The sequence below is a fragment of the Nostoc sp. UHCC 0251 genome (genome assembly GCF_034932245.1).
GTDB lineage: Bacteria > Cyanobacteriota > Cyanobacteriia > Cyanobacteriales > Nostocaceae > Nostoc.
Map to the genome: position 1 here is coordinate 1 of NZ_JAYGHD010000293.1, position 57671 is coordinate 57671.

Consider the following 57671-nt stretch of genomic DNA (forward strand, 5'->3'; position numbering starts at 1 on the left):
TTAACCTTTACCCTTTTCCCCCTCTTGCAAAAAGCACTTTTGCAAGAGGTCTATTAACTAGTGTTGGCAGTAGCTATGGCGCAGAATTGGTTGCAGATTACGCATCAAAACGACAAAATCCAACTTTCTTGGCAACGCGGATATGAAATTCGTCGCCTTGCGTCAGAAGTCGCCTTCCAGCAACCCTTTGATGAAGAAAACGCGGCTGAGTTGCGCTGGTATTTAGAAGATTATTTACAGTTCCCTTACGGTATTTTTCCAGATAACGCTGTAAAAATTGAACAAAAATTACAGCATTGGGGACAACATTTATTTGAGCTAGTATTTCGCAGCACAGAGAAAGGAAGAGAGTTTTTTCAAGAAGCGACACGGGAGGGGCTAGATAAATGTGAACTGGGCATCATTTCTGATAACGCCGAAGTGCTGAACTTGCCTTGGGAGTTGCTATATTCCCCCGATTATCAATTTCTTGCACCTTCACTGGCGGGGATGTATCGCAGTCTCAACAGTCAGGGCGTAAAAGCACCATTGCCAGCAATGCCCGATGACCAACTGAATATTTTACTAGTTATTGCCCGTCCTGAAGGTGAGCAAGACGTAGGTTTTAAAACCATTGCCCGTCCACTGCTAGCGGCGCTGCAACCGATACGACAGCGAGTCAATCTTAAGGTATTGCGTCCTCCTAGCTTGAAAGCATTTGAAGCGGAACTGCAAGCGCATAAGGGTTTTTATCATATCGTCCATTTTGATGGACATGGGAATTTTGACAGCGAGACTCAGGGCGTTTTAGTCTTTGAGGATGAACAGGGAAATGAGCAAGCTGTCAGCGCTAGGGAAATTGCCCAATATTTAACAGATTGCCGTGTGCCTATTTTTGTGCTGAATGCTTGCAAGTCTGGACAAGTAGGCGAAGAAGCTTTTTCTTCAGTGGCGGGACAGTTGGTGAAATTGGGGGCTAAGGGTGTGGTAGCGATGGCGTATTCAGTTTACGCCAAAGGTGCAGAACACTTTATTGGGCGGTTGTATGGGGAATTAGTCAGGGGAGAGTGTATCGCCACAGCCGTTGCAGCCGGGCGTAAGTCCATGTCTATTGACAAAATGCGCCCCAGTCCTAAAGGAAATTTACCTTTACAAGATTGGCTTGTGCCAGTGTTGTATCAGCAGGAACCCTATACGCCTTTTGTTCCTAAAAAGACAGCACCCAGTTTTGCCGATTTGATGGCGCAAACAGACAACACTCCAGAAAGCAGCAAAGCTGTAGGTTTACCTGATGAAAGTGCTTATGGTTTTATTGGGCGAGATTATGAGATTTTGCGTTTAGAGAGAGCATTTCGGCAAAATCATCTGGTTTTGGTGCAGGGAATGGGCGGCGTTGGTAAAACTGAGTTAGCCGCAGGTTTCGCCCGATGGTTAAATGACACTCAAGGATGTACAGGCGGTATGTTCTTCACCTCCTTTGAACAGGGGGCGGGGTTGAGTCAGGTAATTAACCAAATTGGTAGGGCGTTAGGAGGTGAGAGATTTTCTCAGATGATGCCAGATAAGCAAGAGGATGTGGTGCGGGAATATTTGCAAACTCATCCTTGTTTGTTGATTTGGGATAACTTTGAACCTGTCAACGGTTTCCCTACGGGGAATGAACCATTATTGAGTGGGGAAGAAAGAAACAAGCTGAAGCACTTTCTTAAGGAATTGCGGGGTGGTAAATCTTGGGTATTAATTACCAGTCGCCGTGAAGAACCTTGGTTGGATTGTGGGTATAGTTTAATTAATTTGCGGGGGTTGTCTCAAGCGGATGCCCAAGAGTTAGCCGCGAAGATTTTGCAAACGGTAGGTGTGGAGAGAAAGAACCTGCCAGCAGAGTATTTGGAATTGTTGAAATTGTTGGGGGGACATCCGTTGTCTTTGCGGGTGGTGTTGCCGCATTTAAAGACGCAGACACCTGTGCAGTTAATTGAGGCGTTGCGGCGGGGGTTGGATACTTTTAGGGGACAAGAGGAAGAAGGGAGAGAAAAATCTCTTACTGTGTCGTTGGATTATTCCTTTCCTAAGTTATCGGAACGAACACGTCAGCATTTACCATTTTTGGGGCTGTTTTGTGAGCGAGTTAATGCAGAATGTCTTCCTAATTTCTCTTCAAACAATTTAAATCAGTCTTTTGGACAAGCATATCAAACTGTATTTGGGGAAAACTTACAAAAAGCTGACTGGCTAAGGATTTTTAAAGAAGCAGCAGAAGTAGGAATCTTAGAACATTTTCGTGAAACTGTTTATACAATTCACCCTGCGTTACCTTGGTATCTACGCCAATGTCTATCTCAATTTCACACTGAAGTTACTATAAGTGAACTAGAAAAAAAATTATTACTTTTTTATGCATTTAATGCTTTAGCGTTTGATCCACAAACATGTCAAAATGATGAGCGAGCAACTATATTTCTGCTAATTGAAGAGCCAAATTTGTTGCAAAATCTAAGAATTGCAGAACACTCGCAATGTTGGGAAGAAGCGCGGGTAATTTTAAGAGCTTTGGGACAGGTTTACGATCAGCTAGGTCGTTTCACTGAATTTCTGGCATTGCGTCAAAGAGCATTCAGTCATATTGGCATGAATTTAGTTCAAGCTAAAGCAAAAGGGCAAAGCGCCCTTGAATATTGGATATATTTACGAGGTGTTGATGCTACTGAAGCAGTTCGACTGGGAGACCCTAAAAAATCTAGGATAATTCATCAAGAAATTTTGGATGAATTAACTGCGTTAAATGACCCATCTAAAAATAAAGAGATTGCTATTGCTAATTATAATTTAGGTCTAGCAGCAAGGGAAGATGGAGATTTTTATAGAGCTTTACACTACTACCTAAACGCTCTAAAAATTTTTGAAGATGCTGGTGATTTTTACCAGGCTGCTGGTGTATATTATGAGCTTGGCGTTGCAGCGAGAGTACAATATAATTTTGAGTTAGCATCTCAATATTACCAAAAGGCTTTTCAAATTTACCAAGATTCTCAAGACTTATATAGACTTGCAGGCATTTATCAAGAACTGGGTGTAATAGCACGATATAAAGAAGATTATACACAAGCAATTTTAAATTATCAGAAAGCTTTGCATATTTGTGAAAAATTGGGACATGATTATTTTACTGCTGCTATTTTTCATGAATCAGGTGAGGTAGCAAAGCTTCAAGGAAATCTAGATTTTGCAAAACAACTTTACTATCAAGCTCTTCAAATTTATGAAGATAAAGAGGATTGGTATAATGCTTCAGATGAGTACCAAGGGTTGGGTGAAGTTGCAAAGCTAAAAAGTAATTTTGACGAGGCAATAGCCTACTTCCAAAAAGCTCTCGACATTAGAATAGAACTTAAAATATCGAATAAAGTATCGGCAACACTCATAGAATATGGTAAAACTTTAGAGCAGCAGAATAATTACGCTGATGCCTTACAATTTTATATTCAAGTTTTAGGTAATGATATTAAGCATCGGCATAATGAAGAATGGATTTATGAAGATATCCAATGTTTAGCGCGTATGCTCCATCAATTAAAAGAAAGCCAGTTTCAAACCATTTGGCACGATGCGACGGGTGAAGAATGCACTGGAGAGATGCGCGAGGCAATTTGGACAGCGCGAGATAGGCTAGAAACAGAGTCGTAGGGTGCAGTACAAGATTTATTGCCAAGTCAAATCATTCATAAGTTTTATTTAAGCATTGGTTACGATCGCACACAGCCCACTACCCTAAAGAGCGATCGCATAAGCTTTTGTCAAAAAGTTGTAATGTTAAGGCTTAATGTCGTAACCTTAAGCCTTAATCTTATAATGCTGGTGATTAATGTTGTAACGTTAAGCCTTAAGGTTATAGCGTTAAGCCTTAAGGTTATAAGGTTAAGCCTTAAGGTTATAGCATTAAGCCTTAATGTTATAGCGTTAAACCTTAATATTGTAATGTTGGTGACGACAAGACATTCATTTATAACTGCGATCGTTGATTCAGGTACTATTTTGCAGCCAGTTCCATCCTTTGAGTCACAGCCAGAAAAGCCGAAGAGACAAACAAAAATTAAAGCTTTGCAAAGCTGGTTTGAAAAAACACAACCTACGCCTTCTGATTTTGACCCAGACGAAGCCAGATGGGAAGCTTTAAAGGAGAAACATAATCTGTGAAATTGCCTGAAATATTATTTAATTATATATAGATGAGGAAAAGCAATATGCAAGCCTATAAGCTGAACGCCACAATTGACGAATCAGGTCATTTAATTATTGACGAACCTCTAAATATTGCTCCTGGGACGGTAGAAGTGATTATTTTGCAGCCAGTTTCATCCTTGGAAACTTCTACTGAGTCACAGCCAGAAAAGCCGAAAAGAAAGTCTAAAGTCAAAGCATTTGAAGGTTTATTTGAAAATGCCCCACCAACACCACCAGACTTTGACCCAGACCAAGCCAGATGGGAAGCTTTAAAAGAAAAACATAATCTGTGAAAATCTTGTTAGACACCAACATTATTGTAGATGATGCCCTTGAGCGTGAACCTTTTCTAGAGGCAAGCGAACAAGTGTTGGTGCTAATTGAGCAAGGACAGGTAGAAGGTTATATTTCCGCTTCAACTTTTAGTGATTTGTATTACATCATCCGTAGGGCAAGAGGTCGAGAGTGGACACTTACTTATTTAAGGCAGTTGGTCAACTTCTGCCGTGTCGCTACTGTAGACAGTACTGCAATCAACATGGCACTAAACCTTAATTTTAGAGATTTTGAAGACGCTATTCAATACAGCGCTGCGGTACTCAATCACTTAGATGCTATTATTACTCGCAATCCTAGAGATTTTCCAGTTGCTACTCCCAGAATTATCACACCTGAAGAGTTGATTCAGGAACTAACAAATACTCCATAAATAATTAAGTTAAATATATATGAATGCCCAATTAACTCCTGTCGAAATCCAAGAACTTCAGCAACTTCTGCCAAACGACACCCCAGCGCAACAAGCGCTTACTACTCTGCAACAACACAATGGCAATCTAGAAGCAAGTTTTGATGCACTTTGGCAAGAGAAAGTCGGCAAAACAGATTATAGTAAGGGCAAAAAATCTCTTTTACAGCTGACCCTCAATGAAATCCGCGCGGAAATCTGTGGTGATGATGGTTTACAGGGCAAAATCAAAGAATACACCAAGAACCCTGGTAGTGCTTCTCTGCTCAATAGCATTATTGGCTCACTGGTGGCAGTTGCAGCAGTAAATGGAATACCGATGGATGGAGCGATCGCCACAATTGTCGTGTTATATATTCTAAAAATTGGTATTAATGTTCTCTGCAAATATACTGATCCAGCAAGTTAGGGGGAGCAAAAAGAAAACCGAACAAAGATAATAATTCCTAATGAAGTTGAGATTTAGTAAAAGCTACTAAATCATCAGCTTCTTTCTCGTAATCCCAAAATAATTAAAGCAGATTCCTATAGCCACAATTTGAGATTGAAGATTGCGAGAATTTTTGCAACTATTCCAAATTGAGTTGGGGCATCAGTTTAAGAGTGCCCAGACCTAAATCTTTAGGTGAAAGCGATCGCGCTTCAAATAAAGCCATCATATCTCGTAACTGAGGATTGCCACGGGAAGCTCCGGTTAACCCCTTGGCAATGATTAAACCACAGTATCCCTTAGTATTTTTACAGCGCTGATTCCATTTTTTTCGGGCTTCTACATGAACGGGATCTTCATCTAAAAATTCACCGAATAGGAACAATTCGCCATTTTGAGTTTGCAATAAACCCAGGTCGTAGCGATCGCCATCGAAGGGATCGGCACCTGGATTAAAGCAAATAGCTTTCAGTCCGCCTATTGCCTCAATTCTTTCAATTAAAGTCTTAGCCTTGGGCCGGGAAGTTTGAATTAAAATCACCGGCAAACCGTCACCCACTTGTTTAATTTCACCAGATGGATGGTAGCTAACACCCTTACGGAGGTACTCCAACATTTCCCAAGACACTACACCTAAGCTGAGGAAAGAGTCTTCCGGGATCAAGTCATCTTGCAATGATTGAAAATTCGGTAAGCCAAGGTTTTCCATGTCGTCTTCATCGACATCAAAGCCTGCCATGTCCTCTAATTCTGCTGCTAACTGTGGCATGGTAGAGACTGTCACAGCCACAGATTTAGTTGATTCTTCCGAATGCGGCAGAGCAATGCGATAGCGACGGCTGAGGGTAGGGAAGATGTCCTCATGAAGGTGGCGACGATGATCGCGAATAAAGCGGATCAGACTTTCGATCGCAACCAAGATTACCAGTGCTTCTTCGTCATACAAAACAGACCGTAGTCCTTCTAAGGGGTGGATATTACCAAAAGTGGGATCAATTTCTGATAATGGCAGATCCGCCAAATCCTCTTCTTCATCCTCATCTTCATCGGTTTCATCAGCACTCTCAAAGGTGAGGAACAGACAATCTTGCTTGAGGAATGCTTCTTCTAAATGCTCGGTTGATTCTTCATCCGTTAAAACTGCGGCGCGAAACTGTTTTAAAGATTCTTCTGAGCGATAAAACAAAATCCCATACTCCATTCCCAGCATTCCCATGACTGAGGCGTAGAGTGTGCCAACATCCCACTTATTAATCTCGATTGACAAAATTTGTTGTTCTTCCAAAAATTCCCAAGGTGCTGCTTGCCAAATTGCAAATGCTTTCTCTCGCAAGATTTGTGCATACTGTGGGGGTAAGTCGGGGGTTTGACTATCGAGGATGTCAGCGAACCCACGAAACAGTTCGTCAATTAAAGGCAGTTCTGGTGCGTAGTCAATGGCAATATCTAAATCTTGTAGCACCCCCCGCAGATAAAATTGAATTTCGCGGTCTTTAACTACAATTCTTTGGGGTCTGGCAGGTCTTGCCGGACTGTGGGGATGCTCCATTGCTCGCATTAAAGTCCGAACTATTGCTTCTGGGCCGATATCTGAAGCTACCACGTCCATTCCCCGAACCACACCTTGGGAGTAATCTACCCAAAGGATGCATTCTCCCTTTTCCTCTGAGTCTGAGTGCTGGCTTGGTGATGACAACGGACGACGATCGCCCTCCCATACAGAAGGAATTTGAGTTAGTTTCTTCAACCGACGACTGGTAGAGCGATTAAAACTTGTCATAGAGTAAGTTAATCAAAAGAAGCAATTTGGAAGTAAACTTTGGGGGATAGTTAGCCTCAGATTAGGTTTTGATGGCTGCACCGGAAAGATAGTTGCTTCTGGTGACTGCCGCCAGGCTTGAACTCCAAAAATACCAAATCTATAAACACACTGAGTCTCTAATTCTAGAATAAAAATGTTTGGCTGCTTTTGACGGAGTGTTTACAATTTGGCATCTAACGGCATCTAAGCCGCTAGAATGAATACAAAAACACCAACGGCAACCCAAAGGCATTAACAAGCTGATATAGGGTAAAGCTTATACTAATTAAGGAGTTTAAAAAGCAGATGACACAAGCAATTCAGCCTCAACAACGCGGAATTCTGTTGAGCGAAGCCGCATTGCACCAGGTAAAATCCCTCCGGGACAGGCAAGGCACAGACTTGTGCTTACGGGTAGGAGTCCGTCAAGGTGGCTGTTCAGGGATGTCTTACATGATGGACTTTGAAGACTCTAGCAAGATCACCCCGCAGGATGAAGTTTTTGATTATGATGGCTTCAAAATTGTCAGCGATCGCAAGAGTTTATTATATCTCTACGGTTTAATGCTCGATTACAGCGATGCCATGATTGGCGGTGGTTTTCAATTCACTAACCCCAATGCCAACCAAACTTGTGGTTGCGGTAAGTCATTTGGGGTGTAATATTGTCATTTGTCATTTGTCCCTTGTCATTTGTCGTTTATCATTTGCAGTTGCCTAATGACTAATGACCAATGACCAATGACTAATGACCAATGACCAATGACTAATGACTAATGACTAATGACCAATGACTAATACAGTTGAATCCCTGTTTGATACAGGTTTGGAACGCTATAAAGCAGGAGAAGGAGCAGATTCTTTAATCCCTGTGTTTAAAGAAGTGTGCGATCGCGCTCCTAAAACTAGTGCTGCTTGGGTTTGTTTGGCGTGGTTATATCTACTCGATAATAAACCCAACTTGGCTTACAAAGCTGCACAGAAAGCAGTCAAGTTAAATCCACAAGACCCACAGGCTAGAGTTAATCTCGCCTTAGCAATGCTGGAAACAGGTCAAAAAGGTTTACGAGAACATATTGACATTGCACAGCAGCTAATTTTTGTCAACCCAGAATGGCGCGATGAAATAAAAACCAGTATTGAAGACGGTTTAAGTAGAAAACCAGATTGGCAGAGTTTGACAAAAGTCAAAAATTGGCTATTGGAGGAGTGAGAAGTTAAGAGTTAGGAGTGAGGAGTTAGGAGTTAAATTCTAGTAGGCAGTCCTCACTTTTAACTTACTTAATTAGCAGTCCTAAAATTTTGGGCAATTTAGATGAAACGATAGATGAAAGATAAACTGTTAAATTGGTTAAACACGATTTTAGTCGCAGATGTTTTTTTGGTTTTGTTTGGCTTTGTCTGGTTAGCGATCGCTGCGATCGGTGATTCTGTAGGAGTAAACCTGGGTTTAGATTTGTGGCATAAACTGTGGCTACCCGTTTTTAATCCAGCGATTGGCATCCTCATGGGCGGTGCCATTCTCAGCGGTATTATCAGTTGGGTTTCAAAAAAGTTTTCATCAAAAAAAGGGGTTTAAAACCCCGTCCTTTAAGGACGGCTTTATATCACAAGTATCATGGTAGAATTAAAAGTGGTCGCTGACCCACCCAGACATCGGAGACAGAAAGCCTAACACCAAAGTTCAATAGAAAACTATTGACGGCGAAGAAAAGACGGCAGACTGGGATAAGAACGAGAGGCAATGATTTCATCCTTAAGTTACAAACATCTGAACATTTTGTAAGATTCAAGTTGCTGCGGGACACGCAGTCGTAAAGTCTGTGGAGCGAACATAAGACCAAATCCTCTTAGGGGGTGGAGGCGGTTGCTATGAAACAGAAACCTAAGTCGTGAGTCTTAGGAATCCCTGACCGTTCACGGTGGGGAGGATGTCAACTAGTCAATAGTTAAGGGATTGGGTACTGGGCATTGGGCATCGGTTATTCTCTTTGTCCCCTTGTCCCCCTCATCTCCCTTATCTTCCCCTGCTTCCTCTGCCTCCCCCACTCCCCACTCCCCTTGACTCTATGTCAGAATTTGTGTTAATGCTGATTGCAAATTAGTATATTTATACTCAAAGCCTGTTTCCACTGTGCGCTTGGGAAGGACTTGCTGACCTTCTAAAACTACTATAGCCCCGTCTCCTAAAAGAGCTTCGATCGCAAAAGCAGGAACAGGCAACCAAGAAGGGCGATTCATGACTCGTCCCAAAGTTTGGCTTAAATCTGCCATCCTAACTGGGTTAGGGGCAGTAGCATTATATACACCTTCTATTTCTGGTTTAGTTAAAGCTTGCAGAATCAGGTTAACTAAATCGTCTACATGAATCCATGAGAACCACTGCCGACCACTGCCAATGGGGCCGCCAGCGAAGAGTTTGAAAGGCGGAATCATTTTACCTAAAGCACCACCGTTACCTAGAACAATCCCAAAACGCAGAATTACCAGCCGCACACCAGCATCTTTTACCTTTTTGGCCTCTGCTTCCCAGGCTTGGCAAACTTGCGCGAGAAAATCGTTACCAGCTAGACTTGTTTCATCAAAAATTGCCGTTTCACTAGTGCCGTAGTAGCCAATAGCCGAAGCATTAATTAACACAGTTGGCTTGGGATTAGCGTTGGTTATTGCTTCAACTATTTTTTGTGTTCCTAGCTTCCGGCTATTGAGGATTTCTTGTTTGCGTTCCGGTGTCCAGCGTCCTTCACCAATGGGTTCTCCTGCCAGATTAACTACACCATCACAACTAGCAATGACACTTTGCCAAGAACCAGACGCATTTGGTGTATAGGCAACAATTTCTAGATTGGGAAAAGCCTCAGATGGAAAAACCTTTTTAGCAAAGGCGGTGTTCCGAGTTAATACTACTATTTGATGACCTTCCCCGTGGAGTCGTTGTACCAAACGACTACCGACAAATCCTGTTGCTCCGGTAATTGCGACTTTCATTTTTTACCTCAGCCAAACCTTTATTGTAAAGTTTTTGATCAAACTTCCAGCTTACGCCACTTTCCTTATGCATAAAACAGATGTGGCTGTCATATCTTGTAATGCTTTTGCTTTTTTAATCACTTTTGGTTTAGATGCTTCGGTATTATAGGATGGACAGAGTGTTGCAAGGCTTGGGGCTATTATGGCTCGCTATACCGGTTCATTTACTGTTTCTGTTCCTAGTGACCATTTGTTGCCGTTACTTGTAGAACTTCTACAAGACTGTCAGTTGGATATTCAATACTACACTGGCGATTATATTATCGCTCGTGAGGTTCCGGGCAATGTTCCTTTTCCCAAGTTGATCACAGTAGAAGTATTGATTGATAAATCAAAATCTACTGAAACAGAAACCCGGATGAGCATTGTGATTAAAAATGAAGAACTACCACTTCAACTAGATAATTACTGTCGACAAATGTTTGAATTTATCAAGCAGGCTATTGAAAGTAGCCGCCATTGGCATTTGATTGAAAGTCTTGCCGGATAGGGGATTGAATTGCCACTCCCACGCCTTCAAGTCGTGGGATTCTCAGACTGCTATTAGTAGTTATAATTCACTCTCCCACATCCTCTAAATCCTCGGCCATACCGGGGTTTATTAGTGTAATATCGTACTCACTCGAATCTGTTTGTCCCAAACGCTGAGTATTTCTTAAAAGGTAATAAATAGCACGTACTTGAGGGCCAAAAACTATCTCGTCTTCATTTCTGAGATCGTGAGCTGGTATCTTACGTCCATTAATCATCAAACCGTTGGAACTAGGCTTACCTTTGGCATCGCCATCTACAATCCGGTAATAATAGCTGTGACTATTATGCTCTCGTGGCAATCTCACTAATGTGGCATGGCGGCGGGAGACAAACTGCGACATCAAACGGATATTACATTCGCGGTCTCTACCGATAGAGTAGACGGGGTGCTCCAGAGAAAATTCTTTGCGGCCTTGATCGTCTTCAATAATCAGTAGATGGTTTTCATTGGTTTCTGCTGCCATTGACAAATCGTTGGAACTGTGATTAATAAAAATTTGCTTAGTATCGTATCCTGTCATTTTCGGGCACCATAAATCTGTGGTGCTGATCTAAATAAGCTTTAAAATTGCATAATACCTTGAAAGAGTAGAACATGGCCGTTCTACTCCAGTAGCTATGATAGCTTTGGTAAGTGTCTCAAGAGGCTTGGTGGGCTGCGTAAAATCTGAATAGCCACCCAGTTTAACTTGAGATGGAAATTTTCTGTGCAAAAGAGGATTTTACGAGTGATGAGCTAATCGCCGTAATAATATTGAGTTTGTGACGACACTAACAGAGCTAAAAGCCATTAATGCGGCAGCACCAGATGGGTTAAGGACAAAACCCAGGCTAGGGAACAAAACACCCGCTGCTAAAGGAATACCAACTGTATTATATGCAAAAGCCCAGAATAAATTTTGGCGGATTTTATCGAAAGTGGCACGACTAAGCTGAATAGATTCGACGACATCGCTTAAGCGATCGCGCATTAGGACAATTTCAGCAGTTTCCATCGCCACATCCGTCCCGGAGTGTAAAGCAATTCCTACATCTGCTTGGGATAAAGCTGGAGCATCGTTGATTCCATCTCCTACCATTGCGACTACTGAGTGCTGAGTGCTGAGTGCTGAGTGCTGAGTACTGAGTACTGAGTGGGGAGTGGGGAGTGGGGAGTGCGAAGTTTTCTTTGTCCCTTCTAACTGGAGAGACTGTATTGCAGCTGCTTTTTTCGCTGGAGGAACACCCGCTATTACATCAGCACTATCTAATCCTAGTTGTTTGGCTATGGCGCTAGCTGCTTCTAGGCGATCGCCACTAAGCAGCATTACCCGTAAGCCCATCTGACGCAGCTTGTCTACGGTGGATTGGGCATCTGGTCTGAGAGTATCAGAAACAGCAATTAACCCAGCTAAAGCTCCCCCAACTGCTACGCAAACGACTGTTTTACCATCTGTTGCCAAATCTTGTGCTACTTGTTGTGCCGTTTCGTCAATGGCAACGCCGTGCCAACTTAACCAGTCCCAGTTACCCAACAGTACAACTTTACCCTCTACCACAGCAGATACCCCTAGTCCTGGTTCAGTGTGAAAGTCCACAGCCTCTGGAATCGATAACTGTTGCTGCTGTGCTTCTTGCTGAATCGCTTTTGCTAGGGGGTGGTGAGTACCGCTTTCTACGGCTGCTGCTAGTTGAATGAGGGAGTAGGGAGTGGGGAGTGGGGAGTGGGGTTCCTTACTCCCCATTTCCTCAATTAATAGACAATCTGTGACGATAGGATTACCCGTGGTCAAAGTGCCAGTTTTATCAAAGACTACGGTGTTTAACTGGTGTACTTTTTCCAAAACATCGCCGCCTTTGATTAATAGACCCCGTTCTGCGCCCATAGCAGTCCCGACAAGAATGGCTGTTGGGGTAGCAAGCCCTAAAGCACAAGGACAGGCGACTACCATAACTGCGATCGCTAGTTTTAAACTAATTAATAAAGGGGAATGGGGAGCTTCATGTGTAGCGTGGCTCATCATTTCCATGCCACCAGCACCAGACATGCTGACATCAGCCCAAATGTGAGTACCGAAAAAGTACCAAAAGCCAAATGTCAATATAGATGCTGTCAGCACCCCGTAAGTAAAGTAACCAGCTACTGTATCTGCTAATTTTTGTACTGGCGCTTTCCGAGTTTGGGCGGCTTCTACTAGGGTGACAATTCGAGCTAGAGTTGTATCACTTCCAGTTCGGGTTGTCTGAATAGCGATCGCTCCTGATTGGTTTAATGTACCTCCTGTTACCGGGTCGCCTGGTTGCTTAATTACTGGCACAGCTTCCCCAGTCAGCATGGATTCATCCACTGTTGTTTTACCAACCACCACTTCACCATCGACAGGGATTTTATCACCTGGCAGTACTTGTACCCATTCACCAACACGCACCTGTTCAGCAGGAATCTCTACGCTAGAAAATCCCATTCCTCCTTTGTCTGGGTTGGCAATCAATCGCGCTACCTGTGGCTGGAGGGCTAGCAATTTCCTAAATGCAGCAGCGGCGCGACCTCTAGCTTGCTTCTCTAATGTCCTTCCTAAGAGAATAAAGCCCAGCATCATCACTGGTTCGTCAAAGAAGCACTCCCAACCCATTTGCGGAAATAGTAGGGCTACTAAACTAGCAACGTAGGCTGTCAGCGTTCCTAATCCCACCAGGGTGTTCATGTTAGGCGCATTTCGCCGCCAGCCCAGCCAGCCATCTACTAAAATCGGGCGACCGGGAATTAATAGCGCTACTGTCGCCAGTCCACAGTGAAACCAGATGTTATTCAGGACTGGCAGCACTGAACTGCCAAGATTACCAAAATGTCCACTACCCGACAATAATAGTAAAATTGCAGCGATCGCCAACTGCCTAACAGAAGATCGCATTTCTTGGCGTTGTCGTTCTGCTGGGTCTGGTAAGGTAGATATCTCGCCTGCTACTGTGCCGCTAACTTTTCGGGGTTGAGTCGGGAATCCAACGGCTGTTAATCGCTGTGCCAGTGCATCTGCATCTACTGCACCAGTTTCTGACTCTACAACTGCTACCTCTGTGGCCAGGTTCACACAGGCACTCTTGACTCCTGGATGTTGGGTTAGCTGTCGCTCTACTGCATTCACACACCCCGCACACTTCATACCTCCAACATCAAGAATAATTTTCTCTAGGATTGGCTCAAGTTCTGGGGCTAGCTGAGTTTTTGGGACAAGTTGCATGGCAAGTGTTTAGATTCGCTACAGAAATTCAACGCCTGACTAAAAGCGTCTCTAATTTGAGCGTAGGCTAAATATGGAACTACGACTGTATGTCAACCCTATTAAATTTATTAATTTATCGTATCTCGCTGAGGGTCAATGACGGCTCCAGCGTAGATAAGTCACATAAATGATCGCTCCAACCTGCATTGGCATGATTACAATCAGGCTTTTTAAGAAATAGTTGATTTCTACATGAGACATAACGCTGAAATAGCCTATGCCCAACAAGAAGAATATTGCCCAGTTCAGCTGTTTAGGTTTGAGAATGAGCATATCAAACTGCTTCGCAAAGTCATTAGTCATTGGTTATTAGTCCAAGAGAAACCACGCCTAGCCAACGGCAAAGTTGAGGGCATCGTCAGCAAGGGATGTGGTTTGAGTTAGTCGGATATCCTTAGAGAAGGGGCGAGGTATGTACCAAAAACTCTTTATCAATAAAAAGAAATGTAATCTGCCTCCAGCATGAACCACTTTCTTGCACTAGAACCAGCCCTGCTTATTTACAAAGTAGGTATTTACAAATTCTTCAGGGGACTTATTCAAATAGATCATACCTTCAATTAAACCTACAAGTTGCATAATTAATAAGGCAATGCCGTAGGTGAAAGAACCCCCGACTACAGAAATCACCAACATGATAAAGCCTTCTGGAGCGTATCCTAGAATAAATTTATGAACCCCAAATCCTCCAAGGATAATGCCACAGTAACCAGCTAGAAGTTGTTTGGTAGGGTGACTAGGGTTGAAATTTGACATATTTAAGTGCTGCTCCTTGATAAGTGAAGTATAAAAATAAAGTCTTTATTGTAATCAAAGCAAATACATTTACTTGCTTAATAAATAGATTTTTAATTTTTACAGTAAAAGTAAGCCCCAAGATAAATCCAGAGGTAACGCTAAAATTTTTTGCGGCATAGCCGGAAAATCTGGCGCTCCTTAATAACTTTTGGTGGATTTGATGATTGCAAGCCCTGATGCGGCAGTTTTGCAGATTTTTAAGTAAGACATTGATCTTGAGAACTAATGAACCTCAATAATCAGCAAAAACTGCTACACTACTTTTTACAAGTCCGTCAGTATTATTTCCGGATTTTTTTGCGTAGGCGTAGGCATCACGTCCAGCGGGCGTGAAACCGACATCGCACCAATTACAAGACCCGTTGCTGGCTAAAATCGCCCGGATGAGAATAAATACTTAACTAGATAGTTTGTTGTCTATGTTAATAGCATTCTTTGATTTGCTTTTGCCGTTATCTTAATTGGGTTTTTAGCTAGTATTTATGCTTAAAAACCAATTATAAATAGTAAATATTTCCCTACTTATGGAGATAAAAGCAAATATTTTTGTTTATGGCAACAGTATAGAATTAGCATCAATTGCTACCTAAAACAAACAGACTTAATAATGTACCACTATTCCAGAGGCTGTGGAGGAGCATAGGAGCAAGGAGATTGCGCGATCGCGTGTAAACTACTCCTAAAACGATCCCCAATGCGGTCAGTGGCAGGATTTCCGACAAGCTGAGGTGAGCGATCGCAAACAATAAACTACTGATTAGAATCGATCCCCACACGGGTAAGTAACGAGTTAGAGAAGGTAACAAAAAGCCGCGAAATAGAATTTCTTCAAAAAATGGAGCTGCGATCGCTGCTGTGGAGAAGAATATGCCAAGTGCTACACCATCTTGGCTTTCCAGCGCTAGTTGCAACAGAGGATTACTACCACCCTGTCCTTGCCATAGCTGTTGATTGATCAAAGATACCACCACAACTATAGGTAAAGCCGCGCAATAGCCTCCCAGTCCCCACAAAAACCACTTATCTTGAAAACGGAAGCGAAACCAAAATTCCGGTAGTGGAAAAAAGCGCTTGAGAGATAAATACAGCACTAACAGCGCACCCGATGCTACCAGTAAGTAACTAACCAAAACATAAAAAGCCTGAAGTCGCACATCACCTACAGGACGAGGGATGGGGAGCAGTGATAGCACTAAAGGGACAAAAATTTGCCCCATGAAGAAAAAGCCGACGATAAAAACCTGCAAAATCGTTTCACCATCCCAAGGCGTTGACCAAAGGACATCAGCATTTTGAGCTAGTAACGAGGCTTTTCCTTTCAACACGCGTTGAGCAAATAAGGAAATCAGCAGTATTAGACCAATTAAAGCTGCCAAGGTGGGAATAGTGCCAATAACCGCTAATTTCAACACTGCTTGACTAGCAGCTTCTTGTTGTGCAGCTTTAACTGCCAATAAAGCATCTTGTCGTTGCTGGAGTTGGTATAGTTGAACCAAAGCAGTAGAGCGAAACCAACCTTCTAAATTCTTTTGAATCCGTTCTTGAGAATCTTGGAGCAGACGGGGAGGATTGCTCCACAGTCCACTTAATACAGCTGCGGTTTCTCCAAATTCTGGATTGATATCTGAGCGTTGTTGTAATTCGCTCCAAGTTTTGAGAGCCGTATCCGTCTGTCCTTGCTGTGCTTGTAAAATTCCCAGCCGCAGGTCTAATTCAGCCAGTAGTTTTTGCAATTGCTGGAGGGACTGCTGTAACTGTTGCTGTCCCTGTTTAGAAGTTTTAACAGTCGGAGGAACCTCAGGTAGAGGTTTCGGAGGTATAGGAGTTATTTCAGGTTGAGAGCGTAATTGTGCAAGTTTATTGTTAACTTTATCTAAATTAGCTTGAACTGATTGACGCGCCTCTTGATACTGCTTTGTCGCACTTTCCAGAGGTTGCTCACCAAGTATTGCTTCCTGAACCGCCTGGAGATTGCGATCGCTACTATCTTCTGATTGCCAAGCTTGGGCTTGTAGAGCAATATTGGTTTGGTATAGTTCCAGGCGACTTTGGAACTGAGGTTCTTGCCAACTACCGAATAAAGCCGAGACTGCCAACAGAACTGCTATCGGCGTCAGCACAAAAATTAAAACTAACCGCTTGAGTGTCATCTATCCACCTTTGACTAACCAGTGGGGAGCGCGTCCCCCTTGGGAATTATCGCAAGAAAAAGTCACGTCGCTTCGCTCCGAATTCAAAATTCAAAATTCAAAATTCAAAATTAATAATCTCATAAATAAATTTCGGGGCTTGTCAGAGGTGGATAGATATCATCAATATTATAAGTTTGCGATGTCTACGACGGGCTATGCCTACGCACCCACCATGTTAAATTACAACCCATTGCACTGCTTACCCTCCGCCGAGGATCTGCCCGACTCGGACTATACACCTGTGGACAATGAGCTACAAGATTTAATTCCCAGTTTACTCAAAGCCATCCTCGCTTGGTTATGGACAAACCGGATGGATTGGTTTTTTGGAGTTGATATGGGGATATATTACGATCCTGAACTACCGCCGATTGTACCCGATGGGTTTTTAAGTTTAGGAGTTGAGCGAGTTTTTGATGAGAACTTGCGTTTAAGTTATGTGTTGTGGGAAGAAAAGGTGATGCCAATTATGGCATTAGAAGTTGTTTCTCATAAACGGCGTGGGGAATATAGCAGCAAAAAGAAAATGTATGCTGAGATGGAGATTTTGTATTATGTTGTTTACAATCCCCAACGCCGTAGAAAAGCGCCTTTAGAAGTTTATCGATTAGTAAATGGTGAATATGTATTGCAGCGAGGAAATCCTGTTTGGTTATCAGAGATAGGTTTAGGAATTGGTCATGAACGGGGAACCTATCAGGGAATTACGCGGGATTGGTTGTATTGGTATGACAAACAAGGAGTCAGATATTTAACACCAGAAGAACGAGCGATCGCTGCTGAACAACGCGCTACCACTGCTGAACAACGCACTCAAAGGCTAGCAGAAGAATTGCGAAAGTTAGGGATAGATCCAGATTCTTTGAGTTGATTTTGTGAGGTGCGATCGCTTTGATTGCACTGTTACTAATGGCTTATTTTAGAACAGGAATTATAGATGGTTCAGGTGATTGTAGGCGAGAACATAAAAGCGTTCAAATATTCCTGCTCTGCCATTGTTTAGGATTACGTTTGACGTGGTAACAAGCAATGACAGTGATAACATTTTCTTCTACAACATAAATAACACCATAGGGAAACCTACGTATTAATAATCGCCGCGCTTGTCGATACACCACTGGATAAGCTGAAGGGTTGCGTCCAATTAATGCTAAACAGCTATCAACTGCACGTACAAACTCCGAACCTACTCCAGAATTACGTTGTTCATACCATTCAAAAGCATCTTGAATATCCAGTTCTGCTTCTGGACTAATTATTAACTGATAGCTCATTCAGGTAAACCTAGTCTTTGCTTCACTGATTGCCAGGTTGAACCTCGGTTTGGGCCTTGGCTATGCATCTCCAAGCGTCTATCTAATTCTTGTTTTTGCTCATCGTTGAGAGGAACTTCATCGGGTGTAGTAAGAATGCTGTCCCATAAATCTTCGGCAAGCTGTATACGTTCAGATACACTTAGTTCGGAAATATCGACTTTTAATATGGGGTGCATGGTTTTTGTTAATGTAGTTGCTCAATATAATCTTATTTTAGATTGTAAATTACTTATCTTATTCACAATAAAGTAAAGCATCAAGTTTACCTGATTCGGTAAATTTTCTAGCAGCTAGTAAACAGTGCAGTAATTTCACTTGCATGACGTTAAGAAATGAGGGTGCGATCGCCTTTTAGACTCAAACAAGCAATATATTTTGATTCTTTGCTCTTTTTGATACATTAATACCACTGTTAGATTAGAGTAGTACATCAGACACAGTGCGACTTCGTAATTAGACTAAATGGCAAACATTCAGATTAAAGAACGCAAGATTGTTGAACTTCATCCACATCCAAAAAATGAAGGTATTTACGGCGACGAAGATATTGAGCAACTAGCTCAAGATATTGAAAGGTCTAAATGGGTCAAACCGCTTATTGTTACACCAGAGGGTACAATCATCAGTGGACATCGGCGTTGGAAAGCGGTGTCATATCTAGGTTGGGTAACAGTTCCCATTGAAGAAAAAGAGTTTACTGATGAAATCGCTGAATTAGAAGCTCTTTTACTGGAGAATGCTAACAGAGAAAAATCTATAGAGCAAAAATGCCGAGAAGGATTAACTTGGGAAGCTATTGAGCGAACTAACTCTCGTCAGCGTCAGGGAAGTAAAGGATCTGGCGTAGGAAGTACTAGGGATGTCATAGCAAAGAGGGTTGGTATAGGAAGTGGTATTAATTATGAAAAGGCTCGTAAAGTCCTATCAGCTATTGATGAGGCACTTTTAGTTGGTAATCTTGCAAAAGCAGAGGCATTACGAAAGAAATTGAACCACAAAAGTGTAAATGCAGCTTTCAAAATGATTACCAGTATTGAAAATACTAGTGAAACACAACATAGCGAAACACAACATACACAAATGCAGTGGATATTAGCTAAGTTAGGTCAAAAGCTTTGTGGCTCAGTGTGGATTGCTTCTAATGATCGCTCACGTATATGGGAGAAACAAGAATTAGGCAGCTTGAGTATGGATTCTTTGCCACAATTAGGAATTCGTGATAATGCACAAAAAACAGTTGCGCTTATTGATGTGGTTTGGCTTAGTGGTGATAACCAGATTACAGCAGCTTTCGAGGTTGAATGTACTACGTCTATTTACTCAGGTTTATTAAGACTGGCAGATTTAGTTGCCCTTGTTCCAAATTTGAATTTTCCACTTTATGTAGTCATTCCTCAGTCGCGTGTTGAAAAAGTTAAAAAGGAATTGTCTAGACCCAGTTTTCAGGCTCTTAAGATGAATAAAAAATGTAATTGGATAGTGCTTGAAGATTTAGCTCAAGAATGGGAAGCTATTATAAAATATGGTACCGAATTAGATGCTATTAATAGATTATCTGAGAACCTAAGTACAATTAAAAACTCAATCTAATATATTTATCAATTAGGTACACTTTAACCTATCTTCCCCTGCACCCAAGCGCGGAAGGATTGCACCAAATCAATTTCATCCATAGTTTTACTTTGCTGGATAAATCTATTCATATCACTAACAGAAATTAAAGGAAAAGCAATACTCGACTTAATTTCAATATATTGGCTTTCTACTAGCTGATAAAATTTTAAAACTTCACCGTCATATCTCCATAATTCTGCTACACCTAAAGCCGCATAAATATTAAGCTTATTAACAGAACTGCTAGTAATATCAATTTCAACTGCTAAATCTGGTGCTGGATCTGTTGTTAAATCTAATTCTTGCTTACCTCTAATTAGTGGCTCATTTTGAATATAATAGCAAGTATCGGGTTCTATTCCCTTTGTTATTGGTTTACGTTTTAATGTTGTAGAACCAGCACTTCTAATTTTAATTTTTAATTCCACTGCTAAAGCGAATATCAATCGGTCAAACTGAATTTTAGGATTTTCGTGTTCAAAAAGTGGAGTCATGATTTCTAAAACACCGCAGTCATAAGCAAAGCGAGAACCTCTATCTTCACCTGTATCCCTCAGCAAGGCTTCAAAGGTTTCCCAGCTAATGTTATGTAGCACTGTTCTTTGTTCACCAACCGTTGACTTTACAAGCATATTACAATACTTCTTCTGTCAGGATGTTAGATAAAATCTCGATAATTTTACCTATGTTATTAATATAATACTCGCTCCAGTCAATTTCAATCACTTGCCCAATGAGCTTCAAAAACTTTAGTTACTCCTGTAAATAATCCACATAATTAAATTGTGCCAACTATTAGCAAAATGTGTTGCTGATATTTGGCACAATTAGTATCTGAATATTTTGTAAATTTAAGCAAGGAAACCTGCAAAAAAATCGAGAGTTTCTTTCAGTGCTTTGATGAAAATATCAATTTCCTCGCGGGTGTTGTAGAAAGATAAACTTGCTCGTGCCGTTGCAGCAAGACCTAAGTAACGGTGTAATGGTTGTGTGCAGTGGTGTCCAGAACGGATAGCAACGCCTTCTTGATCTAATAATGTAGATAAATCGTTAGCGTGGACTTCTCCGGCGGTGAATGAGGCAAGAGCGGCTCTACCTTCACCTTTCGCATTTGGTTTGGGGCCGTAAATTCTAATTTGGGGAATTTGCTCTAATTGTTGGAACAAATAAGCCGTTAATTCTGCTTCGTAGGCGTGGATTTTATCCATGCCGATACTGCTAAGATAATCTATCGCAGCACCAAGTGCGATCGCTTCTCCAATTGCAGGTGTCCCAGCTTCAAATTTATGCGGTAATTCTGCGTAGGTGGAATAGTCTAAATACACCTCTGCAATCATCTCACCACCGCCAAAAAATGGTGGCATTGATTCTAACAATTCCAACTTGCCATACAGAAATCCTATCCCAGTTGGGGCGCACATTTTATGACCGGAAGCTACCAACCAGTCACAATCTATTTTCTGCACATCTACAGGGTAGTGGGGAACACTTTGGCAAGCATCAACTAAGAATTTAGCACCGTAGCTGTGTGCGATCGCACCAATTTCTTCCACTGGGTTAATACAACCCAAAGTATTAGAAATATGCACCACTGACACTAACTTTGTTTTTTCAGAAATCAGCTTTTTAAACTGTTCTAAATCAAAAGTTTCTTCTGGTGTTAATTCTACAAATTTCAGTACTGCACCCGTTTTTTGTGCCACCAATTGCCAAGGCACAATATTACTGTGGTGTTCCATCACCGAGAGAATAATTTCATCTCCCGGCTGTAAGTTATTCATTCCCCAACTGTAGGCTACTAGGTTAATCGCCTCACTTGCGTTGCGGGTGTAGACAATTTCCTGACGCGATGCAGCATTGATAAATTTGGCAACTTTATCTCTAGCACCTTCATAAGCATCAGTAGCTTTAGCACTCAGAGAATGGGCACCTCGATGCACGTTAGCATTATATTGCTCGTAATAGTCCCGTAGAGTATTTAATACGAACAAAGGCTTTTGCGATGTCGCAGCATTATCGAGATAAACCAAGGGTTTCTCATTGACTTCCTGATGCAATATCGGGAAGTCAGCGCGAACTTTATCAGCAAGGGTTTTGGTAGGAGTGAAAGTCATTGGTAGATTAGTCAAACAATTTTGGATTTTGGATTTTAGATTTTAGATTGGAAAATTTCAGCTAAAATCTAAAATTCGGATTAAGGCTTGGAATCTTTTTAGACTTTGGATTTTGAATCTTCAATCCGAAATCCAAAATTTAAAATCTAAAATTTTCTCAAGAGTCAGGCGATATGGACTTGAGATTATTTACTGTGTTTAAAAGGATTTCTCGCAGAGAGGGAACTGGTATTTTGTTGATGACTTCAGCCGCAAAGGCGTTAATTAACAACTTCCGAGCATCGTTTTCATCAATTCCCCGACTTTGCAGATAGAATATTTCGTCATCTTCTAATTGGCTAACAGTAGCACCGTGAGCGCATTTGACATTATCCGCCGTAATTTCCAATTGGGGTTTGGTATCAACTCTGGCTTTAGACGATAGCAGCAAATTGCGATTCAACTGGGATGCATTTGTTAACTGCGCTGGTTTGGGTACAAAAACTTTACCATTGAACACCGCATGAGCGCGATCGCCTACAATACATTTATGCAATTGGTCACTTGTACCGTGGGGATAGTTGAGTGCGATCGCACTGTGAGTATCAGACAACTGCTTACCAGAAATTATCGTCAACCCATTAAGAGTAGTTTGTGTCTGCTCACCAGTTTGCAAAATCTCTAAATTATGCCGTGACAACTTTGCGCCTAAAGTTATGGCATGACAAGTATATCGGCTATCACGAGCTTGAGCGATCGCAGTTTTCCCAATATGAAAAGCCTCTGCACCTTCTTGCTCAACCCTAGTGTGACTCACTTGGGCATTGTCACCAACCCAAACTTCCGTAACTGCATTGGTAAGGTAAACTCCTTCCTCTGCGCCTCTACGGTTCGCATACTCTTCAACTAAACTCACCTGCGAACCACTTTCAGCCACTACTAAACAACGCGGCTGCGAAATCGTCGCAGTCTCCCCCGCAACCGAAATAAACACCAGATGAATTGGCGTTTCGACTACCACATTCTTCTTCACCCACACCACAGCTGCATCAGTTATCCCAGCCGTATTGAGAGCCGTAAAAACTTCTTGCGCTCCCTCAGCTTGAGCTAAATACTGCTGTACAGCTTGGTGCTCAACCGCAGACAAACCAACCAAATTACTCACCACAATTCCAGATGGCAAATCTGAAACTGCTGATAACTCCGGTGCATAAACGCCATTCACAAATACCAAACGACTATTAGCCGCTTCTGGCAAAATATCAAATTCTAGAGACGTTGCATGCAACGTCTCTACATTAAATTGCACCTTTCGCAGAGACGACAAATCAGTAAACCGCCATTCTTCCTCGCGGGTAGTTGGGAGAATCGAGTGACGTACCCAATTAGCAGCACTTTGACGTAATTCCTGCAACCAACCGTCTGTTTTATTTGCCGTTACTTGATTTAACAACCCAACCAGATAATCATCTCTATCTAAGAGAGTCGATGTCAAACTAACTGCATTTGAGTTAGGAATTGGACTAGGAGATACTTGAATACTCATTACACACCCACCTCAGCAGCTGCAAACTCTTCTAGCACCCAGTCATAACCGCGAGACTCTAATTCCAGCGCCAGTTCTTTACCACCACTCGTAATAATCTGCCCGTGTGCCATCACATGCACAAAATCAGGCACAATATAATCAAGTAACCGTTGGTAGTGGGTAATCAAAATTGTAGAATTTTCTGGAGTTGCCAGTTGATTTACACCATTCGCCACAATTCGGAGCGCGTCAATATCCAAACCCGAATCAGTTTCATCCAAAATTCCTAACTTTGGTTCCAGCAGCGCCATTTGCAGAATTTCATTCCGCTTCTTCTCACCACCAGAAAACCCTTCATTTAAACTCCGACTGAGAAAACTGGGATTCATCTTCACCACATCCAGCTTTTCTTCAATCAAATCGTCAAAATCAAAAGCGTCTATTTCCTCTAAACCTTGCGCCTTCCGACGAGAATTGTACGCCACTCGCAAGAAATCCAAATTGCTCACACCCGGAATTTCTAACGGATACTGAAACGCCAAAAATACACCACTTCTTGCACGTTCCTCCGGCTCCAACTCCAACAAATTTTGCCCTTGGAAAATCACCTCACCGCCAGTTACCTCATACGCCGGATGCCCTGCCAATACCTTAGAAAAGGTACTCTTACCAGAACCATTCGGCCCCATAATCGCATGAATTTCACCCGATCGCACATCAAGATTCACACCTTTAAGAATCGGTGTTCCATCAACATTAGCCGTCAGATTCCGTACTGACAGCACAATTTCACTATTTTCAATAATCATGATTATCTCTCTTCTTTTTTAGTTTGTAGTAGACGCTTTAGCGCTTTTCTCTAGCGCTAAAGTGCTGACTACAAGCGTTAATTTTTTCAGTTCCTAGCGATTTCTCAGCACTAAAATGCTGACTACAAGAGCTATCCAACACTGCCTTCCAACTTCAAACTCAACAACTTATCAGCTTCCACAGCAAATTCCATTGGTAGCTGATTGAAAACATCTTTACAGAAGCCGCTAACCATCATCGAAATGGCATCTTCTGCTGAAATACCCCGTTGAGCAAAGTAGAATAGTTGATCTTCCCCAATCTTGGAAGTAGAAGCTTCATGCTCTACCTTCCCAGTATTGTTTTGCACCTGGATATAAGGGAAAGTATTTGCATGAGCATTATCCCCAATTAGCATCGAGTCGCACTGGGAATAATTTCTTGCCCCTTTCGCCGTCGGGTTAACTTTCACTAAACCCCGGTAGCTATTACTAGAATTACCTGCGGAGATTCCTTTAGAAATAATTGTGCTGCGGGTATTCTTACCTACGTGAATCATCTTTGTACCCGTATCGGCTTGCTGCATATTATTTGTCAGCGCCACCGAGTAAAACTCACCCACAGAGTTATCACCCACCAAAACACAGCTAGGATATTTCCAAGTAATTGCCGAGCCTGTTTCTACTTGAGTCCAGGAAATCTTGGAATTTACGCCCTGACACAAACCGCGCTTGGTGACAAAGTTGTAAATACCGCCTTTACCGTTGGCATCGCCAGCGTACCAGTTTTGCACAGTGGAGTATTTAATTTCAGCGTTGTCGAGGGCGACGAGTTCCACAACGGCGGCGTGCAGCTGGTTGCTGTCATACATCGGTGCGGTGCAACCTTCAAGGTAAGAAACATAACTACCTTCTTCGGCGACAATCAAAGTCCGCTCAAATTGTCCCGTGTCACCAGAGTTGATGCGGAAGTAGGTAGACAGTTCCATTGGGCATTTCACGCCTTTAGGAATATAGACAAAAGAACCATCACTAAATACGGCGGCGTTTAAGGCGGCAAAATAATTGTCAGCTACAGGAACAACGCTACCCAAATATTTTTTGATCAGTTCTGGGTGTTCTTGCAACGCTTCCGAAAACGAGCAGAAAATAACGCCATCTTCGGCTAGCTTTTCTTTAAATGTAGTAGCGACAGAAACGCTATCGAAGATTGCATCAACGGCGACATTTGCCAGCCGCTTCTGTTCAGATAGAGAAATGCCTAATTTCTCAAAGGTTTCTAAAAGGGTTGGATCGACTTCATCCAAGCTGTTTAGCTTTTCTTTCTTACGTTTCGGCGCTGAATAGTAAATGATATCCTGATAATTTATTGGCGGATACTTGACATTCGGCCAAGTTGGTTCCGTCATTTTTTGCCACTGGCGATAAGCTCTGAGGCGAAAGTCCAGCATGAACTGTGGCTCGTTCTTCTTAGAGGAGATCAAGCGGATAACGTCCTCGTCTAGTCCACGCGGAATAGTGTCGGCTTCAATATCTGTAATAAAGCCGTACTTGTAGGGTTGGTTGACTAAGGTTTTGACAGTGGCACTCATCAGTAATAATCTCTCGTGTTCTGAACTCTTTTAGGATGGGAGGTGGATTGCGGCTAACCGATTCCCATCTCCCGTTACGGAATGGTTACACGGCTGCTAGAATAGTGGTGGAGAGTAAAACAACAGCTATGTTGTTTAATCTATCTTCATTTTACGCTAAATTAACAACAACAATGTTGTCAAAGTCAAATTTTCAAATAAATTTTTGGGACGTTCGCTGAACGTCTTGCACCACATGAAGATGGCGACTACCCACCAGTCCTCAACCAAGCAAGATATTTTAGAGTATCTGCACAAACACGAAAAAGCAACGGCTTTGGAGCTAGCTGAAGTTTTAGACGTTACCCCCCAAGCGATTCGTCGCCATCTCAAAGATTTGGAGACGGAGGAGCTAGTTTTGTATTCTACATCAGTACAGGCGGCAGGTATGGGGCGGCCGCAGCATCTTTATGAATTGAGTCGTCAGGGACGCGATCGCTTGCATCGAACAATGAGCGATCGCTTTGGTGATGCAAGCGGAAATTTTGCGGTTTCGCTGCTAGATACCTTAGCCGAAACGGTAGGACACGACCAATTTAAATCGATTTTAGAGAAACAGTGGCAACGCAAAGCTCAAGAATACCGCGATCGCGTCGGTAACGGTTCACTGCGAGAACGTGTAGCCAACTTAGTAGAGTTGAGAAAAGCGGAAGGCTTCATGGCAGAGTATCACTCTGTTGATGTGAATGACTCCTTTGAGTGCGATCGCTTTATCTTAATGGAGCATAACTGTGCCATTTCTAACGTTGCCGAGTCTTTCCCCAGCATTTGTGGTCACGAATTAGAAATGTTTGCAGCCGTATTACCAGATTGTACCGTAGAACGCACCCACTGGATTATTGATGGTCAACATCGTTGTGGCTATTTGGTACAAGCTCGTCACTAGTCATTTATCCTTTTTTTAATAACCAATGCCCAATGCCCAAATAAATTTGAGATAGCATTTATGGATATACCACCACAACAACCATCAGCACAATTTTTAACCCTGGAAGAGTCATCCAAAGTAGACGCCGCTTTGTTGTCTTCCCCAGAAAAGTTTTTAACAAGATTAACAATTTCATCACTTAAGCTTTTGAAGCATATCGCCCAAGAGTATAGTGTTACTATTGAAGATTTGACAGCACAGCAAGTAATTGCCTGGTTTGAAAAAGATGGCAAAATCAGACGTGAGCAGGGGATTGAAGCTTCATACCTGAAATGGTGAACTGTGGTAGTAAAGTTTGGATTTCATTGAATTTGAAGAATTCAGAAGTCAGAATCAAGACGCTTAATCCGCCAGCCATGCAATGAATAAAAAGCACCTTTTTGCAAAGTGCTTTTAAATAAATAATATTTGGTTTTACAGACAATTCTTTAAGTATTGTAAGTGTTAGCCCGGGGACTGCGAGCACCAGTAACAGCCCCTATCATTGAGGCTATTAAACCCAACAAAGAACCAAACACAAACCACCACAATCCCGAACGCAAATTAGCTGCCGCTTCACGAGCTTGCTGGGCAGTTACGTTTGCTTGTGGTACATTAACTCCACCTTGTTGTTGTACCTGGTTGATAACTTCTCCAGCGTTAGAAGCCGCAACACCAAAAGCACCAGATACTCCACTTGCTAACAGCCATGAGCTAACTGCCAAAGTCGTTGCCCAAAGAATTGCGCCGTTAAGAAGAGCGGTATTGCGGTTCATCGGTCCACAAGCACGGGCTGTAACCCAACCACCAGTAAATAAGGAAATTAGTAAAGCGATAGTTGACCAAAGTCCCGCATTACCCGCAGCGTTAGGGGCAATTGTTCTGGGTGCACCCGAACCTTCAACTGTGCCTGCCGCAAAAGCACCAATTATAGCGCTTAGAATTAATTGAGTAGCTAAAGAAACCAACAAACCAGAAATAATCGGTCCCCAGCGAACAAGATCATGATACTCAGCTACTCGGCCTGATACCACAGACTCCGTAGGAATAACGTCATTACCTGTCCGATTTACGTATGACATAGCTTATATTCTCCAGTGCTGTTTCAGCAAAGTTAATCTCAGGTTTATTCATGTTTATGCTTAAAATTAAATAGCCAAATCATCTAATTTTATATCTATCAATAGAAATAGTTATTCAATCTATCTTTAGTAATAAAAAACAGACAGATTGAAAAAAATTAATACTCTTTAAGATTTATTTATGCTTTCATGATTTTTGCAGATTTTTTCTATAGAAATTTTTAATTTTAAATAGAGTTATTAACTCCTATAATAATCCAACTTTAATCTTTCAAAAAAACTAGACTCAATAGAAAAGTTTCTAACCCTTATTAAAAAATCCTAACAAAGTAATTAGATGGTCAATAAGAGATTAACGCATCTTTACAGCAGTGCCTGTGGCAGTAATCAGCAAAAGAACTCCTGATTGGTCAAGATTGATTGTGCCAGTATCAATTTCAATCCCAATAACAGCATTTGCTCCTAAACGTTGTGCTCGTTGTTCTAATTCTTCTAAGGCTTTGCGTTGACCCTGCTCAAATAGACGCTCATAGCTCCCAGTGCGTCCACCGATAATATCTCGAATACCAGCCAAAAAATCCCGCAGGAAATTGCTGCCGTAGACTACTTCTGCTGTCACAATGCCTAAATATGATTCAATAACGGCTCCTTGAATCACATCAGTAGTAGTTATAATCATAAATTAGCCTCCCAGATGGCGTATAAGTTGATATTTATTATCAGAATACATGTATAAAACTAGTTTGTGTTGATAGAGGTTTGAGAAACATCCTCTCATAGTAATAATTTTAGATTGTGATCGCTTTTAGCAAGCGTGCGGCACCATCGCAAATGCGCTCTCATTTGTAATATTTTCCTGACTAAAAACTAAATTTTAAAGGAAGATTTTACTTGCTAAATTGATCTTACCGTGTAATGGCAAAAAAAGGATGTAAACGCCTGGATGGCTTTTTACTAAAGGTTAGTATAAAAGAATAAGAGGTGAAAATAATTGGATACAGAGTCAGCAAACTATTAAATAAAATAACAAACAGCAATGAATATTAAACCCTCTGAAATTAACCCATGGCCTCTCCAGAATTAAGTTAGATGCCTGTTAGGTTTTTATCAATAACACGTATAACTACTGACGCGAAAAGTGTCATTTTAATATCATACTGCTTTATATGTCAGTTAACTTCATCTGAACTTGATAACTTACACTTCATCACTCAGTAAAAACTCTGTAATGTAGGACTGATTGTCAAGGAAAGAGTGGATGAACTATTAACATCTTCATTAATACGAAGAAATACAGTTTTCAAAAGGCCATATTTTTGTTTTAATGTACAAGAAAAAAGTCCTCTAAAATTTCAGGAAATTTACTGTGTACAAGCCAACATCATTTGTGCTGAGTGTGGTGTTCTTAGGATGTTTTGCCTTCACTATACCTTCAGTAGCTCAGGCTCAGGTATTAGTGGCACAAGCCAAAAACCCAGAGTTAAAGCAACTACTAGAAGAAGGGCGGAGGTTAGTTGATACGGGTGATTATGGTGGTGCGATCGCAGTTTATCAGCAAGCAGCTAGGCTAGCTCCCAAAAATGCTAAAATTCACTCAGGTATTGGGTATTTATACGCTCAACAGGGAAATTACCAAGCGGCATTAACAGCTTATCGTCGTGCGATCGGCATCAACCCTAACAATAGTGATTTTTACTACGCCGTGGCTTACATCAAAGCTAATTTGGGCGACACACCTGGGGCAAAGGAAGGCTACCGTCGTGCCATACAGCTGAACCGTAACAATGTTAACGCCTATTTAGGGTTAGCTGTAACGCAATCTCGGATGGGAGATTATACTGCTGCTACCTGGGCATACCAGCAAGCAATCGACTTGGATAAGAACAACGCCCAGACTTATGAATTGATGGGTTCAATGTATAAGCAGCGACGCCAAACCAAACAAGCCAACAGCTTGCTTCAGAAAGCCCGCAACTTGTACAAGCAGCGCAATGACTTACAAGGGGTGGACAGAGTAGAAGCCATGCTGCGGCAGTTAGGAGGATGAGGTTAATCTAACTGGCGTCCCGTTAATTCCACAAAAATATCTTCCAGGTTAGAGGGACGCACCATCATTCCGGTTTTATCGGGCTGTTCGTTCAAGTAGATATTTGCTGCTTCTAAGGATGGGAAAAACAGATATTCCCAACTACGAGCACCATCACTTCCCACTTCAGATACACCTAATTGTTTCATCACCAAACCTTCACCGTGAGCAGAACGCAGCTGTTGTAAAGTTCCTAAAGAAATCAGCTTACCGCTATCCATAATACCGATGCGTCCTGCCTTGGTAGAACCAAAAGCATCGCACAAAAATTCGACCTCATCCATATAATGGGTCGTTAGTAACATTGTCATTCCCTGCTTATTCAAATCCCGAATAATTTCCCAGAGGCGTCGCCTGGTTTGGGGGTCTAGTCCTACGGTTGGTTCATCTAAAAACAGAATTTGCGGTTGATGTAATAAAGCTCTCGCAATCTGCAATCGTCGTTTCATACCCCCAGACAGGGTTTTTACCAAATCATCACGTTTTTCTGCTAGCTCAACATACTCTAGCCATTGATTAATTAGTTTTTGTCGCTGTGGGTTGCTAATGTGATGTAGCCTCCCATGCAGTTCCATGTTTTCCCAAACGCTTAAATCGTTATCTACACTTACTTGCTGCAAGACTACGCCAATACTCTGTTTTGCCAGCATTGCTTGGCTTATAACATCATATCCACCTACTTCTATCCGTCCTTGGGAGGGTTTCGTTAGTGTAGTCAGCATCCGAATCGTGGTTGATTTACCCGCGCCGTTTGGGCCAAGTAGAGCAAATATTTCTCCCGCTTCAATTTGGAATGACAGGTCATTTACTACAGGTACATTGTTGTAAAACTTGTAGACGTTTTCTATAAAGACAGCAGCAGTCATAGTCAATTTGCTCCAATAAAAAATTTAAAATAACGAATTGATGGTCGCAAGTTAATCCACCCTGCGGGAAGCCGCAGAAGCTTTTACACACTTATCTTGAAATTTAATTTCTCTTGGCGATTATATCTAGAATGACTGCAATTAATGCGTCTGGGTCTATTGGCTTGGCAACGTGCTGTTGAAATCCGGCAGCTATAGCTTGTTGGCGATTAACTTCTCCAGCATAAGCCGAGAGGGCTAAAGCTAAAATTTGCCCACCTTGTTCGGGTGGCATTGCTCGAATTTGTCGAATCAGCATATAGCCATCCATCTCTGGCATCCCAATGTCACTCAACAACATATCTGGCGGTGATTGCTTTACCGCTTGCAGTGCTTCTATTGCCGATGTCGCAATACTTACCTCTGCTCCCGCCTGTTCAAGGGCAAAGCCTAAAAAATCACGGATATCTTCATCATCATCTACGATTAGTAACCGTATTCCTGTCAAAGGCGAAGTGTTAAAAGCCAAAAATAACGAGTCAGCTTCTGCTTGATGGCTAGAACCTTGTGCTTTCATCAAGGGAAACCTGACCTTAAAGATGGTTCCCTGTCCTTCTCCAAGACTGTCTACTTGAACAGTACCTCCATGCAGTTCAACTAGATGACGCACAATTGATAGCCCTAACCCTAATCCGCCAAACTTCCTAGTTGTTGTCGCATCCGCCTGACGAAAGGATTCAAACACATAGGGCAAAAAATCAGGATTAATACCTTTACCCGTGTCGCTAACAGTAATTTGAGCCTGCGAGTCTTGGCACTCTAATCGAATTTCAACCCATCCACCAGCGAAACTAAATTTGACAGCGTTAGTAAGCAAATTCCAAATCACTTGCTGTAAACGAGCAGAATCTCCCAAAATCTGCCCAATATTTGGGTCAAATACTCTCTGAATTTGAATTGACTTCGCTTCTGCTGCTAAACGCACGGTTTCAATAGCCGCTTCAATCGTCGATGCCAAGTTAACAGGAGCCATTTCTAAATTGAGTTTGCCAGACAAAATGCGAGAGACATCTAACAAATCTTCAATTAATTGTGCTTGGAGTTTGGCATTGCGCTCGATTGTTTCCAAAGCAATAGCCGTTTTTGCGGCATTTAATGTTCCATTGCGAAGCAACCTAGACCAACCCAGAATAGGATTGAGGGGCGATCGCAATTCATGTGATAGTACTGCCAGAAACTCATCTTTAATCCGATTCGCTGTCTGAGCTTGTTCACGTGCAGTTTTCTCACGCAAAAAAAGTTGTTCGCGTTCAGCTTCTGCTTGCTTTTGCTTTGTAATATCGCGTGAGACGACTAAGAGTTGTGCAATAATTCCTGATGCATTTTGGACGGAAGTAACAATCACATCCCACCACTTTGGCTGACCCTTTGCAGTGGGAGAGTAGCCGTGAAATTGACCAACATTACCTATTTTGGCAGCAGCGATCGCCGCTTTGGCATTTTCTTGGTCTTCGCCTTCCCATAAACTAATCCACTCGGCGTTAAGAAAGGACGCAGGATCATCAATTTCTAGAAGATTCAGCCCGCCTTGATTCAAGTAGAGTACCCGCCCATCTAACGTTAAAACTTTGATACAATCATGACTGCTGTCCAAAATTCGTTGCTTTAACTCTTCACTTTCTCGCAGGGCTGCTTCGGCAAGTTTGCGTTTGCTGATATCTTTGAAAAGGACGGCGACTTGTCGCTGCTGCGGCTGCCCAATACGGAATGCATAAACGTCGAACCAACGTTGTAGGGCAACAGCGCGATTCTCAAAGCGAATCGGTTCGCCCGACATGGCGACTTTGCCGTAAATTTCAAACCAATACTTTTCATGATTTGGAGCTAGATCGCGTATCCTTTTGCCTTGTACGTCTTTGAGTCCCGTTTGTTTCTCAAAGGACGGATTGATTTCTAAAAAGCGGTAATCGTTCGGCGTGTTGTTTTCATCAAACAGCATTTCGATCACGCAAAATCCTTCGTCAATGGACTCAAACAGCGTTCGATAGCGTTCCTCAGATCGGCGTAAGGCTGATTCTGCAAGTTTTCGCTCGCTGATATCTGTGCAAGTGCCATACCAGCGAATGATTTGACTGTTTTCATTGAGCATCGGTAAAGCACGGGTGAGATGCCAACGATAGGTTCCATTTGCATGTCTCAAGCGATGTTCAACTTCGTAGCTCGTGCCCATTTGAACGGCTTGAGTCCACACCGAGATAGTGTGTTCTCGCTCCTCTGGATGGATGAGATTCTGCCAACCGAACCCTTGGATTTGCTCTAGCGTCATCCCAGTGTAGTCAAGGCAGCGGGGGCTGTAATAATCTACCCAACCAATTGCATCAGCCGTCCACACCATTTGGGGAATGGATTCAGCCAGAAAACGAAAACGTTGCTGACTTGCAGCAAGGCGCACTCGTCCTAACTCTAGATTGGCGGCAACTCGTGCCAGTAATTCCCGTCGGCTGAATGGCTTCACCAAATAATCATCTGCCCCAGACTCCAATCCTTCGACTGCCGATTCTTCTCCAGCCCGGGCAGACAGTAGCAGAATCGGAATTTCGCGCGTTCTTAAATCAGCCCGTAACTGCCGCAGCAACTCAATGCCATCCATTCCTGGCATCATGACATCGCTGAGGATCAAATCAGGCGGATCGTTGTATGCGGCAGCTAAAGCAGTTTCACCTTCAATTGCCACGTCTACTTTGTAGTACTCGCTAAGAATTCGTCGCAAATAATTCCGCATATCGGTGTTGTCATCCACCAGCAGAATCCGGGCAGAGGAGAAAAAAGTGTTTTGCTCCCCTGCTTCCCTGCTCCCCTGCTCCTCTGCTTCTTTCGGGAGCCACCCGAAAGCTTCCTCAACATAAGACATGGCTCCAGAGAGAGTAGAAGCACTGCTTTGACTAGCGTTGAGGCAATCTAGGGGTAAGTGAGCCGTTCCAGTTGGCAATTGGACAGTAAATGTACTGCCTTGACCAAAGGTGCTGTCAACGGTAATTGTCCCACTATGCATCTGGACTAATTCTTGCACTAACGACAGCCCAATGCCTGTACCCTCAAAGGTGCGACCTTTGACACCCTTAACTCGATAAAACCGCTCAAATAACCGGGGAACCTCATCTGCCGGAATCCCAGTACCTGTATCACGTACTACTAGTGACACCATCATGCCAACCGGGCGCAAAGAAACTGCAATCTCTCCAACAAAGGTAAACTTCAATGCATTGGAGAGCAGATTTAATACAATCTTCTCCCACATTTCGCGGTCTACGTAAACGGGTTCTGCTAGGGGAGGACAATCCACAATTAATTGCAGTCCCGCCGAGTCAGCAGCAGACTGGAAAATACTTGCCAGTTCTGCGGTATACGTGGCTAAATCGATTGGCTCATAGCTAGCTGTCGTGCGTCCGGCTTCAATGCGCGAGAAATCTAACAGTGTATTGACTAGCTTGAGCAACCTTGTGCCATTGCGTTGTACCATCTCCAATTGTGCTTGCGCTTTGGCTGGAAGAATTCCGTTTAATTCGGTTAACGTCTCTTTCAGTGGCGACAGCATCAGCGTTAAGGGAGTGCGAAATTCGTGGCTGATGTTGTTGAAAAAGGTCGTTTTAGCTCGATCCAGTTCTGCTAATGCCTCCAAGCGCTTGCGTTCTTCTTCATAAGCACGGGCATTAGCGATCGCAATCGTTATGTTCCCTACCAGCAAATCGAAGAACTTTCGGTACTCCTGCTCAAAAGCCCGGTGGGGATTGATGCCCAATACCAGTAATCCAAGGATTTCTTGTTGTCCACCTGGGATCAGCGGCACAACCCAAGCAGCACACGGAGGCTTGTCCCAAGCTCCTGTGGGCATTCCAAACCGAGTTGTCAAATCATCGACTATCGTTGCTTCCCGCTTCTGGTAAACTTGTCCGAGTTTCCATGCATCGCTCTGTTGAGTTAAGTTCACTCTCGATGGAGTTGCTCCTGTCTGCTCGATTGGAGTAGTTCCAACCAGCTTTGCACTGCTGCCGTCTGCCTCCACCTGATATAACATGGCAAACGGGATGTCATGAGAATTGGTTGCTAAGGCTTGAATTGCAGACAGGCAAGCCACTTCCACGGTCTTGGCTTTAGCTGTTTCGCTACTTAGTAAGCTCAGGGTTTGTAAGCGGCGATCGCCCAGCACTCGTCCTGTTGTTTCACTAACAATACAAAAGACTCCGCCAACATTCCCGCTTTCATCTCGCACGGGGTCGTAGGAGACATCGAAGTAAGTTTCCTCAATGTAACCGTATCGATTCAGGAAAAATAAATAATCTTGCGCCCAGAATGCAACTCCTGTTGTCACAACTCCCTTGAGCAAAGGTTCTATAACATTCCAGACTTCGCTCCACACTTCATAGGCAGGGCGACCGAGCGCCCAGGGATGTTTTGACGCAAGGGCAGGGCGATAGGCATCGTTATAAATTGTGATTAATTCCGAACCCCAGAAGAGGCAAATCTGAGCTTTAGAAGCCAGCAAGATGCTAATGGCACTCCGTAAGCTCTGGGGCCAATCAGCCACATAACCTAAGGAAGTCTGCGACCAATCGAGCGATCGCATCAGGCTGCCAATTTCGCCACCTTCAATAAAAACACTGTTAACAGCTATACCTTCTCCTTCAGGTGCCATTACTGCTAGTCCTGATTCCTAAAGTATTTGGCTAACAGGTTTTCACCGGGTTTTCCCATCTCATATAACAATCTTTCAATCTGCTGGAGCGCTAGGGAAATTGGTCTGTTTCGTCCATTCTCCCATCGATTGACACTCTGAAATGACACACCGATTTTGCTGGTCAACTCAACTTGAGACAGTTGCAATAGCTGTCGAGCTTCCCGAATCAACGCTGCAATTTTTACATCTTCCAAGGCTGCCATCAAGTTGGGCTTCTTCAATTAAACTGTCTAGACTATAACAGATGTGATAAATGCAAAAATATCTGTCAATAGAGTATATTGCGAATGGTATCCAAACCAAATCAACAGTAGCAAGACCAATTGCATGGTTGTAATGCTCTGTAAGAAGTTTCCATAGCTCTACTTAGTCATGCGTGAACAACAAAATTCCCGACTTCTTGAAAAAATCGGGAATCTAAGGTTTCAATTTTTACAAATCAAATAGGATTCATATAGCGATTTTGATAGTAAGCCAAAATTTGGTTCACTCGTTGCCGACTTTCTGAACCAGAGTTTGCTGCCCACGAGATACACAAGCCACCAATTTGACTTTGATTGTAATCAAACTGTTGGGATGACTGAGGAATTAAATCAACTTCTACCCCTTCGACTTGATGTAAATGAGCTGCTATTTCTCTATAGACAGCTAAAGGCAAACCAGCAAATTCAATTTTTTCCTTAGTCCCCATCTTTATGAAGCTCCAACATTAATAGGATTTGAGGAGGGCGTTGTCACTGAAATATTGCCGGTAGCAGATGCAGCTGACGGCGTTGAATTGACAGCCCCTTCCCCTACCATTTTGGCAACTTCAATACCATATTGTTCTAGAATTACTATCGGGTTGTAGCCCTGATTCATTTCAATACGTTTAACTAGTACGCCATTTGCTAATCGCTGTCCCGCTTCCACATAGCGACTCGTCGGCTCATCCGGTACTTTGATAATTGCCTGTGGTTCCTTACTAAGGAGAACTACACCAGTCACAACAACTGCCCTTGCTAACTCAGGTTGTGCTGGCGGTGGCAATACAGATACTAAAGCGGGGTTGGGGACAACTTGAGGCAAAACTTTAGGCAAGACTGAAGTCAAGGTAGGATTGAGCTTTTTTGGTACAGAAGCAATGTTATTTTTCTTCTGATTCAAAGCTATGTTGCGTGTTGGAAGTTTTCGTGCTACTAGCGATGCAGTAGGTAGCTTAGGCACTACGGGAACAGGCCTTCCAGATGTTTGAGGTATTCCAGAAACCGTCTGCCCAAAAATTTGTCCAAAGGGGTCAACCCTGTCTTTTGATACCAGAACAAACCGTGCTCGCTCTGTAGCATTAGTGGATTGAATCAGATTAGCAGATGCAGGAGTCACTTGTGAAACTTGTTTGGCAAGTATCACTGGATTCTTAAAGGTTTGAGCCGCTGGTGGCGACTTTGCTTCTATTTTAGGAATCGGCGCAGGCGCAGGATTGATGGCTTGTGGTGTATCTTCAGAAGCACACCCAGCGATCGCTAAGGTTAAAATAGCTGCAATTGTAATTTTTGAATTTCTGCCCATGAGCTGTTCTCAAAAGCCATTAGAAAATTGGAAAGTGGAAATAAACATGCCTGAAATTTGGATCAAAGGCAAAGTATGTTCCCTTTATAACCTAACTTTTTACATTTTGAAGGTTATTTTTAGCACTGCCTACTCAGCATAACTGCGGCTTGGTATTTATTTGCCGTCAATCTTCTGCCACACCCATAAGCTGTTTCATCAAATCCAGACCTTTTTTAACTCTACGGGAAACCGTTACAACACTAATTCCCAAATGTTCTGCAACTTGTTTTTGGGTCAAATCTTGCAAAAACACACATTCCAACACATCGCGGGTGCGTTGTTCTAGCTGAACCAATGCTTGTTGCAAGCGAAGTTGGTCTTCTTGTGCCAATTGAAAGCTGCGATAGTGAGGATCTGGAACCAATTCTCCTAAACAGGTAGAGCCTTCTTCTCCATCTTGGATTGGCACATCAAGGCTCAAAGGAGCGCGATTTACCCATGCTAATTTAATTTCTTGCCATTCGTTTGGAGAAATTTCCAGTGCTGTTGCTAATTCGGAGTCTGTTGGTTGGCGATTATGCTTTTCACGCCAAGAACGTGACACTCCTATTGCTTGCTGTTGCAGTGCTAACCACTTCCGAGGAATTCGCACAGTGACACCTTTATCTCGGAGATAGTGTTGAATTTCACCCCGAATATAGGGAAGAGCATAGGAACTGAAGGCATGTCCCTTAGAAATTTCAAATTTTTCAATCGCTCTAATTAAACCCAAACATCCAACCTGAAGCAAATCATCGTAGGTTTCATGACATTGATTTGTCCAGTAGTGAGCTTCTTTTCTCACAAGTCCAAAATTGAGTTTTACCAGCTTATTACGAACATTTTCTGACCGAGATTGCTGATATTCTCGCAACAACTGCCAAATTTCATGTTTTAGTTCATTGGTGACTGTGGTAGGCATAGCACCGTATTTATTGAGTAAATCAACAATCAATTACTCACTTTTAAACTCAGCTGCGATCACACAATATCAAAGACAATATCGTGCTATATGCCCTAGCAAATTCTATGGTAGATAACAACGTTTTTCTAGATAAAATTCCATAGATTTACTTGACAAGCGAGCAAAGTTTAAAGGGGCGAAATCGGTAGTTAGTTTGTTATTGATCTTTGATATGATCTGTAGCTGTTTTTAGAACTACATAGAAATAAAATATAAAATTAGTTACTAAATATCAAACCGAGATTGTACTTAATTTTAAGTAATTAATGGTGAAGCTAGTTTCTAGAAAAAAAACAATAGTAGTCGAAATTTTATTGGATAAGTAAAAGTTTGATTTACAGTAAAATTACGTGTATATTCAACCGAAATTCATCCAATAATTAAAAATTACTAATAATCATTAGAAAATAGTGCGTAAATTTACGCAAGCCAATAAAAAAGGGCGACTTGCCCTTTGTTGTATTTAAGTCCATAGTCTTTGTAATCAAAGGGAAAAAGTTAAATGGTACGTAGTAAATGGCTTTAACCGAATGGCACTAAGATAAGCGTAAATCCCTGATATTACTTGCTTTTGGGTATAGGGTGTAGGGTGTAGTGTTTAAGAAAATTGAATTTTAGTGCATCAAATAGAACAACATCTTCTTCCTTCCCTACACCCCACGTCCTACACCCAACACCCTGCCCTGACTCAGTTTCATCTTTTCTTAGTGCCATTCGGCTTTAACCTTTCTCCCTTTTGTAAAAAACCTATTTACCTCCTTAAAAAAAGGCAGGGCTGTTTCATTCTTTCAAAGCCTCTCGAAAAGCTGGGTATAAGGGAAGCAAGAATTTTCCTGTTGTGTCCCCTTGAACCTTTGTCTCTTTTCGTGTTTGTAATGCTTTTATAGGAATGAAACAGCCCTGAAAATGGGGGCAAGGTAGTTAGCTTTTGCTATGAAACCTGATGCTTACAGAATTGTAGTTCTGAATACTAGCCAGTTACCTAACTTCAGAGAGTTTAGCCACGAGTCGGTTCAACCCGTGCAAAGAATAAACCACGAATCTTAACTTCTTTAGGTTCGCCAGCACCTAAATCTGTATCAGATGGCTGTTCGCTCTCGAAAGTACCAGCAATTTCACCACTAGAGCTATCTACTTTAGCGATTTGCAGAGAAATCTTACCGTTAAGATTTTCAGCACGCTTGACGTTAGTACGGGTAAGTTCTTCATCATCCGCTTGAGCGGGGAGAGCTACGGCATTATCGTAGCCACTGACGACACCACGACCTTTGGGATCTAGGAAAGCAGCACCACGGTAGGAAGGAACTTTGAAGGTGCCTTCAAAGTCCGTAGAGGTGTTAATACTGGTCAAACTGGGTTGGGTTTGAGCAACCAAGTCTTTGATGGTGAACAGGAAAGGTACTCGCTCACCACCAGGAAGTTGCACAGTGATGGCTTGGAAGTCAAGACCATCAGTTTCCACAAAGGTCAAGCTATTATCTGGGTTGATTTTTAGGTTGCCTTGTACCTGGTCAATGGTGGAAGTGTATCTGGTCAACAATTTGCCAGCAACAAATTCTGCTTGTTGGCGTTTATTAGCAGGTTCTTCTTTGATGAAGAAGCTAGTTGGTTCTAAGCAAAGTTCTTTGATGGCATAGGACTGGCTAGAATCAATGGGAATAGAGCCACGGCTTGTTTCTGCTAGTTGGGGGCATTTGTTAGCCAAGCCAGTGCCACGAATTTGATCGTAAGTGAGTACATCTCTACCACTAGTAGTAGTACTAGAACCATCACTGCAAGCAGTTATTAGCCCTAGGCACAAAGCTAAGAATGCAACAATTAAAGCGCGATACCTCATGGTCAACCTCAATCTCAAAAATTAATATCTAAGTTGTAAAACTGCATCGAACCTTTGATCTCTGACGAGAAGCCATCCTTTATCAGACACTGTGTTGCTCTGATTGCAAGAGTTGAAACAAGTGTCCGGGCGTATAGGTTGGAAGTCGTCACTCAAACTTCTCTCTGCTAAACGTACTTAAACGTGTTGCTCTCTTAAGCTTGGAGTGTAAGAAACCCCAGAATAAGCACACTGCATCCATTTTGGATGTGTGTCATTAGGGGAGCAAAAAACCAGCAGTTTTACTGTTGGTGGCATTTGTTAGAGTTGGGCGGGTGGATGAGTAAGCCCCACACAGAGCGGTATAAGTGCTTGCCTCAAAGAATGCGAAGAGGGGTGTCTGCTTCGCACTTTGCTTTTGCTCTAGGCAAAAGCAGCGTCGCCTAAGTCTTTTTGTATCATGTATGTGACGCTACTACATACAGCCCATTGTTTGATGGGTAAATCAGCCAGATCATACGATTTTTTTTAACTCAAAATCAAAGTACTCAAAATCCAAGAAAGTCTCGTCCCGATCGCATCTAGCTGCTGTGGAGGCTATGGTAAAGGTTACTACGCTCTTTTACGAGCGATCGCAATTGCCTTTGATAAAGATACAAATCTAGTTATATTTATCCCTCGCTCACACAAGTGAACGGATGCAGAACATGGAAATTCCAGAAAAAACCCATCTAGAAGCCTACAGAAGGTTGATTTACTTTACTCCTTGTCTAGAGTAACTGTTGCCAAACTAGGGAAAATTAAAAATCTCCGGTAAATTTGAGTTGGCCTCATTTATACGGAAAGGGTGGCATGAACGATAAAAAAAATCTTGAATCAGGGGAGTTGTCCTCTAAACTGCAAGCGATCGCAACTGTGGTGTATGATGCAGTTCAAGGTTGTCAAGGCGATAGTGTAGCTCTTTTGGCAATGCTTAGGCAATTGGAGCATTTACACCGAGAGATCCGGGATGGGGTTTTTCAAGAGAGTTTGCCTGTTAACCGTCGGCAACTCTACTCACTACTGAAAGATATTGAGTCTGAGGGAGGCTGGCCTTATATTGAGCGCATGAGACTACAAGCCTTTTTAGCAAATTTGCCACAAGAGGCTCCCGCAGAAAATAATCATGAAGTTTTGGAGAGCGATCGCTCATGCGGCTGATCTAACTCAAAATAGGTTTCTAGCTTTGAATTAACAACTCTGATCGCCTCATCAACCGCTAAACCAAGAGCGGTTGCTCATTGAGGCTTCAACATAATTCGTAATTCGTAATTCGTAATTCGTAATTCGTAATTAAAAAGGGTTTGTACTAGTTATACCATCACAAAGAATGCGATCGTGCTCCTCAAGATTGCGGTTGTGCTTGAGATAATTACCCACCCAGTCGCAACCACGAACAAGCAGATTATCAATATCTAAATTCCACAGAATTATCGTGTTATCAGCACTAGCTGATGCTAATGTTTGACCATCTGGGCTAAAACTGATACTTAATACCCCAGCGCGATGCCCATTGAGACTTTTAATTAATTTGCCTTCACGACTCCAGAGTTTCACTGTACTATCCCAACTAGCGGCGGCGAGCAATTCACCATTGGGACTGAAAGTCACGGCATTAAGGCTATCGCTGTACCCCTTTAACAAGGTTTTTAACAACGTACCATCCCGTCGCCACAGTTTTACGGTGTTATCCCAGCTAGCAGAAGCCAGCAACTCATCAGTGGGGCTAAAGCTGACACCTAACACCCAGCTGTCATGGGGCGAAAAAGTTTTGAGCAAAGTACCATCCCGACTCCACAGTTTCACAGTTTGGTCATCACTAGCAGAAGCTATAACCTGGCTATCAGGACTAAAATTCACGCTATTTACCCAATTCTGATGCCCCACTAAGGTTTTGAGCAACTTCCCTTCACGGTTCCAAAGTTTCACCGTTTTATCTTTGCTAGCTGATGCCAAAAACTGACCATCAGGGCTAAAATTCACGCTCATCACACTATCGCTATGCCCGTAGAGAGTCATGATTAAAGTACCGTCAAGCCGCCAAAGTTTAACAGTTTTGTCATAACTTCCTGAGGCTAGCATTTCACCTTTGGGGTCAAAACTGACACTAGGAACTTGATTTGTGTGCCCCGCTAAAGTTTTGTAAAGTCGGGTTTTGGTCTCCCCACTACTGGTGTATCGTTGCCAGAGTCTGACAGTGCGATCGCGGCTACCAGAAGCTAGCATCTGACCGTCGGGACTCCAAGCAACACTCAAAACTCGTTTTTGATGACCTTGAAGAATAGACGGTGTTGGAGCATCTAAACTCCATAGTTTAATGCTTTTGTCGGAACTGCCTGAGGCCAGCAATTTGTTATTTGGACTGAAAACTAAGCTGACAACATGAGCGCTGTGTCCTTTGAAGGTTTTGAGTAAGGTTCCAGTGAGACTCCAAAGATTTATGGTATTGTCTTCGCCTGTTGACGCCAACAATTTACTATCTGAACTAAAGCTCAAACTCCAGACTGTACTGCTTTGCTGTCGTAAAGTTTTGTAAGGACGAAAGTCAAAACCGTCTTTAGTGCTGTTGCGCTCTCTGCGCCAAATTTTCACTGTTTTGTCTCGACCTGTTGAGGCCAAGAATTTACCGTCGGGGCTGAAAGCAACCACAGTCACACCCTGTTGATGTCCCTGCAAAGTTGTAACGAGGCTACCGTCACGTCGCCAGATTTTAAGTGTATTGTCGTCGCTGGCCGAGGCGATAAATTGACCATCAGGGCTGAAGTTTACCCAGTTAACCTCCCCTTGATGTCCCCTCAGTATTTTTACTAAGCTCCCGTCTTTGCGCCAAAGTTTTACGGTTTCATCCTTACTGCCAGTAGCTAATAACTCGCCATCAGGGCTGAAATTAACGCTATAAACCCAATCTTCATTTCCTTTAAGGGTTTTATATGGCTTGGGGCCAAATTCACCTGTAACCGGGTTTTTGTGCCAGATTTGTACTGTTTTGTCGAGGCTGGCAGAGGCTAGGGTTTGACCATCAGGACTGAAACTTACACAGGTAACAGCATCAGTATGACCTTTGAGCGTTTGGAGTAAGGTACCGTCAGGATGCCAAATCTTTACAGTTTGATCTCGGCTACCTGATGCTAGCAACTGACCATCTGGGCTGAAAGTTACTCCCCAGACAACTTCAGTGTGCCCTTCCAGGCGGTTAACCTCTGTTACCCCATAAACTGCCTGTTGCAAGGCTGTCACCACCCGCATTCGGGTGTCTGGTTGCACGACCTCTGCCTGCTTAAGCCCTTTCCAAGCCCGTAAACCTTCTAATAGGGCATCAAACTCTTTATTAGAGGCAAATAGAGCTTCGCTAGCAGCAGCGATCGCACTAATTTTCAAGTTGCTTTCACTGCTTTCAGCTCGTAAAGTTTGGCGGATTGCTGCTCTTTTTTGCAAGTCGGCTTGCCACCATAATGTTGCTATTGTTCCCCCCATGATTGCCAGCACTGCGCCTGCTATCCGTGCTTCCCGCAGTCGGCGTTGCAATATCAAATTTAGTTGCTTTTGACTAAGTTGCTGGGCTACTTCAGCTTTAGTTTTTTCAAGTTTTATTTTTTCCAATTCCGCGAGCATACCATAATTGTTCTTTTGGCGGATTGGTTCAACTAAATAATCGTGAACTAGTTGGTAGCGATCGCCTAACTCTTCTCTGACTCGCAACACCAACCCCGAACCCACCAATATTTCTAAAATCAGTTCCCCAACTGTATCAAAGTCGGATTTTTTATCTAGCTCTAGATGACTAGATAATGCAGCTGCTAAATCAGCTTTAGTTTTTAACGGTCGCGTCCCCTTTTCATCAGTTAACTCAAATAATAATTTCCAACTTAAATCTTCGTTTTCTGGACCGCAATCTTTGATAACTTCTTCAAGCCAGCGTTCCACCAATTTTGCCGAGCCGCCGCAAAGCTTATATTGTCCAAGTGTGGTAATGTTTTCTATTTGTAGTTGAGCGCCGACTATTTGTAATTCAATTGGATGTACTTCGTCTAGTTCTCCTGTCAAATCTTGGACTAATCGGTTAATTAGCTCATCACTCAGTTCATAATGTGAACGTTGGGTAAGACTGTGAATTATGGCTTTAGCATCCTGGCTAGAGAATTTTCCTAAATAGTAGCGAATGTCTTTATCAAGTATATTTTTATTAATTACTCCCAAATCATACGATCCAGTATTATTTTTGTGGCTTAAACGTTCAAATTCTAATAGATAATGTAAATAGTCTTCTCTTAATGAAAGAATAAATTTTACAAATGAAATATTTAAACATTCACTAAAAAATTTATAAAACTCTATTCTTTGGGCAGGATTATTACTAACAAAGAAAAATTCTTCAAACTGATCTAAAACAATAATTATTGTATAACTTGACTCTACTGCTAACCGGATTTTTTCGATTAATATATTAGGTGTAGAATTTAAATCAACCGATATGCCTGTGTGTGCCAACGCTTGGTTGATGATACTGACAAAGACTGTAATCCAATCAGTGTAAACAGACAAAACAATAGGTATAGGAATACGTTCACCGATAGCTTTTCCCATAAGTGCTGGGACTAAACCAGCTTTGAGAATTGAACTTTTGCCCACACCTGACGGCCCATAAATTACTGTGAGTTTGTAATCAGCACGGGTAATTCTTTCAATTAAGCGAATGACATCTTGCTGCCGTCCAGAAGCAGATATTTCTTGGGCAACTCCCTCAGGAATAAACGGTATTTTTTGAGTTTCCAATGCTGGGTTAATTCTAGAGCGTTGTGGTTGCAATTGACTTGCACCAATGAAAGCACGAAAGCCATACTGATGTTCTATTTGAATTTTTTCTTGCTTGAGCTTAAAGGCTTCTGTATAGTCATGACGCTCAAAAAAGTAAAGCGATCGCAGCTCCTCTAAAATCTCTAAGTAAAGTGATGGCTGATGTTGTAGCTCACAAACAACCCTCGCCCATTCCAGATTATTCATAGCCTCTTCCCACTTACCCAGATGCCTTTGTGTACGTGCTAGCAATAGAAGATACCAACTTTCTTGCCGTCGTCTTTGCAAAGCATCTCGCAGAGAAACTTGTATTACTTCTTCAGAGATCGAAAGTGCTGTATTTGCTAATTCATGAGCTAGTACCCAATTTGACTCGGAAGCTGCCACGCTTGCCAAAAAGCCATAATTTTGAGCAACTTGTGCGGGAGTTCCATAGTTTTTATGTAGATGTAATGACTTTTGAGCTAATTCTTTTAAGTCATCCCAGGCTTGTAAACGTTGGAGCATTTCACAAGCAGGCAAAATAAATTTAGCAACTAAGTCTTCTCTTTGTACTTCTTCTAATATTTCTAGGCATTGTTTAAACCACAACAGAGCATGTTGGCAATAGCTACTATTAGTATTCTGGTATAAATCTGCCATTCGGTGATAGCACAGCCCCAGATGGAATAGTACTATCGCTTGCTTGAGTAAAGACGAGGGAGGGGTAGGACGAGGACATGAGAGAGGCAAAGGAGCATTACTCTCCCACCCTGCTACTCTCTTCGTTTCCTGCTGCCACAACGCTAGGCTTCTTTGATAATTGGCTAAAGCACCATTCATTTGATCGTTGGCGTATTTATCTCGCCCCAACACAAATTCTAAACTAGCCTCTAATCCTGGTGTTAATTGAACGCCATACAGGCGCAGCAAATCATGACGGGCTGATTCTATTTCGTGGCGGTGTTGTGACTTAGGATCTAAATCTAAGGAAGCATTAGATAAAAATGTTTCAGCACCTGCTTCTAAAACTTTAGCAAATAGAGATTCTGCTTCTTGGTGGATCAAAGCAATTAAATCTGATTTTCCCATTTCAAATTTAATAGTGGTTGCAGCCCAGCTTTTGAAATCAGGCGCTAATCTTGACAGCAATGATGCCACTTCATCTTGTAGCCATAACACGAGTGGAAATGGAAAAGTTGTGGCATAGATATCTCGCGCTTGGTTGATGCCTGTAAGTAAGTTTTCCAAGTCGATAACTGACTCAATACCGAAAACCATAACAGCGGATGGCAAAGAGTCTGTAAGGACAGCAGGATTATCTAAAGAGAGTTCTGAGACTATTGTGCTGTGTAAAGAAGTAGTTGATGGATTGAGAAAGATTTCTCTGATATTGATGTCTTTGGTGGTGGAGCGAATATTCTCTAACATTTGCTCACGTAATTTCACATAGTTGCACCGAACTAAAATTAGAGCAAATTGACCTTCGGAGAGCGCGATCGCTCTAATCAGTCTTTGCAAAGTATGCTGATTTTCTTTGGTGTAGAAGCGTAGCTGCTTGTTATTAGTCATTGGTTATTGGGCATTGGGCATGGGGCATTGGGCATTGGGCATTGGGCATGGGGCATTGGGGATTAGTTATTAGTCCAATGGCAAGGGACAAAGGACTAATGACAATTGACTCACCCAGTACTGTTACTTGTTTTGTTGCCAAGCAAGGACTTTTTCTGTTTCTGCTAAGGCTGGACTGATGCCAAACCAGCGCCCCAGAGGATCACGATATTCAAACAGATACATACTTCGTAGTAAGCTCTGGTAGTCAGACTCACCTTTAACTCTCTGCTGCTGCACTACTTCAAACAATAATTCCCACTGGGATTCATCAATAGCTAATAGCAGATCGTCTCGGTAGTCCTTAATCACAGCTTCTAAGCAGTCCCTAGAAAAAGGTGGATCTTGTCGTTGCAGGCAACTATAAAGTAAACCCAATAAATTACGAATATGGCCACCACTAACGCGACATAGACGATCCAAGGTTTCGGAGTGATCGAATAATTCGGTAATTAATAAAAGCCTTCCATTCAAAGGAACTTCTGGAAAAGCTCTTGCTAGAACTAACTGGCGTACTAGTGACATCCCTGGTTCGTAGTCACTGCCATCTCTTTGCCGCACTAATACCATTGGCAGTACTTTTGGCGCAATCCCTCCCCCCAGACGATTTTTTAGTGTCTCGTACTCATTGGAGAAAATTAACGTCAGAGGAATTGTATAAACTAGGTGGCATTTGAGTCGGCGTAACTGTTCGCCTCGGTCGATGAAAAGATATTCTGGTTGCGATCGCCCCGATGCTAAGGGACGCATATCCACTCGATCCAAATTATCTACAATCACTACCAGCCCTTTTTGTCCCCTTAGCTTTAACTGTTCAACAGCTTTTTCTAAAATTTCTTCGTTAATCGCTTGCAAAATACTATTGGTACGTGGCTCCAAATATTGCCTCAGTTGATTCCGCATCTGAGAGCTATCTTTGGTTTTGGCGGTAATTTTGGCAATGCCCAACGACAATTCTGCCTGTCCAGAAAGCTCTATAGGGCTTTGCAAAAAATCGCCTACTTCTTTGAACAAATTGGTAAAGTAACCAGGTTTGAATTTGATGTTAATCCCTTCTAAACTGGCGCTGACTTGACGAGCTACACTCAGGAGAATATCGCTGACATCAATATCTGCCATATCTAAGTCTTGACTGGATTCAAAATAAACCACATGAAATCCCGCCAATTCTAGTTCTGTCTTCAGGCGTTGCAATTCCGTTGACTTACCGCAGCCAATATGACCCGTAAATAACTGGCAGGTTGGCTCATCAGGAGAAATCCGAACGATAGTCCGTTGCAATTCTTCGACAATCTTGCAACCACGGACATCAGCAAAATCTATATAATACTGACGATCTAGCACATTACTTATATTTAGCGTGTAACTTGGGTTACATGCTTTATAAAAACGTGACAAATTTAATGTCGTTCTCATGTTATGTAGATGTGTATGTAGATGTGTGTGTAGATGCAGTTTCATTCGTATTTTTTATACAAAAATCTCTAGCCTGGATGTAGGCACACGACTAATTTGCAAGTTGGTAGTATCTTGCAAAAGACAGCACTTGTTACAGGATCACTGTCAGTAGCCGTCAGTAATATGGTAGAGATTTAATTGACCCTAATAACCTTAAGCATATCTGTCCTTTTTACACCTGCTATTGAGGTTTTGACAATCTCTAGCTCTTGTTTGACCTAGTACAAACCTTTATGGCTGAATAAATCAGTAAAAAAAGCTACAAGAGAGTATGGTTCTCAGTTTGTATAGCAGATGAGGTAGGACTGGTATGAATTATAGCAAGGTATACAGAGATTCAGGAATATTCGTCTTATCATTTAACGTGCCTGTTTGTCAAGAACACAAAATCATAAATATCTAAATTAATATTTTGTAACTTTTAGGCAAGAAATCTTTGATGATCACTTGTCGAAAAGACTACACTCGGTTAAAAATGGACACCGGGAAACTTTAATCGGAATGATGATTAGCGCCACGATTTTTGTGTAGTTACTGTAAAGTGTTACTAAAAATAAAAAAAGTCTTGAGGAGAGCGGCTAACAGATGCCAACCGTGTTTACTGAAATTAATAATGATATGAGGGCATCAAGGAATTTGGACTGCAATCAGAAAGGAGTTTGAATGGCTGGCATAATATCAGTTTCCCGCACGGTTCTAGCCCAGCGTCGTAAAAAATTACGTCGGCAGCGACAGATGAGAATTATTCAGGCTATTTGGCGAACTTTTGCCATTACAGGTTTGGCAGGTGGATTGCTGTGGGTGGCAGTCCAACCAGTATGGGTGCTAAAAAATCCCAAACAAGTAGTGATGAAATCGGGCAATCAATTACTGTCGGATGAAACAACTCAATCACTGTTGGTGCTATCTTACCCGCAATCTTTATGGCGGATTGAACCAGCAGTGATCGCTAACTCTCTAAAGAAACAACCAACTATTGCCCAAGCGATCGTGAGACGCCGCCTTTTTCCTCCTGGATTAAACATCGAAATCCAAGAACGAGTCCCTGTAGCGGTGACTCAAACACCAACTGGGCAAAATCAGACCACTGGCAACAAAAAAGTCACAATTGGTTTACTGGATGCAAGTGGAACCTGGATACCTTTAGAAAAATACACATCACTGAATCCTAATACAAAATTACCCAATCTTAGAGTAATTGGATTGCCCAAACAATACTGTCTTTACTGGACTCAACTTCATCAGGCTGTCAGTCAAAGTCTTGTGAAAGTTATGGAAATTGATTGCCAAAATCCAGCGAATTTAATTTTGAAAACAGAACTAGGAAATGTGCATCTTGGTGTTCCAGGCCCCCAGCTGTCTGAACAAATCAAGGTACTCGCCCAAATGCGCCATTTAACAGCAAAACTTAATTCCGGTCAAATAGAGTATATTGATCTGAAAAATCCCGAATTTCCTTTAGTACAAATGAACCAAAAAGACCAAAAATTAACTCCTAAAGTTCCTAAAAATATCTAGCGTGTTTAATGTATTGATAGCTCCTAGTAAATTAAGAAGCTTTATGCTGATAAATATATTTATTATTTTCACTTTTCCAGCAAACCGCACGAAAATCGGCATTAACTTCTAATTAAAATGAGAAGAGCAATCATAAAATCTCCATTGCGAGTAAAACACTTTCAACTATGACCCCTAAGATTTAATAGTAGGGTGCAAGATGTTGGGCCATCTAATGGTGGTCTATGGTTTATAGATACTTCGACTGAACCCAATGCCTAAAATAGAAAAATGCTTGAGTTTTTGACTAAAATTTGACTCAGGAGTAAAGGATACTGGTGAAAACGGTTTACGCCGCCATCCAAGTGCAGAGACAAAAACGCTCTAACTTTAGTCTGTTGAGGACACTTCCAAAAACAGTTTACCGAATTTTAATTTGTAACTTAACATACTGTTAAAAATTACGTAAACCTTACCTTTAAGCAATCAGTTTGGAGTATTCTGTACCGTAATTCCTATTGCGTTACGAAACCTATAGCAAAATCTTGATTTGTTGACCACACTAGTGAAGGTTCTTGTAAGCTAGACTATTGCTGCAACAAAGTGTCCATTAAGACCGCCCAAACAACAAATTAATCAGGTATAGTCTGACAAGTAAATTCTTACTTACTTCAACCTTAAGAATAAGTAAGTATAAGGTAAATTTTGTGTCTAAAGTTGCAATTATCCCCAATGGTGAAACCTATTAACAATATTATTGAGGCAGATAAGATGCGCTGTAGTGTGTCTTTACAAGGTACGACCTATGTTGAGAAGAATGAAGAGATTAATGTCTGGTTGAAGTTATACAAAGCACTTTTAGATAAATGTAGGTATACTTCTCTAAAATTGGCTGTGCGATCGGCTGCGTTAAGAGCTTATCCCATAGCGAATTTTCGCACTGTCAATTCTGTTAGGCTTGGCAGTAGTGAAAATAATAAAGAACAGTGCCATAGTATTGTGGCACTGTCAAACTATAGTTGACTCTTAGGTGAATAACACCTGAAAAAGTCGTTTATCTACCCTTTCACAAATCCAATGACACTTGATAATAACCAAGGACTCACCTATAAAAATTCCCAATCTACGGGACAGCCGGGGTTCTCTCTGGCAGTTAACTCGACTAATCCCTTTAATAACTCTGGGTTGAACTTCGGACAAAATCACGAGAATAAGAAAATTTCTACAGAAAATAACCGAATTGGCGAGATTGTTCCTGGTCGGGTTGCCAACATCAAAGTGATTGGTGTCGGCGGCGGCGGTGGCAATGCCGTTAACCGCATGATTGAATCTGATGTCTCTGGCGTAGAATTTTGGTCAATTAACACCGATGCCCAAGCTCTTACCCTAGCTGGCGCTCCAAGTAGATTGCAAATTGGACAGAAGCTAACACGGGGTTTAGGAGCAGGTGGTAATCCTGCTATCGGTCAAAAGGCAGCTGAAGAATCGAGAGACGAAATTGCTACAGCTTTAGAGGGTGCAGACCTAGTATTTATCACCGCTGGTATGGGGGGTGGCACTGGCACAGGTGCAGCCCCGATCGTGGCAGAAGTAGCAAAAGAAATGGGCGCTCTCACTGTTGGTGTGGTTACACGTCCATTTGTCTTTGAGGGACGCCGCCGCACCAGCCAAGCGGAACAAGGTATTGAAGGACTAAAAAGTAGAGTAGATACACTGATCATTATCCCCAATAACAAACTGCTAGAAGTGATCCCCGAACAAACGCCTGTGCAAGAAGCTTTTCGCTATGCAGATGATGTATTGCGTCAAGGGGTGCAAGGTATTTCTGATATCATCACGATTCCCGGCTTGGTAAACGTTGACTTTGCTGATGTTCGAGCTGTAATGGCAGATGCAGGATCGGCATTGATGGGAATTGGCGTTAGCTCTGGAAAATCTAGAGCTAGAGAAGCTGCGATCGCAGCTATTTCTTCCCCATTACTAGAATGTTCTATTGAAGGTGCCAGAGGGGTAGTCTTTAATATTACAGGTGGTACTGACCTCACTTTGCATGAAGTGAATGCAGCCGCAGAAGCAATTTATGAAGTAGTTGATCCCAACGCCAATATTATTTTTGGGGCTGTAATTGATGATAGACTCCAAGGTGAAGTAAGAATTACTGTAATTGCTACTGGATTTACAGGTGAAGTGCAAGCTGCGGTACAACAAAGCGTAGCTAACGTTCGAGTAGCACCTAACACCTCGAAGCGACCAGCAACACAGCAACCCACAGTTAATCCCCAAACCTCAACTCCAAGTTCAACTCCAACTCCAACTCCAATTCCAGAACCAAAAGAAAAACCTGGATTGGATATACCTGACTTCTTGAGAAACCGACGAACACCACGGAATTAAAAGATTTTGGATTTGAGATTTAGATTAAATTAGCAGTCTCAAGTTAGGCTGAGTGCTGTATAAAATCTGCTAGTTCCAGGGTTTTACCAAAAGCAGGGGTAAGCAATCCGTTGCCATCCCTAATTTTGTCAATTGGTAAAGAAAATCGTTAACGCTACTTATAGAATCAACTTGGGCAGGAGTCTGCTGGCTCAGATGCCTAGCTGTGCTTTTGGAATAAAAAACCGAAAACCTGCCCCACCATGAATGCGACGCCGATAGCGACGCGCAAAGCGAGTCCGCGTACTCTTACAGAGAAGCAAGCTACGCTTTTAGCGTCTCGTAGAGAAGAGAGCGTCATAGCGTTACATCTACCCCCGCATTCCATTAAACTTATATTCAGCACAAGTAAATATATTTACATAAAATTGCGTGGGGAACTCGCCCACGCAAGCGTCTGAAGGAGTCTGTTTCTTGAAAAATAGGACACGAAGCAAAAAATAAATATAAAATAATAAATTATTTTTTGATTTTTAGTGTCTGTTCAATCCATTGAATAACCTGATGACCAAGGCGAGTACCATCTAGGCGATCAATCTCACGAATCCCCGTAGGGCTGGTGACATTAACTTCAGTTAGGTAGCCACCAATAACATCAATACCCACAAAAATTAAGCCGTCTTGGCGTAAGCGTTCGGCTATTTGGGTACAGATTTCATGCTCTCTTGGGGTAATTTCCGTTGGAGCGACTGTACCACCAGTTGCCATATTATTGCGAAAATCAGTTCCGCTAGAGAGGCGATTGAGCGCACCAATTGGTTCGCCATTAAGTAGGATAATTCGCTTATCTCCTTCTTTTGCCTCCGGTAAATAGGTTTGTACCATTACTGGTACTCGACCTTGAAGGGTACTAAGTTCGACAATAGAGTTAAAATTGCGATCGCCTGATTGCAAAAACAAAATACCTTCCCCAGCTTTGTTACCCAGTGGTTTGAGAACCGTAGCTCCCTTGGCTTCGACAAATTGCCGGATAAACTGCTTATCAGCACTGACAATCGTTTCTGGAATCGCTTTGGTAAACTGGAGGGCGTACATTTTCTCATTTGCCCCTCGGATGCCGTTAGGACTGTTAATCAGCAGGGTTTTATTTTGATCAATGTAATCCAAAATGTAGGTGGCATAGAGGTAGGAATCATTGACTGGTGGATCTGTCCGCATAAATACGGCGTCCATTGTCTCTAAAGAAGTTAAGTAGGAATCGCTCAACTTATACCAAGGATTCGCCGCTACCCAGCGTCCCTCCACCAACTGCACTGGTACAAGTTCGATTCGCTGTAGGACAGCCCAAGCTTTGCTCTCCACCACACTCAGCAGATTTGCCTGAGTTACCCAAACTTCGTGTCCCAGGATTTGCGCTGCTTCGATCAGGGCAATGCTGGTATCATGACACGGGTCAAGTAGATGGATCGGATCAATGATAAAAGCCAGTTTCACCCTTTATACCTCAATCACCAAGAAATTAAATGGTTATTCAATTATTATCTCTTGATGCTCTCACCAATTGACGTATATGTGTACTACTGAGTAGAAACTGGAGGGTCAAGTCTTGTGGACAGATATCGCTTTTGTGAGAAACAAGTCTGTAAACAAGGTAGCGCGTTGCTCTCCCTTCAAGGATTGTAGCGACTGCCGTGTAATTTGCAGCGGCTTGTCGCTAGCGATCGCAAAACCTTCTCAACCTAGACGCTATTACTAGAAGTTAGTAGCTCATCCAGCTTTCCTTGACTGTCTAAAGCGTGGATATCATCACAACCGCCAACATGATCGTCATTGATGAAAATTTGCGGTAAAGAGCGCCGTCCATTTGCTCTTTGAGCCATTTTATTTCTGGCGACCTCATCTCCGTCGATGCTGTATTCGATAAATTCAACCCCCTTGTTCTTTAGCAAACTTTTGGCACGGATACAAAAGGGGCAAGTTCTCCAAGTGTAAATTTCTACTTTGGCAGCCATACAGTTTTGAATTTAGTTTAATACCTATAATTCTAAAACTTTACTTTTGAAATTTATTAAAAAGGGCGGCTGACTCATCCTAATAGAGAAGGGATGAATCTACACCGCCCTTGAATGAACTGTCGTCACTCTCGGTAAACAAGAACCGAATCCAAACTCTGGAACTTTGATTTAACCAAGGTTTGAAGCTTTATTTTCTAACATGAATTAAAATTTTTAGCCAAAAAGTGGAAAGCAAAGCTCCGAAAGCAAAGGTTTTGAGCGATCGGGTTCTCCCACTCTGACAGGAAAGGGTTAAGCTGGCAACAGATGCTTTTTCTTTTTAACCACCAATGCACTCACAGCAAATAGAGCGATAGCAGCTGCTGTTGTTGGCTCAGATACTTTTTTTGGTGGCGGTGGTGGAGCAACATAGAATCCTTCACCTGTTCCGCTAGTACCCAGACTTGTGCCTGTAATACTTTGGTAGCGCACACCCAAGTTGCTCAGGGTAAAGCTGGTGACACTGCCATTGAAAGCAAGGATAGGAGAGAAAGTAGCAGCCACACTACCAGTACTAACACCGCCATTGCCACCTCCCTGGCAGGTGTTTCCGTTAGTGAAGCACACATCAACATTGCCAAATTGATTGGGAAATGAACCTTCTCTATCATTACTAAAAAGCCCAGAAACTCTTGTGTTTCCAGAACCATTAGTGTTTCCAACTCCAAATAGCGTCTTGTCGACATCAAAACCTAAGGCAGATGTCCTAGAAGTGATACCATTACTGGATGTATTGGATAAGCTAATGTCAAACTTTGCCTCAGTCTTACTACCTACTGTAGTAAAACCTAGAAATTTAAAGATAGCTTTAGATGAGAGTCCTTCAACATTTGTTGTGTCAACGTTACCACCAAAGTTAATTTCAAAAGACTGATTGATGTCGGTAGCGGTAACTGTAACACTATCGTTGTTTGGGGAAAAACTAAAAGCTGAAGCCGAAGGAACCACAGCCATAAAACAAGCCCCAAATGCGTAGAAGGCTGATAGTTTAAAAATGATGTTTTTCACAGACATTTACAGACTTGTAATATTGTAGTAAAGTACACCAACAATAATTGAATATAAAAGAGATCGTCTAGACTATTAGCAATATATTCATCACATCTTTAAATTAATACTTTAATTTTATTATTTATAAGTATTTACGCTGAATTCATAGGTTTAGTTAAAGAGAATCTTAGGTTAGGTTGAACGTAGACAGCCGAAGGGTAGTGAAATCCAACAAACCGTGAAAAAAGTTGAGTTACCCTTCTCCTATGGTCGCCGCTATGCGTAGTTTGCTTCCCCGCAGGGGTATAGGAAGGCCAAGGGCAATTAATATCGCTTTGTTTGACGAGATAATAAGGGTTTCAGGCGTTCAAAACTAATGTCAGAATCAAGGTTTCAGCTTATTCCGAACTGAGGTTAGGTTAAGGTTTTTGGCTCTAACTGAGCCATATTGAATACTGAGCTTAATCATATTCTTTTTGAATGATAGATATTTACAATAAATGCCGTAGTTAATATAACCACGGCATCTTTAACTATATTTCCAAGAGTTATTGTCAATCTTTACCCACAGTCAACGGCATATTCAATCAACTGGGCAAGGCGCTGACGTAGGGTTTCTAATCCCAAGCGCTGACTCGCAGAAATAAACACCGCTAAGGGAAATTCTTCCCTAGCTAAAGCCAGTGTTTCACTATCAGCTTGATCAATCTTATTAAAAATAACTAGCGCCGGGCCAGGAGTTATTGGCATTTGTGCCAAGATTTCTCTGACTGAGCGAATATGACGCAACCAAGCGGGGTGAGACAAATCCACTAAATGTAGTAGGGCATCGGCTTCTGTGACTTCCTCTAAGGTGGCGCGGAAGGCATCCATTAACGATGCAGGCAGTTCGTGTATAAACCCTACTGTATCTGTAATCAGAATTTCCTGATGTTCATTGGTTTCGCCATAAGGAATCACCAGACGGCGGGTGGTAGGATCGAGAGTGGCAAATAGCTGGTCGGCTGTATAAACTTCTGCGTTAGTGAGAGCATTCAGCAAAGTGGACTTGCCAGCGTTGGTATATCCAACTAAAGCCACTGAGGGAACTTCCCGATGCTGTCGCCGCTGCCGTAACCGCGAACGATGGGCTTGTAACTGAGTTACTTCTTTTTGTAGTCGGGAAATGCGCTGCCCAATGGCACGGCGTTCAGTTTCCAGTTTGGTTTCACCAGGGCCACGAGTCCCAATACCACCACCTAATCGGGACATGGTGCGACCTCTACCAGCCAGTCGCGGTTGCATGTATTCTAGCTGCGCTAGTTCTACTTGCAATTTACCAGCACGGGACTGAGCACGTTGGGCAAAGATATCCAAAATCACTTCGGTGCGATCAACCACCCGGATGCCAATTTGCATTTCTAAGTTGCGGACTTGGGAGGGTGAGAGGTCGCGGTCAAAGACGACGAGGTTGACTCCTAGTGTTTGGGCAGTTAGGGCAATTTCTTGCACCTTACCTTCGCCAACTACCGTCTGGGGATGAACGCGCGATCGCTTTTGTTGTATTGTCTGTAATACATCTCCCCCAGCAGTATCAACTAACCGTGCCAATTCCAGTAGGGTATCTTGGAATTGTAGGGGAGTTGTCTCACTGGTCATCAGCCCCACAATCAGCACGCGATCGTGGTCAGAATCTACTTCCTGGGCGATAAATTCGCGCTGGAATTCCGCTTCCAGATTTTCTACCAAGTCTACTAAATCCTGGTCTGCCAGATCATCCAAGCTCAGAGGTGGCGATATATTCCAACTTGGGGTTTGGATTTGTTTAGAGTGAGCGAAGCCGAATTGGCTTTCCTCTACTTTGATAGCAGCAGGACTAGGAATCAGGGTGCGAGAGTCTTGGGGTGTCAGATGAGCTAGATAAGCTTCTTTCACATACCCAGTCGCACCGCCTCCCCGCCGTGTGAATCCGGTTCCGGTAATATTTAGGACAACTAGAGCATCTAAGCGTTGCAGTGCCATAGCCGTGAGTGCGGCTTCGTTGGGCGGTTCTGGCTTCAGATGGGTGGCAATACAACGAATACCACTGAGTCGTTCTGCACCGTAACGGGGCAATTCCATCGGTGGTATTTGCGTTTGACGCGGTGTGCCTACCCCGACGCGAATCACTTGTCCGCGACGGTTGATGTAAGCGCACACAGGCTGGTTGACTTCTGTGCTAATTGCTGCCAGACGCTGGGAAAACTCGGACGTGGTGATGCGATCGCCCGGTATACGCTGGTGATACAGCCGCTGTAGTTGCTTCAGCTGGCTGGACTTCAAACCTTGGAGATTTCCAAAAATAGTCTCTATAGGCGTTTATGACCAGTTAAATGGCCCCCCGAATCCTTATATGTTTATTTTACAACAGGGTTTAGGCTGCTATCTATCTCCTTTGAGGGATGCGTTAGGAATTAGTTCACGGTGGGTATTTATTTGACGCTATTTTGGTGGTAGTAACTCACAAATCGAGCAATGGTAACAACACGCGCCGCCTCAGAACAAAGGGCTGTATTGAAAAATATCAGTTGGCAGACTTTTGAAACCATGCTAGCTGAGATGGGAGAGGATAGAGCCTCTCGCATCACCTATGACCAAGGAATGCTGGAAATTATGACTCCACTGATGCCGCATGAACATTGGAATTGCTTGTTGAAAATGCTCATTTTCGTTTTGGGTGAAGAGTTGAATTTAGAGATTTTTCCTACAGGTTCAACGACTTTGAAACGGGAAGATTTACGGCGTGGTGCAGAACCAGATAGCAGTTACTATATTCGCAATGAAGCGTTGGTGAGGAACAAATCAGAAATTGATTTGAACCGTGACCCAGCACCAGATTTAGTAGTAGAAATAGATTTAACGAGTTCTTCGCTGAATAAATTTGATATTTA

49 protein-coding genes and 1 pseudogene (1 of these 50 running past the window's edge) are annotated in these 57671 nt (G+C 42.5%); 19 read left to right on the forward strand and 31 right to left on the reverse strand.

Features of this window, described 5'->3' with window-relative positions; all coding sequences use genetic code 11:
- Nucleotides 1-60 precede the first annotated feature (60 nt).
- From VB740_RS20715 to VB740_RS20735, 5 genes are all read left to right on the forward strand, one after another.
- Nucleotides 61-3663, forward strand: a complete 3603-nt coding sequence (locus tag VB740_RS20715) for a tetratricopeptide repeat protein (RefSeq protein WP_323201800.1) — start codon at nucleotides 61-63, stop codon at nucleotides 3661-3663.
- 291 nt (nucleotides 3664-3954) lie between these two features.
- Complete coding sequence (locus VB740_RS20720; RefSeq protein WP_323201801.1) at nucleotides 3955-4173, forward strand: hypothetical protein; 219 nt, start codon at nucleotides 3955-3957, stop codon at nucleotides 4171-4173.
- Between the two features lie 47 nt (nucleotides 4174-4220).
- Nucleotides 4221-4493: a hypothetical protein gene (locus VB740_RS20725; RefSeq protein WP_323201802.1), complete on the forward strand. Its 273-nt coding sequence runs from the start codon at nucleotides 4221-4223 to the stop codon at nucleotides 4491-4493.
- Nucleotides 4490-4909, forward strand: a complete 420-nt coding sequence (locus VB740_RS20730) for a PIN domain-containing protein (protein ID WP_323201803.1) — start codon at nucleotides 4490-4492, stop codon at nucleotides 4907-4909. Before VB740_RS20725 ends, VB740_RS20730 begins: the two co-directional genes overlap by 4 nt.
- A gap of 19 nt (nucleotides 4910-4928) precedes the next feature.
- A complete protein-coding gene (locus VB740_RS20735) occupies nucleotides 4929-5357 on the forward strand; it encodes a CUE domain-containing protein (protein ID WP_323201804.1) in 429 nt (142 codons plus the stop codon).
- Between the two features lie 160 nt (nucleotides 5358-5517).
- On the opposite strand, the gene VB740_RS20740 is transcribed toward VB740_RS20735, so the two are convergent.
- Nucleotides 5518-7158 carry a DUF6930 domain-containing protein gene (locus VB740_RS20740; protein ID WP_323201805.1) on the reverse strand — a complete coding sequence of 547 codons (1641 nt, stop codon included), beginning with the start codon at nucleotides 7156-7158 and terminating at the stop codon, nucleotides 5518-5520.
- A gap of 327 nt (nucleotides 7159-7485) precedes the next feature.
- Between VB740_RS20740 and VB740_RS20745 the strand changes: the two genes are divergently transcribed.
- The 3 genes from VB740_RS20745 (at nucleotide 7486) to VB740_RS20755 (ending at nucleotide 8758) form a co-directional block, all read left to right on the forward strand.
- A complete protein-coding gene (locus VB740_RS20745) occupies nucleotides 7486-7842 on the forward strand; it encodes an iron-sulfur cluster assembly accessory protein (protein WP_323201806.1) in 357 nt (118 codons plus the stop codon).
- Nucleotides 7843-7969: 127 nt separating this feature from the next.
- Nucleotides 7970-8392, forward strand: a complete 423-nt coding sequence (locus VB740_RS20750; protein ID WP_323201807.1) for a hypothetical protein — start codon at nucleotides 7970-7972, stop codon at nucleotides 8390-8392.
- A gap of 114 nt (nucleotides 8393-8506) precedes the next feature.
- Nucleotides 8507-8758: a hypothetical protein gene (locus tag VB740_RS20755; RefSeq protein ID WP_323201808.1), complete on the forward strand. Its 252-nt coding sequence runs from the start codon at nucleotides 8507-8509 to the stop codon at nucleotides 8756-8758.
- Between the two features lie 488 nt (nucleotides 8759-9246).
- Here VB740_RS20755 and VB740_RS20760 read toward each other — a convergent pair whose 3' ends face one another.
- Nucleotides 9247-10167, reverse strand: coding sequence for a TIGR01777 family oxidoreductase (locus VB740_RS20760; protein WP_323201809.1), 921 nt, complete (start codon nucleotides 10165-10167; stop codon nucleotides 9247-9249).
- 184 nt (nucleotides 10168-10351) lie between these two features.
- Here VB740_RS20760 and VB740_RS20765 point away from each other — a divergent pair, with 184 nt between their 5' ends.
- Nucleotides 10352-10699 (forward strand): hypothetical protein, encoded by a 348-nt coding sequence (locus tag VB740_RS20765; protein ID WP_323201810.1) that lies wholly within the window; start codon nucleotides 10352-10354, stop codon nucleotides 10697-10699.
- Between the two features lie 67 nt (nucleotides 10700-10766).
- On the opposite strand, the gene VB740_RS20770 is transcribed toward VB740_RS20765, so the two are convergent.
- From VB740_RS20770 to VB740_RS20790, 5 genes are all read right to left on the reverse strand, one after another.
- Nucleotides 10767-11264, reverse strand: a complete 498-nt coding sequence (locus VB740_RS20770) for an FHA domain-containing protein (protein ID WP_323201811.1) — start codon at nucleotides 11262-11264, stop codon at nucleotides 10767-10769.
- A 201-nt stretch (nucleotides 11265-11465) separates the two neighbouring features.
- Entirely contained in the window at nucleotides 11466-13961 is a 2496-nt protein-coding gene (locus VB740_RS20775; protein WP_323201812.1) for a heavy metal translocating P-type ATPase, read from the reverse strand.
- 135 nt (nucleotides 13962-14096) lie between these two features.
- Entirely contained in the window at nucleotides 14097-14306 is a 210-nt protein-coding gene (locus VB740_RS20780) for a hypothetical protein (RefSeq protein WP_323201813.1), read from the reverse strand.
- 177 nt (nucleotides 14307-14483) lie between these two features.
- The gene (locus tag VB740_RS20785; protein ID WP_323201814.1) at nucleotides 14484-14759 is read right to left on the reverse strand and encodes a TM2 domain-containing protein; all 276 of its coding nucleotides are present in this window, start codon (nucleotides 14757-14759) and stop codon (nucleotides 14484-14486) included.
- Between the two features lie 617 nt (nucleotides 14760-15376).
- Nucleotides 15377-16951: a type II CAAX endopeptidase family protein gene (locus tag VB740_RS20790; protein ID WP_323201815.1), complete on the reverse strand. Its 1575-nt coding sequence runs from the start codon at nucleotides 16949-16951 to the stop codon at nucleotides 15377-15379.
- Between the two features lie 214 nt (nucleotides 16952-17165).
- On the opposite strand from VB740_RS20790, the gene VB740_RS20795 reads away from it, so the two are divergent.
- Nucleotides 17166-17864, forward strand: a complete 699-nt coding sequence (locus tag VB740_RS20795; RefSeq protein ID WP_323201848.1) for a Uma2 family endonuclease — start codon at nucleotides 17166-17168, stop codon at nucleotides 17862-17864.
- A gap of 103 nt (nucleotides 17865-17967) precedes the next feature.
- Here VB740_RS20795 and VB740_RS20800 read toward each other — a convergent pair whose 3' ends face one another.
- Nucleotides 17968-18267 carry a type II toxin-antitoxin system RelE/ParE family toxin gene (locus tag VB740_RS20800; RefSeq protein WP_323201816.1) on the reverse strand — a complete coding sequence of 100 codons (300 nt, stop codon included), beginning with the start codon at nucleotides 18265-18267 and terminating at the stop codon, nucleotides 17968-17970.
- Complete coding sequence (locus VB740_RS20805) at nucleotides 18264-18485, reverse strand: addiction module protein (RefSeq protein WP_323201817.1); 222 nt, start codon at nucleotides 18483-18485, stop codon at nucleotides 18264-18266. The genes VB740_RS20800 and VB740_RS20805 overlap by 4 nt, the downstream gene beginning before the upstream one ends.
- Nucleotides 18486-18771: 286 nt before the next feature.
- Here VB740_RS20805 and VB740_RS20810 point away from each other — a divergent pair, with 286 nt between their 5' ends.
- Entirely contained in the window at nucleotides 18772-19899 is a 1128-nt protein-coding gene (locus tag VB740_RS20810; RefSeq protein WP_323201818.1) for a ParB/RepB/Spo0J family partition protein, read from the forward strand.
- A gap of 23 nt (nucleotides 19900-19922) precedes the next feature.
- Here VB740_RS20810 and VB740_RS20815 read toward each other — a convergent pair whose 3' ends face one another.
- The 5 genes from VB740_RS20815 to sufB all read right to left on the reverse strand — a co-directional run bounded on the left by VB740_RS20815 (nucleotide 19923) and on the right by sufB (nucleotide 25924).
- On the reverse strand, nucleotides 19923-20555 hold the full coding sequence (locus VB740_RS20815) for a Uma2 family endonuclease (protein WP_323201819.1): 633 nt from the start codon (nucleotides 20553-20555) through the stop codon (nucleotides 19923-19925).
- 219 nt (nucleotides 20556-20774) lie between these two features.
- A complete protein-coding gene (locus VB740_RS20820; RefSeq protein ID WP_323201820.1) occupies nucleotides 20775-22037 on the reverse strand; it encodes a cysteine desulfurase in 1263 nt (420 codons plus the stop codon).
- 157 nt (nucleotides 22038-22194) lie between these two features.
- Nucleotides 22195-23562, reverse strand: a complete 1368-nt coding sequence (gene sufD / locus VB740_RS20825) for a Fe-S cluster assembly protein SufD (protein WP_323201821.1) — start codon at nucleotides 23560-23562, stop codon at nucleotides 22195-22197.
- Nucleotides 23562-24353, reverse strand: coding sequence for a Fe-S cluster assembly ATPase SufC (gene sufC, locus VB740_RS20830; RefSeq protein ID WP_323201822.1), 792 nt, complete (start codon nucleotides 24351-24353; stop codon nucleotides 23562-23564). Before sufC ends, sufD begins: the two co-directional genes overlap by 1 nt.
- A 131-nt stretch (nucleotides 24354-24484) precedes the next feature.
- A complete protein-coding gene (gene sufB / locus VB740_RS20835; protein WP_323201823.1) occupies nucleotides 24485-25924 on the reverse strand; it encodes a Fe-S cluster assembly protein SufB in 1440 nt (479 codons plus the stop codon).
- 241 nt (nucleotides 25925-26165) lie between these two features.
- Here sufB and sufR point away from each other — a divergent pair, with 241 nt between their 5' ends.
- Together sufR and VB740_RS20845 are read left to right on the forward strand one after the other, a co-directional pair.
- A complete protein-coding gene (gene sufR / locus VB740_RS20840) occupies nucleotides 26166-26849 on the forward strand; it encodes an iron-sulfur cluster biosynthesis transcriptional regulator SufR (protein WP_323201824.1) in 684 nt (227 codons plus the stop codon).
- A gap of 60 nt (nucleotides 26850-26909) precedes the next feature.
- A complete protein-coding gene (locus tag VB740_RS20845) occupies nucleotides 26910-27170 on the forward strand; it encodes a hypothetical protein (RefSeq protein WP_323201825.1) in 261 nt (86 codons plus the stop codon).
- Between the two features lie 149 nt (nucleotides 27171-27319).
- Here VB740_RS20845 and VB740_RS20850 read toward each other — a convergent pair whose 3' ends face one another.
- Both VB740_RS20850 and VB740_RS20855 read right to left on the reverse strand, forming a co-directional pair.
- Entirely contained in the window at nucleotides 27320-27952 is a 633-nt protein-coding gene (locus VB740_RS20850; RefSeq protein WP_323201826.1) for a hypothetical protein, read from the reverse strand.
- A gap of 352 nt (nucleotides 27953-28304) precedes the next feature.
- Nucleotides 28305-28631 (reverse strand): YbjQ family protein, encoded by a 327-nt coding sequence (locus VB740_RS20855; protein WP_323201827.1) that lies wholly within the window; start codon nucleotides 28629-28631, stop codon nucleotides 28305-28307.
- A 687-nt stretch (nucleotides 28632-29318) separates the two neighbouring features.
- Here VB740_RS20855 and VB740_RS20860 point away from each other — a divergent pair.
- Entirely contained in the window at nucleotides 29319-29999 is a 681-nt protein-coding gene (locus VB740_RS20860) for a tetratricopeptide repeat protein (RefSeq protein ID WP_323201828.1), read from the forward strand.
- Nucleotides 30000-30001: 2 nt separating this feature from the next.
- Here the strand turns inward: VB740_RS20860 and VB740_RS20865 are convergent, their stop codons facing one another.
- From VB740_RS20865 to VB740_RS20895, 8 genes and pseudogenes are all read right to left on the reverse strand, one after another.
- Nucleotides 30002-30904 carry an ABC transporter ATP-binding protein gene (locus VB740_RS20865; protein ID WP_323201829.1) on the reverse strand — a complete coding sequence of 301 codons (903 nt, stop codon included), beginning with the start codon at nucleotides 30902-30904 and terminating at the stop codon, nucleotides 30002-30004.
- A 103-nt stretch (nucleotides 30905-31007) separates the two neighbouring features.
- On the reverse strand, nucleotides 31008-31460 hold the full coding sequence (locus VB740_RS36830) for a response regulator (protein ID WP_416290301.1): 453 nt from the start codon (nucleotides 31458-31460) through the stop codon (nucleotides 31008-31010).
- 60 nt (nucleotides 31461-31520) lie between these two features.
- A pseudogene (locus tag VB740_RS20870) lies at nucleotides 31521-35576 on the reverse strand (ATP-binding protein); the annotation flags it as partial.
- A gap of 5 nt (nucleotides 35577-35581) precedes the next feature.
- Nucleotides 35582-35839: a helix-turn-helix transcriptional regulator gene (locus VB740_RS20875; protein WP_323201831.1), complete on the reverse strand. Its 258-nt coding sequence runs from the start codon at nucleotides 35837-35839 to the stop codon at nucleotides 35582-35584.
- A 218-nt stretch (nucleotides 35840-36057) separates the two neighbouring features.
- A complete protein-coding gene (locus VB740_RS20880; RefSeq protein ID WP_323201832.1) occupies nucleotides 36058-36309 on the reverse strand; it encodes a hypothetical protein in 252 nt (83 codons plus the stop codon).
- 2 nt (nucleotides 36310-36311) lie between these two features.
- Complete coding sequence (locus tag VB740_RS20885) at nucleotides 36312-37166, reverse strand: hypothetical protein (RefSeq protein WP_323201833.1); 855 nt, start codon at nucleotides 37164-37166, stop codon at nucleotides 36312-36314.
- A 166-nt stretch (nucleotides 37167-37332) separates the two neighbouring features.
- Nucleotides 37333-38109, reverse strand: a complete 777-nt coding sequence (locus tag VB740_RS20890; RefSeq protein WP_323201849.1) for an RNA polymerase sigma factor SigF — start codon at nucleotides 38107-38109, stop codon at nucleotides 37333-37335.
- A 1039-nt stretch (nucleotides 38110-39148) separates the two neighbouring features.
- Nucleotides 39149-39988 carry a photosystem II manganese-stabilizing polypeptide gene (locus tag VB740_RS20895; RefSeq protein WP_323201834.1) on the reverse strand — a complete coding sequence of 280 codons (840 nt, stop codon included), beginning with the start codon at nucleotides 39986-39988 and terminating at the stop codon, nucleotides 39149-39151.
- 831 nt (nucleotides 39989-40819) lie between these two features.
- Between VB740_RS20895 and VB740_RS20900 the strand changes: the two genes are divergently transcribed.
- On the forward strand, nucleotides 40820-41167 hold the full coding sequence (locus VB740_RS20900; RefSeq protein ID WP_323201835.1) for a hypothetical protein: 348 nt from the start codon (nucleotides 40820-40822) through the stop codon (nucleotides 41165-41167).
- Nucleotides 41168-41299: 132 nt separating this feature from the next.
- Here the strand turns inward: VB740_RS20900 and VB740_RS20905 are convergent, their stop codons facing one another.
- Genes VB740_RS20905 through VB740_RS20915 form a run of 3 tightly spaced genes read right to left on the reverse strand, consistent with a single transcriptional unit; the run spans nucleotide 41300 to nucleotide 47806 of the window.
- Entirely contained in the window at nucleotides 41300-46351 is a 5052-nt protein-coding gene (locus VB740_RS20905) for a hypothetical protein (protein WP_323201836.1), read from the reverse strand.
- Nucleotides 46344-46493 carry a hypothetical protein gene (locus VB740_RS20910; RefSeq protein ID WP_323201837.1) on the reverse strand — a complete coding sequence of 50 codons (150 nt, stop codon included), beginning with the start codon at nucleotides 46491-46493 and terminating at the stop codon, nucleotides 46344-46346. The genes VB740_RS20905 and VB740_RS20910 overlap by 8 nt, the downstream gene beginning before the upstream one ends.
- Nucleotides 46475-47806 (reverse strand): P-loop NTPase fold protein, encoded by a 1332-nt coding sequence (locus VB740_RS20915; RefSeq protein WP_323201838.1) that lies wholly within the window; start codon nucleotides 47804-47806, stop codon nucleotides 46475-46477. Before VB740_RS20915 ends, VB740_RS20910 begins: the two co-directional genes overlap by 19 nt.
- Before the next feature lie 705 nt (nucleotides 47807-48511).
- Between VB740_RS20915 and VB740_RS20920 the strand changes: the two genes are divergently transcribed.
- The 3 genes from VB740_RS20920 to ftsZ all read left to right on the forward strand — a co-directional run bounded on the left by VB740_RS20920 (nucleotide 48512) and on the right by ftsZ (nucleotide 51739).
- On the forward strand, nucleotides 48512-49366 hold the full coding sequence (locus VB740_RS20920; protein ID WP_323201839.1) for a cell division protein FtsQ/DivIB: 855 nt from the start codon (nucleotides 48512-48514) through the stop codon (nucleotides 49364-49366).
- 711 nt (nucleotides 49367-50077) lie between these two features.
- A complete protein-coding gene (locus VB740_RS20925; RefSeq protein ID WP_323201840.1) occupies nucleotides 50078-50368 on the forward strand; it encodes a hypothetical protein in 291 nt (96 codons plus the stop codon).
- A 54-nt stretch (nucleotides 50369-50422) separates the two neighbouring features.
- Complete coding sequence (gene ftsZ / locus VB740_RS20930) at nucleotides 50423-51739, forward strand: cell division protein FtsZ (protein WP_323201841.1); 1317 nt, start codon at nucleotides 50423-50425, stop codon at nucleotides 51737-51739.
- 498 nt (nucleotides 51740-52237) lie between these two features.
- Here ftsZ and gshB read toward each other — a convergent pair whose 3' ends face one another.
- The 4 genes from gshB to hflX all read right to left on the reverse strand — a co-directional run bounded on the left by gshB (nucleotide 52238) and on the right by hflX (nucleotide 57093).
- Nucleotides 52238-53212, reverse strand: a complete 975-nt coding sequence (gene gshB, locus VB740_RS20935; protein WP_323201842.1) for a glutathione synthase — start codon at nucleotides 53210-53212, stop codon at nucleotides 52238-52240.
- 245 nt (nucleotides 53213-53457) lie between these two features.
- Nucleotides 53458-53730 (reverse strand): glutaredoxin 3, encoded by a 273-nt coding sequence (grxC, locus tag VB740_RS20940; protein WP_323201843.1) that lies wholly within the window; start codon nucleotides 53728-53730, stop codon nucleotides 53458-53460.
- Nucleotides 53731-54024: 294 nt separating this feature from the next.
- Nucleotides 54025-54726: a cistern family PEP-CTERM protein gene (locus tag VB740_RS20945; RefSeq protein ID WP_323201844.1), complete on the reverse strand. Its 702-nt coding sequence runs from the start codon at nucleotides 54724-54726 to the stop codon at nucleotides 54025-54027.
- Nucleotides 54727-55323: 597 nt separating this feature from the next.
- A complete protein-coding gene (gene hflX / locus VB740_RS20950) occupies nucleotides 55324-57093 on the reverse strand; it encodes a GTPase HflX (protein ID WP_323201850.1) in 1770 nt (589 codons plus the stop codon).
- 162 nt (nucleotides 57094-57255) lie between these two features.
- On the opposite strand from hflX, the gene VB740_RS20955 reads away from it, so the two are divergent.
- Nucleotides 57256-57671, forward strand: partial view of a Uma2 family endonuclease gene (locus tag VB740_RS20955; RefSeq protein ID WP_323201845.1) — the 5' portion only. Its footprint extends 214 nt past the window's final position; the window shows 416 of its 630 coding nt (coding positions 1-416); its start codon is at nucleotides 57256-57258; its stop codon lies off the right edge, out of view.

Excerpts from the sequence above, each read along its gene's own strand:
- VB740_RS20720 (WP_323201801.1), top strand. The coding sequence starts at position 3,955 with ATGTTGGTGACGACAAGACATTCATTTATAACTGCGATCGTTGATTCA.
- VB740_RS20725 (WP_323201802.1), top strand. The coding sequence starts at position 4,221 with ATGCAAGCCTATAAGCTGAACGCCACAATTGACGAATCAGGTCATTTA.
- VB740_RS20735 (WP_323201804.1), top strand. The coding sequence starts at position 4,929 with ATGAATGCCCAATTAACTCCTGTCGAAATCCAAGAACTTCAGCAACTT.
- VB740_RS20740 (WP_323201805.1), bottom strand. The coding sequence starts at position 7,158 with ATGACAAGTTTTAATCGCTCTACCAGTCGTCGGTTGAAGAAACTAACT.
- VB740_RS20745 (WP_323201806.1), top strand. The coding sequence starts at position 7,486 with ATGACACAAGCAATTCAGCCTCAACAACGCGGAATTCTGTTGAGCGAA.
- VB740_RS20750 (WP_323201807.1), top strand. The coding sequence starts at position 7,970 with ATGACTAATACAGTTGAATCCCTGTTTGATACAGGTTTGGAACGCTAT.
- VB740_RS20755 (WP_323201808.1), top strand. The coding sequence starts at position 8,507 with ATGAAAGATAAACTGTTAAATTGGTTAAACACGATTTTAGTCGCAGAT.
- VB740_RS20760 (WP_323201809.1), bottom strand. The coding sequence starts at position 10,167 with ATGAAAGTCGCAATTACCGGAGCAACAGGATTTGTCGGTAGTCGTTTG.
- VB740_RS20765 (WP_323201810.1), top strand. The coding sequence starts at position 10,352 with ATGGCTCGCTATACCGGTTCATTTACTGTTTCTGTTCCTAGTGACCAT.
- VB740_RS20770 (WP_323201811.1), bottom strand. The coding sequence starts at position 11,264 with ATGACAGGATACGATACTAAGCAAATTTTTATTAATCACAGTTCCAAC.
- VB740_RS20775 (WP_323201812.1), bottom strand. The coding sequence starts at position 13,961 with ATGCAACTTGTCCCAAAAACTCAGCTAGCCCCAGAACTTGAGCCAATC.
- VB740_RS20780 (WP_323201813.1), bottom strand. The coding sequence starts at position 14,306 with ATGACTAATGACTTTGCGAAGCAGTTTGATATGCTCATTCTCAAACCT.
- VB740_RS20785 (WP_323201814.1), bottom strand. The coding sequence starts at position 14,759 with ATGTCAAATTTCAACCCTAGTCACCCTACCAAACAACTTCTAGCTGGT.
- VB740_RS20790 (WP_323201815.1), bottom strand. The coding sequence starts at position 16,951 with ATGACACTCAAGCGGTTAGTTTTAATTTTTGTGCTGACGCCGATAGCA.
- VB740_RS20795 (WP_323201848.1), top strand. The coding sequence starts at position 17,166 with ATGTTAAATTACAACCCATTGCACTGCTTACCCTCCGCCGAGGATCTG.
- VB740_RS20800 (WP_323201816.1), bottom strand. The coding sequence starts at position 18,267 with ATGAGCTATCAGTTAATAATTAGTCCAGAAGCAGAACTGGATATTCAA.
- VB740_RS20805 (WP_323201817.1), bottom strand. The coding sequence starts at position 18,485 with ATGCACCCCATATTAAAAGTCGATATTTCCGAACTAAGTGTATCTGAA.
- VB740_RS20810 (WP_323201818.1), top strand. The coding sequence starts at position 18,772 with ATGGCAAACATTCAGATTAAAGAACGCAAGATTGTTGAACTTCATCCA.
- VB740_RS20815 (WP_323201819.1), bottom strand. The coding sequence starts at position 20,555 with ATGCTTGTAAAGTCAACGGTTGGTGAACAAAGAACAGTGCTACATAAC.
- VB740_RS20820 (WP_323201820.1), bottom strand. The coding sequence starts at position 22,037 with ATGACTTTCACTCCTACCAAAACCCTTGCTGATAAAGTTCGCGCTGAC.
- sufD (WP_323201821.1), bottom strand. The coding sequence starts at position 23,562 with ATGAGTATTCAAGTATCTCCTAGTCCAATTCCTAACTCAAATGCAGTT.
- sufC (WP_323201822.1), bottom strand. The coding sequence starts at position 24,353 with ATGATTATTGAAAATAGTGAAATTGTGCTGTCAGTACGGAATCTGACG.
- sufB (WP_323201823.1), bottom strand. The coding sequence starts at position 25,924 with ATGAGTGCCACTGTCAAAACCTTAGTCAACCAACCCTACAAGTACGGC.
- sufR (WP_323201824.1), top strand. The coding sequence starts at position 26,166 with ATGGCGACTACCCACCAGTCCTCAACCAAGCAAGATATTTTAGAGTAT.
- VB740_RS20845 (WP_323201825.1), top strand. The coding sequence starts at position 26,910 with ATGGATATACCACCACAACAACCATCAGCACAATTTTTAACCCTGGAA.
- VB740_RS20850 (WP_323201826.1), bottom strand. The coding sequence starts at position 27,952 with ATGTCATACGTAAATCGGACAGGTAATGACGTTATTCCTACGGAGTCT.
- VB740_RS20855 (WP_323201827.1), bottom strand. The coding sequence starts at position 28,631 with ATGATTATAACTACTACTGATGTGATTCAAGGAGCCGTTATTGAATCA.
- VB740_RS20865 (WP_323201829.1), bottom strand. The coding sequence starts at position 30,904 with ATGACTGCTGCTGTCTTTATAGAAAACGTCTACAAGTTTTACAACAAT.
- VB740_RS36830 (WP_416290301.1), bottom strand. The coding sequence starts at position 31,460 with ATGAAAGCACAAGGTTCTAGCCATCAAGCAGAAGCTGACTCGTTATTT.
- VB740_RS20880 (WP_323201832.1), bottom strand. The coding sequence starts at position 36,309 with ATGGGGACTAAGGAAAAAATTGAATTTGCTGGTTTGCCTTTAGCTGTC.
- VB740_RS20885 (WP_323201833.1), bottom strand. The coding sequence starts at position 37,166 with ATGGGCAGAAATTCAAAAATTACAATTGCAGCTATTTTAACCTTAGCG.
- VB740_RS20890 (WP_323201849.1), bottom strand. The coding sequence starts at position 38,109 with ATGCCTACCACAGTCACCAATGAACTAAAACATGAAATTTGGCAGTTG.
- VB740_RS20895 (WP_323201834.1), bottom strand. The coding sequence starts at position 39,988 with ATGAGGTATCGCGCTTTAATTGTTGCATTCTTAGCTTTGTGCCTAGGG.
- VB740_RS20900 (WP_323201835.1), top strand. The coding sequence starts at position 40,820 with ATGAACGATAAAAAAAATCTTGAATCAGGGGAGTTGTCCTCTAAACTG.
- VB740_RS20905 (WP_323201836.1), bottom strand. The coding sequence starts at position 46,351 with ATGACTAATAACAAGCAGCTACGCTTCTACACCAAAGAAAATCAGCAT.
- VB740_RS20915 (WP_323201838.1), bottom strand. The coding sequence starts at position 47,806 with ATGAGAACGACATTAAATTTGTCACGTTTTTATAAAGCATGTAACCCA.
- VB740_RS20920 (WP_323201839.1), top strand. The coding sequence starts at position 48,512 with ATGGCTGGCATAATATCAGTTTCCCGCACGGTTCTAGCCCAGCGTCGT.
- VB740_RS20925 (WP_323201840.1), top strand. The coding sequence starts at position 50,078 with ATGGTGAAACCTATTAACAATATTATTGAGGCAGATAAGATGCGCTGT.
- ftsZ (WP_323201841.1), top strand. The coding sequence starts at position 50,423 with ATGACACTTGATAATAACCAAGGACTCACCTATAAAAATTCCCAATCT.
- grxC (WP_323201843.1), bottom strand. The coding sequence starts at position 53,730 with ATGGCTGCCAAAGTAGAAATTTACACTTGGAGAACTTGCCCCTTTTGT.
- VB740_RS20945 (WP_323201844.1), bottom strand. The coding sequence starts at position 54,726 with ATGGCTGTGGTTCCTTCGGCTTCAGCTTTTAGTTTTTCCCCAAACAAC.